Raw genomic sequence first — 57,671 nt, 5'->3', positions numbered from 1 at the left:
GCGTCGGCACGCCGGTGCTGCCGATCGCCTATGAATTCAAGACCAAGGAACTTGCCAAGCGGATCGGCGTCGCCGACCTGCTGCTCGACATCGACACGGTGACGCCCGAGGAAGCGAGCGAGAAGCTCGGCAGACTTACCGCCAATCTCGACCTCTATCGCAGGACGAGCCTTCAGGCAGTGCTTGAGGAGCATGCGTCGGCGATGTCGGCAGGTGAGCTTTTGAGGCCGGTGATTGCCGGCCTAGCGGGCGTTGCGCATGGCGCTGGAAAGCGTGGTGAACAGGGCGCTGCGCGACTGGCGAAGGGCAAGCATGAGGACCAGGCCGATCGAATAATTGAGGGCAACCGCCAGGACCACCGCGAGCAGGTCTGACTGGCTGGTCAGCGATGCCGGCAACTCCCGGTACACGGACCAGGCAAGCAGCGATGACGCGATGAAAAGCCCCTGCATGACCAGGAAGTCGGCTGCGGTCACCGGGCCGACCCGGTGGACAAGAACGGCAAGCACCGGGACGCGCAGCACATAGCCGCTGATCGCATAGGCCGCCGCGACACCGACGGCGCCCCAGTGCAGGCCGATGATGAAGGCGGCGACCGTCGTCAGCGACGAGTAGATGCCCCAGTGGAACATGGTCTTGGTCTTGCCCTGGCAGATGAAGATCCAGCCGGTGGTGCTCGAGACGGACTGGATCAGGCTGGCGATGCCCAGCCAGGCGAAGATCGGCGCCACCGCCGTCCAGCGCTCGCCGAAGAGAAGCCCGACGACCTGGTCCGACGTCAGCGTCAGCGCCGCGATGCCGGGCATAGTGATGGCCGCCAGCATCCAATTGGTTCGCACATAGATGTCGCGAAACCGCGCCTTGTCCTCATGGATGCGGCTCAGCAGCGGCACCATCACGCGTGTCAGCGGCTGGTTGATGTTCTGCAGCGGAAACAGCAGGAGCTTGTAGGCGCGGTCATAATAGCCGAGCTCGATCGCGCCCGAATATTTTCCGATCAGGATGTTGTCGAGATTGCGCGAGAAGAAGTTGGCCAGATTGAAGCCGGTCAGATTGGCGCCGAAAGACAATATGTCGGTATCGACCTTCAGGTCCGGCCGCGACGGCGTCCAGCGCGCCACCTGCCATGCCGCGGCCAGCGCGACAACGGCCGATACCGCAGGGCCGATGACCAGCGACCAGTAGCCCAGCCCCGCATAGGCGGCGATTGCGGTAGTCGCAAGTCCGGCAGCAGCGGTTATCACGTCGTTCAGCGCGAGCTGGCCAAAGCGCAAGTGACGGTTCATCAGCGCCAGCGGCACCGCGGCGAGGCTGCCAAGCAGCAGCGGCAAGGCAGAGCCGATGGTGATCCCCACCATGCGTTGATCGCCATAGAAGGCAGCGATGGCGGGCGCCAGGCATGCAACCACCACGGCACTGCCTATCCCCACCAGCGCACTGATCCAGAATACCTGGTTGAGCTGCTCGGTGCTGATATCCTTGCGCTGGACCACGGCCTGTTGCAGGCCAAGATTTTGAAGCAGCCCGACAAAGGCCACGATCGGCCCGACGGAAGCCACCAGGCCGAAATCCTCGGGCACGAGCAGACGCGCAAGCACGATGACGGAGAGAAACTGGATCGCCATCTTAAAGCCTTGCGCGCCGATCGTCACCACGCCGCCGCGCAGGGCGACGCGACCGAACTGGGGGGGCGGGTTGGCGTTCATGCCGGCTGCCTGGCTTCGGCCAGTTGAGCAACGATCTGCGCAAAACGTTCGTTGAGTACGTCCGCGTTGAAATCCTGCTCGATCTTGCGGCGCGCCGCACGTGCGATGCGCTCGCATTTGTCCGGGTTCTCGGCCACCCAGACAAGCTTGCGGGCCAACGCCGCAACGTCTCGCTCCGGTGCGAGGAAGCCTGTCTCCTGATCCTCGATCAGTTCGGGGATGCCCGAGTGATAGGTGCTGACGACGATCAGCCCGGCGGCCATAGCCTCCATCAGCGCCACCGGAATACCCTCGAGATCGCCGTCTCGCGCGGCAACGCTAGGCAGCAGGAATACGTGGGCATTGCGCAGGCGCTGCTTGACCTCGGCGTGCGGACGCGGCCCGAGGAAAGTCACCCGGTCGGCAATGCCGAGATTTGCGGCGAGCTTCTTCAACTCTTCCAGCAATTCGCCGCCGCCAATCACCGAATAGACCCAGTCGCGCCGCGGCAGGCTGGCGAGCGCCCGAAAGGCGAATTCGATGCCCTTCTTTTCGGTCAGCCGGCAGACCGAGATGAAGGACAGCGTGTCCCGGTCCCAGGAACGCCAATGGTAGCCGATCTCACCGGGCCGCACGCCCATATGGTGAACCATGACTTGCGCGGGGGGTGCGCCGACGCCGATCAGGGCGTCGCGGAAAAACGCGTTCACCGGGAGCTGGAGAACGCCCTTGTCGAAGACAACCTTGTAGCGCGTGAGCGTGTTGTCATGCAGCGGTTCGCCAACATCGCGGCCGTGGAATATGGTCACCAGCGGAGCGGAAATCCGGCCTCGTTTCATGGCGCGGGCGACGCGCATGCCGTTATTGCCGAAATGCGCGACGATCACATCGGCGTCCTGCAATTTGCGCGCAAAAGCGATGTCGATAGCGGTCGAGAGCTTATCCCAGAACCTGCCCGACCATCTCCTGAGCGTCGGGCGAAAGCGCCCCAGCCCGCCCCACCAGCAGACGACCTTGCCAGGGAGAGCCTGCCAGCGGCGATCGTCGATGTTGCTGTCCTTGCCGAAGGACGTCTCGTTGCAGACGACGCCGACTTGCATGCCGCGCTCGAGGCACCCTTCTATCTGGTCGAGGACGAAGGTCTCCGACAAAGAGGGGAACTTATCAACTACGAAGCAAATCTTCATCGGATGGACGATCTTTCGAGGCCGGTCGGCGATCTGCTCGCGCGGATGAGGGCTGACGCCCGTCGCTACCGTGCGAGGCGCCTCAAGCGTCTGGTGTTGTGCGTGTCGTTGTCCCAAGGCAGCTCCCACCCCGGTCAGGCGCGAGAGCCGGCTTTTGGGCAACGTGCATGGTTTTGGACGAAATGCATCAGGCGGCACGCTCCAGCGCGCCTTGCCTGGCGTTGTCGAGAACGCGGAGGAAGGTCGCGAACTGGCTGTCGGGGTTCATTTGCGGCCGCTCCGAAAACAGCTGCGCCGCCGCCGACAGCCGATCGTACTCGGCCTTGTCGCTCCATAGTCGCCTGACCGCGGCGACCCAGTCGTCGAGCGGTGCGTCATAGTCGAGCACCACGCCGCCGGCGCCAATCGCTTCCGGCAGGCCGCCGCGACGGGACCCGACGACTGGAATGCCGCTGCAATGGGCCTCGGATGCCACCCGCCCCCAAGCTTCTTCCCATTTGCTGGGCGCCAGCAGGATCTTGGTGCGGCCATAGACGGTCTTCATGTCGCTGGTGCGGCTTTCCAGCCTGACGTTGCGCAGCGGCGCGATGATCCGTTCGATCTGCGCCCGGTGGTCGTCGTCGAGCTTCCAGCTTTCGACGAACAGGAACGGAATTTCGGGGCATTGGCCGGCGATGCGCACGGCGAGTTCGAACCCTTTTTCATTGTAAGGATTGATCAGCGTGACGAATTCACCGGTGGTCGGCGTGCTGTAGAGCCCGGGATTGATGGTCGGCGGGATCACGGTCGAATCGATGCCGAACCTTTCCTTATAGGTGCGCGCAGTGAATTCGGAGTTGGCGATATAAAGCGCCGAATGCAATTCGCGCAGGTCGCCGGCCAGTTCGTGGAATTCGACGTTCCGCAGATAGACCACCAGCGGCACGCCGAGCGCCTGCAGCGCCTTTCCGATCGGCACCGATTTGTGGCACTGCACGACGGCGACATCGGGATCGAGCCGTTCGACCGCGAAGCGCGCCGCCTCCCAGGGAAACCATGCCCGCACGACCGGATAGCCGGGATAGCTGTCGATGACCGCTCGCTGGCGAAGCAGCTTCATCTTGGCGCGCGCCTTGAAGCCGAACATGCCGTCACCGAACAGCGCCGCCAGAACCGAGGCGTCATGACCGTGCTCGCGCAGCTGCTCGACCAGATGATGCGTGCTCGACTGAACGCCACCGCTGAACTGCGGCGTGTAGCCGTTGCCGCCCGCAAACAGAACTTTCATGGACCTGGCTCCTTGCTGGACCGCCCTAGCGTCACGCCGCCATTCTGCCGATGCTGTGGTATTCGATGCCGTGGCGGGCGATGACCTTGGGGTCGTAGAGATTGCGTCCGTCGAAGATGACGGGCGTGGTCAGCGCGTTCTTCAGCGCATCGAAAGACGGCGCGCTGAAGCTTTTCCACTCGGTCACGATCAAGAGCGCATCGGCGCCTCGCAGCGCGGCCTCCTTGGTGCCGCACAGTTGCAGGTCGTCGCGCAGCCCGTAGATCGCCTGGCATTCCTGCATCGCCTCCGGATCATAGGCCTGCACATTGGCACCAGCGGCCCAGAGCGCTTCCATCAGCGTGCGGGCCGGGGCCTCGCGCATGTCGTCGGTATTGGGTTTGAAGGCCAAGCCCCACAGCGCAAATGTCTTGCCTTTGAGATTGCCCTTGAAATAGCGGTCCACCTTCTCGAACAGGACCGACTTCTGCTGGTTGTTGCGCTCCTCGACGGCACGCAGCAGCTTGGCGTCGAACTTGACGGCCTCGGCAGTCTTGATCAGGGCACGCACATCCTTCGGGAAGCACGAGCCGCCATAGCCGAGGCCCGGATAGATGAAGTGGTAGCCGATCCGCGGGTCGCTGCCGATGCCCTTGCGGACCTCCTCGATGTCGGCGCCCAGTTGCTCGGCCAGGTTGGCCATTTCATTCATGAAGCTGATCTTGGTCGCCAGCATGCAATTGGCCGCGTATTTGGTGAACTCGGCACTGCGCACATCCATCACGATCATCTTTTCGTGGTTGCGGTTGAACGGCGCGTAGAGCTCGCGCATCACCGCCTCGGTGTCCTCGTTGCTGGTGCCGACGATGATCCGGTCGGGCTTCATGCAGTCGCTCACAGCGGACCCTTCCTTGAGGAATTCCGGATTGGAGGCGACGTCGAAAGCCAGATCCTCGCGCCCGCGCGCCTTCAGCGTTGCGGCGATCCTGGCCTTTATCCTTTCGCAGGTGCCGACGGGCACGGTCGACTTGCCGACGACGATCTTGGGCTCGTCCATCTCACGGCCGATGGCCTCGGCGACGGCCAGCACATATTTGAGGTCTGCCGAACCATCCTCGCCCGGCGGCGTGCCGACGGCGATCATCTGAATCTGGCCATGCTTGATCGCCGCGGCGGCGTCGGTGGTGAACTTGATGCGGCCGGCGGCATGGTTCTCCTTGACCATATTTTCGAGCCCGGGCTCGAAGATCGGGACATGGCCCTGGTTGAGCCGTTCGACCTTTTTTGCATCGATGTCGACACAGACCACCTGATGGCCGACTTCGGCAAGCACCGCCGCCTGTACAAGACCGACATAGCCGATTCCAAAGACAGTCAAATTCATTCGGTTTCATTCCTGTTCAAGGCTTCGGGCCTGTTCGAGCTTCGGTTTTCCGACCACCTTCGGCCCGGCCGGTTCAGATGCGCTTCTAGTTTGTGTTGCATGCCAGCGATTCGGGGAATTGGCAGGGCTGGCCAAGTGCGGTGAATGCAACGCGATCCACCTGCATGGTGAGCTTGCGGCCGGGATCGGAGAACGGCCCCATCCAGCCCTTCATCGTATCGCTGCCCCACAGGCTGAAATAAATCCTTTGCGAATGGGTGGGCAGCTTCGCCGGATCGGTGATCTCGTGGACAAGCTTGCCGTTGACGTACCAGCGCAGCCGGTCCTTTTCCCAGACGAAGGCGTAGTCGTTGAAGGCCTTGTCGGTGCCGCCAGCGACGTCGACCAGTTTCTCGTTCTTGCCTTTGCCGGCTATGTAGGCGTTGACCTGAACCTTGGACGTGTCCTTGGTCAGCACCTCGAAGTCGATTTCATCATGCGGCTGCTTGTCGGCATCGCCGACGAAGCTGAAGAATGCCGCGTTGACGCCGGAGCCCGTGTCGGTCTTCATCCGCGCCTCGTAAGTGCCGTAGCCGAAGCGCTGCTTGGTCTGGATCTCGGCGCAGGCGAATTCGCGATCCTTCAGCTTGCGCTTCTCGAAACCGAGCGTCAGCATGCCGTCGGAAAGCCCGATCAGGCTTTTGGACCAGGTGCAGTTCTGATGCTTGCCGTTCGTCCAGCCGTCGGAAATGTACCAGCGCGCGCGACTGAGGCTGGTGAAATCATCGACAAAGGACGGCGCGGTTGGGAGATCCTGGGCGCGCACGGGGACCAGGCCCGCAACCATGCTGCCGAGAACGACCAGCAGAAACGCGCCGTCTGAACGGAGCCGCTGCAGCTTGCCTGGGATCGGGCGCGTGAACGGGGTGCCGCGGGTTGCCGGGGCGGACGTGCTTTTAGGATCTGTATTCATATCAAACTCACCTTGTGCTGTGCGCCCCCAAAGCGATCGTTCGAACCGTGACGAAACAACCTGATCTTGACCTCTGTCGCTCCCAAGCTCCGTGTTGTGCCTAAAACCATTGCGCCGACCCGGAGTGTTCGCTCAGCCTGTGCCGGAATCGGCGGGCTTCACAAAATCGGTCCTTATGTCGGGACCGTTCTGCCGCTTCTCCTCGAAGAGTTCATCCAGCGAATGACGGAGATCCTTCATCATCTGCATCTGGCGCGACAGCGCTGCGATGCGCCGCTCGCAATTCAGGATCGACCTGGTCAGTTCGCCGACTTCGGAAGACCTGCGAGAGGAGACCGCTCCGTTCTCCATCGCCTCGACCAGAAAGGCGGCATTGGTAGCCGTCGTCCTGTAGCGGTTCTCAAGGCCGCTCTTCTCCGCCTCGACTTCGGCCGAGATCTGGTCCAGCAGCTTTGCCAACCGATCGAGGCGCGAGGTGTCGGTCTGCGTGTCGCGCGCCGGATCTCTCGATCGGAAGCGAAAGATCGAGGCCATGCAGTCAGCGCCCCATCATCGTCGAGCTGGTGAACGGCCTTAGTGCCCGTCCACATTCAAAAGACATTTCTTGCATCGTCCAGCTCCTCCGACAGGGTATGTCTCGGGCCAGTTCGGTTGGCCGTCCAAAATTGCTGCACCGCAACATAGATTGCCATTCCCTGCGCGGATAGGCAACCACCTAGATCGTAAACTCATGAATCTCGTTGAAACGGTCCGAGCCGACCGAAGGGTAAGGGAGTAGCTACCGCCGTCGCACGTTGACGGGCCTAGCTTTCGCTGGCCGTGCTGGTTCCGGCCATGAGGAAGCGCAGCGGCGGCACATGCTGACGCTTCGCGGCGAGGCCGGCGCGGCGAAACAGCGCATCCAGCTTATCGGAGGCGACGCCGCGGACGACGGCTGTGAGGTTGGACGAGCCGGCCAAGGCGTAGGCCGCGGCTGGCGCCAGCCCGCGCTCAGCCTTCACGTCTAAAAACTTCCGCAACCGGTATTTGTCGCGGATGTGCCGCTCGTGCCTTCTCAGCGCAGCCTTCGATGCCTCCGGCAAACTGTCGATCGCAAGCAGTGCCAGGTCGGCATCGGCCAGATGCTTCAGGTCCTGGGTCTTGTGCCGTCCGCTCAGCGAATCGGCGCGCACGATCGCGCCGTAGCCACAGGATTTGATGACCTTGAAGCGCGCGCCATGGGCAACCGCGCGCGCATAGAGTTCATAGTCTTCACCCAGGCGCAGCTTCTCGTCGTAGCGCAGCCCATGCCGATCGAGAAAGGCGCGGCTGATCACTGGCTTGAGGAAGCCCAGTTCCCCGCGTTGCACACGGCGCCTGGAGATGTTGGCGTCGATGAAACCCTCGAAATCGAGGAATTCCGGCTCGGGCGAGAACGGTGGAGCAACGATTTTCGAAACGTCGGTTGCCGCGTCATCCCTGACAAGCATGATGTTGTCTGCGGCGAAATCCCAATCGGTGCTGGCGAACAGTCGGTGAAACCTGCCTTCGAAAAAGAAATCATCAGCGTCCAGAATGCTGATGAACGGCGACCTGGAACCGGCTATCGCGGCGTTGCGTGCAAAGGATGGGCCGCGATTGACGTCGAAGCGGATGACGGAAAGGCGGCCCGTGCCGTCGCCGGCCGCGTGGGCGACTTTCGCGGTATCGTCGGTAGACGCGTCGTCGACGACGACAACTTCCGCAACCTCAGGCTCGCGTAATGCCGATGCAATGGCAGCCGGGATTGTCCGCGCCGCATTGCGGGCGGCGATGATCACGCAGACCTGGAATGATGTCATGGACATGCCTCTCGATTGCAGAAGTCGTTGCGGATTTCCTCGCCCCGTCCGCTCAATGCCCCACCGCCCATTCTGAAATGCATCGGCCCAAACGCATATGCTGCAAGTGCGAAGCAAGCATCGCCAAAATCATCGGCGCCGTCCAGTTTTTCATTTTGCTGGGTGTCATGGCCCGGTTGGGCAGGCGGCGAGCCTCAACATGGCTCCAGAAATGCGCCGCTTGGCAGAGCCGTTCCTACACGCTCCATCAGAGCGCTCGACTGGCAGAAACCAGTTGCTGATCCTCGCCGACCGGACGGCGGCGGGGCGGAGCGAGCGCGTCGAGGCCCGCAGTGTCGTCGAGGCCCGCAGTGTCAAGGAATTGAAAGAACAGGAATGCCGACTGCCGGTGTTGTTGAGGCGAGCAATTCGTCAGAGGACCGGCGAGCTTAACCACAGGTCACATGGACATCGCAGACCGCGGCCAGGCCCGAAATCAGTGAAGGCCTCTCCTGGCGCTGAGTTTCTCGCCTTCGGCCGCTTCGTTCGAACTCAGCTTTCGTTCAGCGTCGCGAATTTTGTCGGCCGGGGTCGGGGCATTTCTGGCGACCATGGCAAAGACCAGCAGAAAATAACCCAGTTGGATGACTATGGCACAGCCGATGACGCGAAACAGCGTCGTACCGAGCGAGGCGCCGCCCAAATAGGACCAGACGATCACGATCGCCAGCGCAAAACACATTCCGATAATGAACTTTGGCAGTGACATACCCGATAGCCCATCAACCGGCTCGGGAAAAAATGTCGACAAGCCCACCCCGAGCACCTCCCTTAAACTCTGCGAGCTTATTTAGGTTGCCCGCTTCTGGCCGGTTGCTTCCGGCCTAGCCCAATCTGTCCATAGTCCGACAGAAACAATTTGCAACTCTATTGAGCCGCGCAATAGGCGGCAAGGGCAGCTGCGGAATAATTTTGAACGAATCCTCGGGATCGACTCTGCCATGGTGCAATGCACACATTGGCATCACCACTGATTGCCGGATATCGACCAGCTCCAGTAAGATTTACAATATTGACTAGTAATTTGTCATAACATCAGTCGTTTCTTTGAAATTCTAAATGACGGCGAAGCTCCACTGCAGGGTATAAAGAGCGATTCGCCTAAAATCAGCCCCAAAATTGGACTAGCTTTTCCAAAATTGCCCATAATCTGTCTCTTTTGTGACATAAAGGCGAAATTTTGTGCAGGACGAGTTTATTATTTAGTCAGTTCATGACGCGACTATTACAGCCGTCTGGGAAATTGTGTGTTGCGCTGCAACATTTTTTTGGTATCGTGCGGTAAACCATCCGTTCAACGTATGGAGTTTACGCATGAGGGACGTAGCCAAGCCGGCCGACGCGGATTTTTCGCAGGCCGGCGTCGATTTTCCGCCACCGATTGGCGGCCTGCTCAAACGCAGCTTCGATATTGCCGGTTCGCTGATCGGCCTGGTCGCTCTCAGCCCGCTGTTCGTGATGATAGCGCTGCTTGTCAGGTTTTCCGATGGCGGGCCGATTTTCTATGGTCACAGCCGGATCGGCCGCGGAGGACGGATTTTTCCGTGCCTCAAGTTCCGCACCATGGTTCCAGACGGCGAGCGGGTGCTTGCTGCCTATCTCGCCGCGAATCCGGAGGCCAACGCCGAATGGATAGCGACCCGCAAGTTGAAGAACGACCCGCGGATCACGCGCGTCGGAGCGGTGCTGAGGAAGCTCAGCCTCGATGAGTTGCCGCAGATCATCAACATCCTGCAGGGGGATATGAGCCTGGTCGGGCCTCGTCCCGTGGTGCGCGATGAGCTGGAGATCTATGGCAATTCGGCCGTCTATTACCTGAAATCGCGCCCCGGCCTCACCGGGCTCTGGCAGGTCAGCGGACGCAACGATGTTTCGTATGACAGCCGCGTCGCATTCGACAGGCACTATGTCGAGAACTGGTCGATGTTCGAAGACATCCGCATCATCATCAAGACCGTACCTGCGGTCTGGATGTCGCGAGGCTGCTACTGACGGCCGCTTGCTGGCCGTGCATCGAGGAGCGACTGTCCAGAATTCGGGCCCAGAACTCAGGCCCCTAACTCAGGCATCGGCAGCTCATCGGGCGGGGCAAACCAGATCGGAAACGCTCAGTTGAAAGCAGATATAATCGATATCTTTTGCACCGGCATTCTCTCCAGACGCATGCGGCGAGTACGGCTTTTGACGACTTGCCTTACAATGGCCACCGGCCTGACGCTGTCGCTAGCCCTGCCACAGTTTGCCTTCGCCGACGACTATCGCCTAGGAGCACAGGACAAGCTGACCATCCGCGTGGCGGAATGGCAGACCGTCGAAGGCACGTTCCGTGACTGGTCGGCCATCAATGGAGAATACACGGTCGGCCCCGCTGGAACCTTGTCGGTTCCCTTCGTCGGCGAGATGCCCGCATCCGGCAAGACGACTTCGGAGATCGCGGCATCGCTCGGTGAGGCGCTGCAGCGCAAGCTCGCTCTGGCCGACAAGCCGGAGGCTTCCGTCGAAATGGCGCAGTACCGGCCATTCTACATCTCTGGCGAGGTGCAATCGCCCGGCCAGTATCCTTGTGTGCCTGGGTTGTCCGTGCTGAAAGCGATGAGCATTGCCGGCGGAGCCCGGCGGAACCCGGAGAGCGGACAGCGCTACGACCGCGACCTGATCAATGCCAAGGGCAATTTCGACGTACTACAAGACCAATTGGTCAGGCTGACCGTCAAGCGCGCCCGCATCGAAGCGGAACTAGCGGACAAGCCGACATTCGTGGTGCCGAAAGAGGTGGCCGACGATCCGAAGCTGCCCAGCATCGTTGCCGATGAGACGGCGATCCTGGCGGCCGACCAGAAGAAACTCAAGCTGCGCTTGCAGGCGCTCGACGATTTGAAGGCGCTGCTGCAGAGCGAGATCGATTCGCTGCAGAAAAAGATCGTCAACCAGCAGAAGCAGGTCGATCTGGCGAAGGAGCAGCTCAACGGCATCGGCTCGCTGGCGCAAAAGGGCCTGGTCGTCAACACGCGGGTTTTGAACTCGCAGCAAACCATCGCCGACCTTGAGGGCCAGATCCTGGATTACGAAACGGCGATTCTCACGGCCAAGCAGTCGATCAGCAAGGCCACCCAGGACGCCATCGATCTGGAGAACACCCAGAACTCCAGCCTCGCGACCGACCGGCAACAGACGGAAGCCGATCTCAACGAGGTGACGCTGAAGCTGAATATGGAAAAGGCCTTGATGTCCGAAGCCTTGTCGGGCAGCCCCATGCCGCAATTCTACGGCAACAACGAACCAGCGGCCTTGTCATTTTCCCTGGTGCGGGTGGTCGACAGCAAGACCAGCGAAATCACCGCCGATGAAGACACGCCGGTGCTGCCAGGGGACGTGATCAAGGTCAAACCGGCGCCCCTGGCCATCCAGTAGCTTCTTTCCACCGGAGCAAAGCACCAACCCCGCAGGCAGCGGTCTGCGGGGTTTTTGCGTTTGGGATGTTATGGGTCAGAAAACAAGGCGGCCTTCGGGCAACGAACCGCCTGGATCCGCCCGCTCTAGCCTCGCACGGCGTCCGGTTCCTCGAGATGGTTCACGGCGCTCCACCGGGAAGGAGCGACGGCCGGCACCCTCACCAGCTTGAAGTAGCTGTAGTACAGCAGGAACGATCCCATGATGTAGGGATTGAGGGTCTCGACCTCGACGAAGGATCGGATGAACAGAAGCACCATGACGCCGGCAAGAATCACGGAGTCGGCTTGCCATGTCCTGAATATCAGCGCCGAGACGTGACCCCAGAGCGTGCGCAGGATGATCAGCGAAAGCAGTGTCGCGCCGACGAAGCCGAGTTCCACCAAGGTCTCGATGTAGGTGTTGTGGAAGTGGAAGCCGCTTCGCGCGGCGATATAGAATTCGTTCCACAGCCGCTCGGCCTCGGAGAAGCCCTGCACCCAATAAGCCGCGTAGCCGACGCCGAGGATGGGCGATTGCTGCGCGGCATTCCAGCCCTGTTGCCAGAGGTAGGTTCGTCCGGTGAGCGTCGAATCCTTGCCGAAAAGGCCAAGGACAACGTCCATCAGCCCGAGATTCAGCGCAATCACGGTGCAGGCGACCAGCCCGCCCGCACCGATTATGAAAATCACCCGGCGATGGCGGAGCGAAAGCAGCTTGCCGATGGAAAGCAGGGCGACCAGAGCGAGAACCGCCGGGGTCGACGCCATCGAAGTGGCCGAATGCGACACGACCAGCAGATAGCCCGACAGAAGGACGATCGGTACAATCAACAAAAAGCTTATGCGTCCGCGCCTGAGAAAGGCGAGGTAGACAACGCAGAAATAAATGCCGAGCGATGCGACAAAGCCGATCTGGTTCTTGGAGCTGAAAGCGCCGACGAAATTATACGTCCCGTCGAGAACGTCGTAGGAATAACTTGCGACCTTGAGCGAGTAGAGCAGGACGACGAAAATCCCGATCAGGGCGCCTATGGTCAAGGTCCGGACGCTGACGGTGCGCGCGGCAATGTAGGCGCAGGCGATATGGGAGCAATATTGGACGGCCGTTCTTGCCGTGGTGCCGGGAGCCGCCGACCAGAACACCGAGAAGCAGACATAGGTTGCAAAGGCCAGCGGAAGCCAGGCGCTGGAAGCGTGCCTTAATATCTTGCGGTAGTCGACCAGGATGAGCGGTAGCCAGACCGCATAATAAGCCAGGATCATGGCCTGGCCGAAAATGGTCGAGTAGGAGAACGCCCAGATCGAGACGGCAACGGCAAAGCTGCCATAGACCGTGTTCTTGTCCGGATCGATCAACAGAGATTTTGGAATCTTCATCTCGATAGCGGTTTTCCGTCCTTGCAGCTCAATGCCGATTTCATGGGCCGCTCGTGGGCCGATTCGTCGGATCGATGGGAGCCTCGCCTGCAGGCGCTCGCATTGTGCAGTGCAATATAACCCATCCGGCGCCGCCTGTCACCCGGATGCCAACCGGGCGCGTCGTTCCAGCCGTTCTCTCCATACCGGGCGAGACGATTTGGCCAGAAGGCAGTGCCGTACAATTGACCGGTGCTGGCCCATCATAAGCTGTTCTGAGGTTGCAAGTCCGCGCTTGAACTTGTCCTCCGTTGACTTCACATTCGCCGCCGATTGGGAGGAAGACCACATGCCGATGAGTTTCGCGGGACGATTTGCCGGACGATCTGCTGTTATCACCGGCGGCGCCTCAGGCATCGGCCTGGCCGTCGCGCAAAGGATCACTGACGAAGGCGGGCGTGTTTCGGTCTGGGATCGCGATGCCGCCCAGATCGAGCAGGCCAAGGCCATTGTTCCAGGCCTGCACAGCGTCACCTTAGACGTCGCCGACCCCATAGCGGTCGAAGCCGCCGCCGGAGAGACGATCGAAGCGCTTGGCGCGGTCGATGTCCTTGTCACCAGTGCTGCCATCACCGGGCCGAACATGACGACCTGGGAGTATTCGGTGGAGGATTGGCGCCGGGTCACCGACATCAACATCAACGGAGTCTTCTTCTGCAACAAGGCGCTGGTCCCGCATATGCTCGAACGCAATTACGGCAGGATCATCAACATCGCCTCGATTGCCGGCAAGGAAGGTAACCCGAACGCCTCGGCCTACAGCACCTCGAAGGCGGCGGTGATCGGCATGACCAAATCGCTCGGCAAGGAACTGGCCAAGACCAAAGTAACGGTGAACTGCGTCACGCCGGCGGCCGTGCGCACCGCGATCTTCCAGCAGATGAGCCAGCAACACATCGACTTCATGCTGTCCAAAATACCGATGGCGCGGTTCGGCGAGGTCGAGGAGGTGGCGGCGCTGATTTGCTGGATCGCGTCCGAGGAATGCTCGTTCACGACGGCGGCCGTCTTCGACGTCTCCGGCGGCCGGGCGACCTACTGAGGCGGGGCCGGACGCAAACCGCCCGACCGGATCGCGGCGCCTCAGTCGTGAAGCTCCCGCGAGATCGGCGGGCCGATCGAAAAGTCGCTGAATGTCACTTCGAAGCCCTCGCGCTGCGGCGAACAGCACATCATGCCGACATCGACCGTTTTCGACGGGGGGAAATAGGCAAGCCGCACCGGTTTCCAGTGCTTGCCAGATGCGTCGCGATACTGGACGCGGATCGTCTCGGCATGGCGGGTCAGGCGGATCCTGACCCCGCCGGGGTCGGCGGGAATGCTGGCCAGCGACCAGTCGGAGGCATCGTTGGTGACGACGACGGAAAAATACATCAGCCCGTCGGTGTATTCGATGCCGGCCTTGATCCAGCGCGTCTCGCTCAGGCGGACCATAAGCCCGGCCTGATCGTAAAGCACCTCATAGTGCCCCTTGACCGTGACTTCGGCGCTGAAATCGCCCTCGACCTCACGATAGAGGAAATGGCCATTGTCGCGCCAGAAGCCGTAGAACGTCTCGCGCCAGAAGTCGGTCTCCTTGCCGGTCCGTACATGCACCGTATTGTTGCCGAAGGCGTGGTGCGGCGGCGGATTGAGCCAGGTCAGGTCCGTATTCTCAGATGTCATCGATTTGCTCGCCTGCCTGGCTGGTCTGCCGCCTTTTCTTAGCCGGCAAACGTGTAAGCGGTCTTCACCATGGTGTAGAACTCTGCGGCATAGCGGCCCTGCTCGCGCGGGCCGTAGCTCGATCCCTTGCGCCCGCCGAAAGGCACGTGGAAGTCGACGCCGGCCGTCGGCAGGTTGACCATGACCATGCCGGCTTCCGAATTGCGCTTGAAGTGCGTGGCATGCTTGAGGCTCGAGGTGCAGATGCCGGACGTCAGCCCGAACGGCGTGTCGTTGGCCACCGCCAGCGCCTCGTCATAATCCTTGACGCGGATGACGTTGGCGACCGGGCCGAAAATCTCCTCGCGCGAGATGCGCATGGCGTTGGTGGTTTCGGTGAACAGCGCAGGCTGCAAATAGAAGCCGCGGGTTTCGCGATCGAGCCGCTCGCCGCCGAAGGCGAGATCGGCACCTTCCTGACGTCCGATGGCGATATAGTCCTCGTCCTGTTTGAGCTGGCTCTGGTCGACAACCGGCCCGATCTGCGTCTTGGCATCGAGAGCGTCGCCGACGACCAACTTGGCCATGCGGTCCTTGAGCGCCTCGACGAAGCGGTCGTGGATGCCGTCCGTCACCACTAGGCGGGACGACGCCGTGCAGCGCTGGCCGGTCGAGAAGTAGGCACCGTTGATTGCGCATTCGACGGCGACGGCAAGGTCGGCATCGTCGAGCACGACAAGCGGGTTCTTGCCGCCCATTTCGAGCTGGAACTTGCGCATGTGCTCGACGCTGGCGGCGGCGACGCGCTTGCCGGTGCCGACCGAGCCGGTGAAGGTGATGGCGTTGAGGTCGGGGCTATCGAGCATCGCCTGGCCGACCACCGAACCTTTGCCCATGACCAGGTTGAGCACGCCCTTGGGCAGGCCGGCGCGGTGCAGGATGTCGACAATAGTCCAGGCGCTCTCCGGAACGAGTTCCGCCGGCTTGAAGACGATGGTGTTGCCGTAGGCCAGCGCCGGAGCGATTTTCCAAGCCGGGATGGCGATCGGGAAATTCCATGGCGTGATGATGCCGACGACACCGACCGCTTCGCGGGTGATCTCGACGCCGACGCCGGGCCGCGCGCTCGGCACCAGCTCGCCCGACAGGCGCAGCGTCTCGCCGGCGAAGAAGTCGAATATCTGGGCGGCCCGCACAGTCTCGCCGATGCCCTCGACCAGCGTCTTGCCTTCCTCGCGCGCCAACGCCTGGCCGATTTCATCTTTCCGCGCGGTGATCTCGTCCGACGTCTTCCTCAGCACCGCATGGCGTGCCAGCAGGCCCGATCGGGACCATGCCGGAAATGCCGCTTTCGCCGCCGCGATGGCCTGCCGGGCGTGCTCCGCGCCCCCCGATGCATATTCGCCGACCACGTCGTCGAGATTGGACGGGTTGATGTTGCGGGAGCCGGCATCGCCTACCCACTCGCCATCGATGAGGTTCTTTCGAAACGGGATCATGTTGCTGTCTTCCTTGTCGTCCTTCGATCGCCGTCTATCTGGACCACCGACCGACGCACCGCAAGGCCGAAGAAGGCAAACTTCTCCTTCTCGACAGGCATGTGATAGGTGTCGGGGGCGGGAAAAGACGATTCTGGTGTGATGCGACGCGGATCGCACGGGAGGTAAAGTATCATGTCCGACAGCGCCTTGCCGCTGGTGATCAGCGCACCCGAACCGCGCACGCTCGACCTGATCTTCACGCCGGCTGCGCTGGCGAAATTTCGATCGAAATACCGCATCGTCGAAACATCGCCCGAAGATGTCGCAGCCTTGCCGGCTGATGTGCTTGCCGAAACCCGCTACATCGTCGGCCAGCCGCCGATCACGCCGGAGACGCTGGAGAAAATGAAGGCGCTGCGCTGCGTCTTCAATGTCGAGAGCAACCTTATCGACAACATGCCGTACGAGGCGCTGTTTTCGCGCGGCATCCATGTCGTCACCACCGGGCTGGTGTTTGCCGAGCCGGTGGCCGAGCTCGGCCTTGCCATGGCGCTCAACCTCGCCCGCGGCATCGTCGACGCCGATCTCGCTTTCCGTCACGGCAAGGAGCTGTGGGGCGGCGACGGCAACCGGACGGCGCGGCTTCTTTCCGGCGCGGATGTCGGCATTATCGGCTTCGGCGATCTTGGCCGTGCGCTCAACCGGCTGCTGTCAGGCTTTCGCACGCGGACAAAAGTCTTCGACCCGTGGCTGCCGCCGTCGATCCTTATCGAAAACGGCGTCGAGCCGGCCTCTCTCGACGACGTTCTGTCGAACAGCGATTTCATCTTCGTCGTCGCTTCGGTGACCAGCGAAAACCAGGGTTTCCTTGGTGCCGAGGCGTTTGCCAGGATGCGCAAGGGAGCCGCTTTCATCCTGCTCAGCCGAGCCGGCGTGGTCGATTTCCCGGCACTGATGGACGCCGTCCGCAGCGGCCATATCGTCGCCGCCAGCGATGTTTTTCCTGAGGAGCCTCTGGCCCAGGATCACCCGGTCCGTACATTGCCGGGGTTCCTGCGCTCCGCCCACCGGGCCGGCGCGCTTGACATCGCCTTCAAGCGGATGGGCGACATGGTGCTGGAAGACATGGACCTGATCGACCGCGGCCTGCCGCCGATGCGTTCGAAGCGGGCCGAGCGTGAGACCGTTTCGCGAATGCGTTCGAAGCCGGTCGACAAGAATTAAGCCGCCTGCCGACGGTCGCACATGCTCAGACGGTGAAGGACCAAAACAGGCAGGCCAGTGTCGCTGCGGCGAAGACGACGAAGAACAGGCTTCTCAACAAGATGTTGCGGCGCAGCTCGTTGATGAACGGATGGCACCCGACGACGGCTGCGACAAACAGGAAGCGCCAGTTCAGCAGTGCGGAGAGCACATCGCGCTGACCGAAAGCAAATCTCGCGGCGAGACATCCAACGATGAGCGCAAACAACACGATGACCGTCCAGAAGATCGCATCGGCGGCATGTGTCAGGACGATGCCAGCGAGCCTGATCGGCAGAACCATCATCAGCAGTGCGCTGAAAAAATAGATCGCCGCGAGCGGAATGAACGTCCCCGCATCGGCGACGTCGCTCAAGCGCTTGGCGCCGATCGCGCCATAGGGATAGCCATGCCTGGCCACCGCCAGGCTGAGCGCCATCAGCAAGGCCGTCAGCACGGCGGCAAGCGCGAATGAGGTCAGGGCTTTGCTCATGGGGCTCCCGTTCCGAGCGAATCGAAGTCAGAACGTTGGTAGCCCATGGTTTGTAAATTGCTAGTAAGCTCATGCAGCGGCGCGGCAGAGTTCCTCCGCGCATCACTCCGCAGCTTGCAGACGCCGCCCGTCGATAATGGTCTTGATCTCGGCGCGGCAAGAGCCGCAATTGGTGCCGGCGTGAAGGACGGCGCCGATTGCCGCGACGCTGGTACAGCCGCCGCGTACCGCTTCCGCGATCTGGTTGGCACCGACCCCGAAACAGGCGCAGACGATGGCACCGCGGTCGACGCTGTTGCCGCCCGGCCGCCCGGCGACAATCGCCAACCGCGCCTGCCGATCGGCATGGTCAGCACCAAGTTGTTCGACCGCCCAGCCGCGCGACACCGCCACCGGGGTAGGCGCCAGATAGAGCGAGCCGACCAGCCGACTGCCCGCGAAACGGGCGAAGCGATGGTGCCCGCCGGCGATGTCGTGATAGGCGAGCGTCTCGCCTTCGAGGCCGAACAGCGAGGCGGCAAACCCGGTCCAGTCGCGGCTGTCCTGCAGCGCAATTTCGAGGCGCCAGCCGGCGGGGCAGCGGGCGAGGCTCCAATAATCGGCGTCGATCGAGGCGGGCCGTTCGGCAAGCACCGCGAAACCGAAGGCTGCGGCAGCGAAGCGTTCGAGGCGGGCGGCAACGTTCTTCGAGGCCGGCTGACCTGAAATCGCATCGGTCGTCGGCGGGACCAGTGCATCGACACGCGCGCGGGCGGAGATCTGATCGGTCCAGTGCATCGGAACGAATACAGAGCCTTGGCGTTGGCGCACCGTCACCAGCGCGCGGACCAGCACCTCGCCATGGCCAGTCGAGACGCGCACGATGTCGGCATCGCCGATACCATAGTGCTGCGCATCCGCCGGGTGGATTTCGACGAACGGTTCGGCCATGTGCTGCGACAGGCGCGGGCTCTTGCCGGTCCGCGTCATGGTGTGCCAATGGTCGCGGACGCGCCCGGTGTTGAGGACGAGCGGGTAGTCCGGGTTGGTGCGGGTTTGTGCGGCTGGGCGGATGGCAATGAAGCGCGCCTTGCCGTCGGGCGTGTAGAAATTGCCGTTGGCGAAGAAGCGGGTGCTGGCTGAGCTATGTCCAGCCTGAACACCCCCCTCTGGCCTGCCGGCCATCTCCCCCTCAAGGGGGGAGATTGGCGGCTTTGCCGGCACCGCCTTTTCAGCAATGGCAACGATTGGCGAAACCGGTGGCGACATCCAATCTCTCCCCTTGAGGGGGAGATGGCCGGCAGGCCAGAGGGGGGTGCCTTGGCTCGGCGCTGGCCATTGGAATGGCGCCAACTCCTCATACGTCCGTGCATCAATCCCGGCGTACGCGCCTATATCAAAATCGCGAACGCCATCATTCTCGAAGCCCGACAGCGCCGCGTGCTCGGCGAAGATGTCGGCCGGCGACACATGCGAAAAAGCCTCGCCGAAGCCCATCCGCTTGGCGACTTCAGCGATGATCCACCAATCTGGCCTTGCCTCGCCGGGCCTGGCCAAAAAAGCCCGCTGGCGCGAGATGCGGCGCTCCGAATTGGTGACGGTGCCATCCTTTTCGCCCCATGCGGTGGCCGGCAGCCGGACATGGGCGTGGCGGACCGTGTCGGTCTCGCCCAGCACGTCCGAGACCACAACAAACGGGCAGGCCCTGATCGCCGCCTCGACGGCATCGGCGTCCGGCATCGAATCGACCGGGTTGGTGGCCATGATCCACAGCGCCTTGATGCGTCCGTCGGCCACCGCTTGGAACATCTCGACCGCTTTCAGGCCGGGTTTTTCGGCGACGGTTGGGGCATTCCAGAAGCGCTGCACGCGTTCGCGGTGCTCGGGGTTTTCGATCTCCATGTGGGCGGCCAGCATGTTGGCCATGCCGCCGACCTCACGGCCGCCCATGGCGTTGGGCTGGCCGGTCACCGAGAACGGCCCGGCGCCGGGCTTGCCTATGCGGCCGGTGGCTAGATGGCAGTTGATGATGGCGTTGACCTTGTCGGTGCCCGAAGACGACTGGTTCACGCCCTGGCTGTAGACGGTCACCGTCTTCGCCGTCGCGGCAAACAGGCTGTAGAAGCGGGCCAGTTCGTCCTCACTGAGACCCGTGGCAGCCGCGATGCCGGCAAGATCGAGCGCCGAGGCGGCGAAAAGCGCTTGCCCGAAGCCGGTCGTGTGCGCCGTGATATAGGTGCGGTCCAGCGCGTTGTGCTGGCCGAGATAGGCGAGCAGCCCGGTGAACAAAGCGACGTCGCCATCGGGCGCGATCGCCAGATGCATGTCGGCGATGTCTGAGGTCATCGTGCGGCGAGGGTCGATCAGCACCACCTTCATCTCGGGCCGCTTTTCCCGGGCAGCGGCAATGCGCTGGTAGAGTACCGGATGGCACCAGGCGAGATTGGAGCCGACCAGCACGATCAGGTCGGCAAGTTCCAGATCCTCGTAATTTCCCGGAACGGTGTCCGAGCCAAAGGCGCGGCGGTGGCCGGCGACCGACGAGGCCATGCACAGGCGCGAATTGGTGTCGATATTGGCCGAGCCGATAAAGCCTTTCATCAGCTTGTTGGCGACGTAATAGTCCTCGGTCAGCAACTGGCCGGAAACATAAAAGGCGACCGAACCGGGGCCGTGTTCGGCAATGGTTTGCGAGAAGGTCGAAGCGACAAGGTCGAGCGCTTCGTCCCAGTCGGTGCGGCGACCGCGGATCTCCGGGTATAGCAACCTGCCGTCGAGGTCGATGGTCTCAGCCAGCGCCGAGCCTTTGGAGCAGAGCCGGCCGAAATTCGCCGGGTGGTCCGGGTCGCCACGAACGGTTATTTCACCGTCCGCGGCGACCTTCGCCAGCACGCCGCAACCCACCCCGCAATAGGGGCAGGTGGTCCTCACCTCGCGCGCTTCATCAATCTGCATGGTTCACGCCGCGCGGCTGGCCAGCGCTTCAAGCGCAATGAACAGCCGCTCGCCGTCGATCCGCACCGCAATGGTGCGCACCGCGCCCTCGTCCGCGCCGAGCGCCTTGCCTGTCTCCAGCGAGATCACCCAATTGTGCAAGGGACAGGTCACCGCCGTGCCATGGACGATGCCCTGGCTGAGCGGCCCACCTTTGTGCGGGCAATGGTCGTCGATGGCGAAGACTTGATCGTCGGCCGTGCGGAAGACGGCGATCTTGCCTTCGGGCGTGGCGACGCAGCGCGCGCCGCGACGCGGAATGTCCGAGAGCGTGCCTATCGATACCCAGTTCATGTGGCTATTCCTCTTTTGCGCGTGTTCTTGTCCGAAAACGCATTCCACTTTTCGGGAACACGCGCCTACTCCGCCGCCTGGGCAAAGCCGACCGAAGCCATCGGCCGGAATTCATGCTTGTCCTTGCCGGAAGCACGTTCCGACCATGGGTCGACCTGGGCGAATTTCTGCGAAAAGACGAAGCGGTCGAAATAGGCTTTGCGCTTCTCGCCATCGTCCATGATCTGACGCTTGATCTCAGCTATGCCGACGCGCTTGGCCCATTTGTAGATACGCTCGAGATAGCGGCCCTGCTCGCGATACATCTGCGTCAACGCCACGATATGCTCCAGCGCCTCGTCCTCGGTCTTGACCAGGCCGAGCACTTCGGTGCCCTTGATGTCGAGACCGGCGGCGCCGGCGAAATGGATCTCGTAGCCGCTATCGACGCAGATCACGCCGACATCCTTGCAGGTCGCCTCGGCACAGTTTCGCGGGCAGCCCGACACCGCCATCTTGACCTTGGCCGGGGTCCACGAGCCCCACATGAATTTTTCGATACGGATGCCCAAGCCGGTCGAATCCTGCGTGCCGAAGCGGCACCAGTCCGAGCCGACGCAGGTCTTCACCGTGCGCAGTCCCTTGGCGTAGGCGTGGCCGGAGACGAAGCCAGCCTGGCCGAGATCGGCCCATACCGCCGGCAGGTCTTCCTTGCGGATGCCGAGCATGTCGATGCGCTGGCCGCCGGTGACCTTGACCATCGGGATCTCGAACTTGTCGACGACGTCGGCGATCGCGCGCAATTCGGCGGCGTTGGTGACGCCACCCCACATGCGCGGCACTACCGAATAGGTGCCGTCCTTTTGGATGTTGGCGTGGACGCGCTCGTTGATGAAGCGCGACTGGTAATCGTCGGCGTATTCGTCGGGCCAGTCGCAGACGAGATAATAGTTGAGCGCCGGCCGGCATTTGGCGCAGCCGCAGGAGGTCTTCCACTCCAGTTCCTGCATGACGGCGGGAATGGTCTTCAAGCCCTTGGCCTTGATCAGCCGGCGGACCTCGTCATGGCCAAGCGCGGTGCAGCTGCACATCGGCTGGACCGCCGCGGGGTTGTATTTGTCGCCGATGGTCAGCACCATCAGCTTTTCGACCAGCCCGGTGCAGGAGCCGCAGGACGCCGACGCCTTGGTGTGGGCGCGCACGTCGTCGAGCGAGGTCAAGCCCCTGGCCGTGATCGCGCCGGTGATCTTTCCCTTGCATACGCCGTTGCAACCGCAGATTTCCGCATCATCCGGCAAGGCTGCAACGGCCGCCATAGGGTCCAGTGGGGCGCCTCCCTGGTAGGACTGGCCGAAGATGAGCGTATCGCGCATCTCGGATATGTCGGTCTGCTTCTTCTTGAGGTCGTTGAACCAGGCGCCGTCCGCCGTCTCGCCATAGAGCACGGTGCCGATGATGCGGTCGTCCTTGAGTACCAGGCGCTTGTAGACGCCGGCCGCGGCATCGCGCAGCACGATCTCCTGGCGGTCATCGCCCTCGGCGAAGTCGCCGAGCGAGAACAGCTCGATGCCGGTGACCTTGAGCTTGGTCGGCGTGTCCATGTGGACGAAAGCCGCCGCCTCATTGCCGGCCAGATGGCTGGCGGCGACGCGCGCCATCTCGTAAAGCGGCGCGACCAGCCCGTAGACCTGGCCGTTGACCTCGGCGCATTCGCCGATTGCGTAGATATCGGGATCGTTGCTGCGCATGCCGGCGTCGACGACGATGCCGCGATTGACCGCAATGCCGGCTTCCTTCGCCAGCGCCGCATTCGGCCTGATGCCCACCGCCATGACGACGAGCGTTGCGGGAATGACTGTGCCGTCGGCAAGCTCCACCCGCTCCACCTTGCCGTTGCCGGTGATCGCCTGGGTGTTGGCCTTGGTGATGACCTTGATGCCGCGCTGCTCGACGGCGCGCTGCAGGAGATATCCGGCGGCCGGATCGAGCTGACGCTCCATCAGCGTCGGCATGACGTGCAGCACGGTGACGTCCATCCCTTGCGCGTTCAGACCCGCAGCCGCTTCCAGGCCGAGCAGGCCGCCGCCGATGACCACCGCCTTGGCCCGCGACTGGGCGGCAAGCATCATCGCCCGGACGTCATCGAGATCGCGATACGTGAGCACGCCGGGCAGATCATGGCCTGGCACCGGAATGATAAACGGCACCGAGCCGGTGGCGATGACGAGCTTGTCGTAGGGCTCGGTCACGCCATGATCGGAGGTGACGGTCTTTGCCTGCCGGTCGATGGCGACGATCTTGTGCCCCTTGTAGAGGGTGATGCCGTGCTTGATGTACCAGCCGTCGCCATGGATGATGATCTCCTCATAGGCCTTTTCGCCCGACAGAACCGGCGAGAGCATGATGCGGTCGTAGTTCACGCGCGGCTCGGCGTTGAAGATGGTGACCTGGTAGCGCCCAGGCGCCTTTTCCAGGAGGTGCTCCAGCATGCGCCCGGGGGCCATGCCGTTGCCAATGATAACGAGTTTCTCGGTCATGTCCTGATCCACTCCGGTCTCACTCAGCCGCGTAGGAAAGGCCTGAAGCTTCGTCAGACGCCGTGCGCTCCATCCGCCGGATGGAAGAATGCATCCAGGCAAAGCAGGTGGCGACGATGACGAAGAGCAGCATGAAGCAGCTCGACCAGACGCCGGTGAGGTCGTTGAGCACGCCGAAGGCGATTGGCAGGATAAAGCCGCCGAGCCCGCCAATCATGCCGACAACGCCGCCGACCGCGCCGACACTCTGCGGATAGTAAGCCGGGATGTGCTTGTAGACGGCGGCCTTGCCGAGGCTCATGAAGAAGCCGAGCACACAGGCAACGGCTATGAAGGCCAGCGGGCCGATCTCGAAATGGAAGGCGATCGGCCCGCTGATACCGCGCACGACGTAGTCTGCCGAGGGGAGAGACAGAACGAGAGTCGCGACGGCACTGACAGCGAAGGTGCAGTAGAGCACGGTCCGGGCGCCGATCCGGTCGGAAAGCACGCCGCCATAGGCGCGGAAAATACTTGCCGGAATTGAATAGGCCGCCCCGATCATGCCGGCGGTCGCAAGCCCGAAGCCGTAGACGCCGATCAGGTAGCGGGGCAGCCACAGCGAGAGCGCCACGAATGCACCGAAGGCGAAGAAATAATAGAAGGCGAAGCGCCAGACCTGCAGGTTCTTGAGCGGCGCGAATTCCTGCAAGAAGCTTCTCGCGGGCGCTGCCTTGCCGGCGCGGCGCTCGCGGATGACTGGATCGTCGCCGGTCGTGAACCAGAAGACGGCGGCCATGACGACGAGTGCTGCCGCCCAGATCAGCGCGACCGACTGCCAGCCCCAGGAGAGAAGCACGAACGGTGCCAGGAACTTGGTGACCGCGGCGCCGACATTGCCGACACCGAAAATGCCAAGCGCCGTACCCTGCTTGCCGGCCGGGAAGAAGCGCGAGACATAGGCGACACCGACGGCGAAGGAACCGCCGGCGAGCCCAACGCCTAGTGCGGCGACCAGCATCTGCCCGTAGGTGTGCGCAAAAGCGAGCAGAAAGGTCGCGACCGCCGCCGCAAGCATGGTCGCGGTGTATACCAGCCGTCCGCCAAAACGGTCGGTCCAGACACCGAGCACCATACGCACGAGCGAGCCGGTGAGGATCGGCGTGCCGACGAGCAGGCCGAACTCCGTCTCGTTCAGCCCCAGCTCCTGCTTTATGCGCACGCCGATGATTGAAAAGATCGTCCACACCGCGAAGCAGACGGTGAAGGCGATGGTGGACATGGCAAGCGCCTGCCGGGGAGCGCTGTCCTGGCTGGGCGCGGCTGGGAGATTTGCGGTCATTTTCTGGCTCCGGTTTGCGGCGTGGGAGGCACCGCCCTTGTCTGTTCGTTCGCGACTGTCAGCGGCGCAGCATCGGCGAACTGGTTGAAACCGACCTTTGCGCGGTCACTTCGAGACCCTTGCCGTCAGTCTTGGCGCCGGCGGGAAAGAGGAGGAGCGCGGCGGTGAACAGCGCCGCCGTCAGCGCGCTGACGGCCAGAAAATCGCGGCGCGTGAAGTCCGCGAGGGAAGCGCCAGTTCCAATCCGTTTCGTCATCGTCGTCTCCGGTTGGGCGCCGCTTGGGACCAGCGCCGTCGATTGCGTCAAAACAAAAAAGCCGCCGGCCAGGTCTTCGCGTCCGGGGTTCCGGGAGCGCGTGTGGACCTGAGCGGCAGCTTTGCCTGTGGCGCCCGCCATTGGACGCCGTTTCACTTGGCCCTTGCGGACCCTACATTTTGGAAAGCAGGAAGCGTGCCAATTCGACAGCGCTCTTAATTATCGAATGAAATCAATATGAACCGCAGCCGCGCGACTTTTGACCAAGCTCGGCAGCGGATCAAAGATTAGTCAAAATGCCTTGCACAGCAGCATAATATTTGTGCAATGCGGTAGATTGCCCATTGCCGATGCAGATTGCCAATGATGATGACGAGTTTTCCCGTTATGGCCTTACTCCGCGGCTTCGACGAAGCGGTGGCGTTCGTAGAGGAATTTCAGCACCGCCTCGCGGCAGCGCAGGAAGGTGCGGTCGGAGGAAAGCTCGATGCGCCGGCGCGGCCGGGCCAGCGGCACGGCAAGAACCTCGCCGATGGTGGCCGCCGGGCCGTTGGTCATCATGACGATGCGGTCGGACAACAGCACCGCCTCGTCGACATCATGGGTGATCATGATCGTCGTCGAGCCGAGCCTCGAATGGATATCCATCACCGCGTCCTGCAGATGCGCGCGCGTCAGCGCGTCGAGCGCCCCGAACGGCTCGTCGAGCAGCAGGATCTTCGGCTCCATGGCCAGCGCCCGGGCGATGCCGACGCGCTGCTTCATGCCGCCCGAAATCTCGGCCGGACGTTTGTCCTTGGCATGCGCCATCTGAACGAGATCGAGATTGCGGATGATCCATTCATGCCGCTCGGCCCGGCTCTTGCTCCGGCCAAAGACCTTCGTGACTGCCAAATTGATGTTTTCGTAGACGGTGAGCCATGGCAGCAGGCTGTGGTTCTGGAACACCACGGCGCGTTCCGGGCCGGGACTATCGACCTCCTTGTCATCCAACAGAACCGCGCCGGCCGAGACCTTGGTCAGGCCGGCGATCAGGTTGAGCAAGGTCGACTTGCCGCAGCCGGAATGGCCGATGATCGAGACGAATTCGCCTTTGTCGATGGTCAGCCGGATGTCCTTCAGCACGTCGCTGACCTGGCTGCCGCGGGCGAAGGATTTGTCGATATGGTCGAGTTTCAGATAGGCCGTCATCGTCCCTCTCCTCACTTTGCCGTTGTGCCGCGGGTGACGAAGGCGCCGACCGCCGCGACCAGGCGGTCGAGGCAGAAACCGGTGACGCCGATATAGGCGAGCGCGACAATGATGTCGGGCAGCCGCGACGAGTTCCAGGCATCCCAGATGAAGAAGCCGATGCCGACGCCGCCGGTCAGCATTTCGGCGGCGACGATGGCCAGCCACGACAGGCCGATGCCGATGCGCAGGCCGGTGAAGATGTAAGGTGCCGCGGCCGGCACCATGATCTTCACGAAGAATTCGAGCTGGTTGAGCCTGAGGATGCGGGAGACGTTGCGATAGTCCTCTGGAATGTTACGGACGCCGACGGCGGTGTTGATGATCACCGGCCAGATCGAGGTGATGAAGATGACGAAGATCGCCGACGGGCTGGAATCGCGGAACGCCGCCAGCGACAGCGGCAGCCAGGCGAGCGGCGGTACCGTGCGCAGGATCTGGAACACCGGATCGAGACCGCGCATCGCCCAGATCGACTGGCCAACCAGCGCGCCGAGCGCGACGCCGACGACAGCCGCAAGGCCAAAGCCGATGGCGACGCGCTGCAGCGAGATCAGCACCCGCCAGGCGAGTCCAATGTCCTGCGGGCCATTGTTGAAGAACGGATGGGCGATCAGGTCATAGGCCTCGTTCCAAACCTGGCTTGGCGGTGGCAGGCTGGCTGTGGGCGACGAACAGGCGACCTGCCAGACGACGAGCATAATGGTGATGACGATGACCGGCGGCACCAGCGTGCTGGCCAGCTTGCCTGCGATCGCGGCCGGGTCGAAGCGGCGCCGCGCCCTGGCGGTGAAGGCGATGATTTCGGCGGGCTTGGCAGGCGCGGGGAACGGCTTCACCTTGCGGTCCTCGATGGCTTGGATAGACATTTCTCGAACGTTCCTTTGGCATTTGGCGACAAGCGGCGCCGTTGCGCTTGTGGCGACAAACGGCGCGAGCGCCGTTTGCACCGTTCAGGCCGATGCCTTGATCTTCAGGCTGTCGAGATAGGCGGACGGGTTCTCCGGATCGAAGACCTTGCCGTCGAAGAAGGTCTCGACGCCGCGCGATGAAGACGCCGGGATATCGGCCGCGGCGACACCAAGATCCTTGGCCGCTTCTCGCCACAGATCCTCGCGATTGACCTGGGCGACCAGCGCCTTGATGTCGGTGGTCGGCGCGAACTTGCCCCAGCGGATGTTTTCGGCGAGGAACCAGCTGTCGTGGCTCTTGAAGGGATAGGACACGCCGCCCTGCCAGAACTTCATGTAGAGATCGGTGCCGTTGGCGACGCGGCCATTGCCGTAATTGATGTCGCCCTTGAGGCGGCCGATGATGTCGGCAGTCGGCACGTTCATCCATTGCCGCTTGCCGATGATGGCGGCCATCTCGTCCTTGTTTTCCTTGGCTTCGCACCATTGCTGGGCTTCCATGACGGCCATCAGGATCGCCTTGGTGGAGTTCGGGTACTTGTCGATGAAGGCGGCGCGCAGGCCGAGCGCCTTTTCCGGATGGCCCTTCCACAGTTCGCCGGTGGTGGCGGCGGTGAAGCCGACGCCCTGGTGGACGAGCTGCTCGTTCCACGGCTCGCCGACACAGAACACGTCCATGTTGCCGACCTTCATGTTGGCGACCATCTGCGGCGGCGGCACGACGATGGTCGAGACGTCCTTGTCGGGATCGATGCCGCCGGCAGCCAGCCAGTAGCGCAGCCAAAGATCGTGCGTGCCGCCCGGGAAGGTCATGGCGGCCTTCACCTCCTTGCCTGCGGCCTTTTTCGCAGCGAAGGCGTCCTTCAGCTTGGAGGCGTCGAGGCCGACACCGGTGCCGGCATATTCCTGGGCGACAGAAATGCCCTGGCAGTCGTAGTTGAGCCGGGCCACGATCGCCATCGGCAGCGGCTGCTTGTTTTGAGTCACCTTGCCGGTGTGCATCAGATAAGGCATCGGCGTCAGGATATGGGCGCCGTCAATGCCGTTGGCTTCGCCGCCGAGCACCAGATTATCGCGCGTCGCCCCCCAGGAGGCCTGCTTGAGCACCTCGACGTCGGGCATGCCGAATTTCTTGAACAGGCCTTTCTCCTTGGCAATCATCAGCGGCGCCGCATCGGTCAGCGCTATGAAGCCGAGCTTGGCGCCGGTGACTTCCGGCGCGGCGGGCGCCGCATAGGCGCCGGAGGGCAGCAGCGCACGCGCCGCGGCCAGCGTTGCCGCGGTGGCCGCGCTGATCCTCAGGAAATCGCGGCGGCTGATCGCCGTTTGGGCGGAATGGCTATTGGTGCTTTTCGTCATCGTCATCTCCGGTTGGGCGCGGCTTGGGATCGGCGCCGTCGATTGCGTGTTCGACCAAAACAAAAAAGCCGCCGGCCAGGCCGCGCGCGTCCGTCCATCCGGGATCGCGTGTTGACCTGAGCGGCAGCGTTGCCTGTAGCGCCCGCCATTGGACGCCTATTCCGTGACCCGAGAAGAGTCTGCCTATTGCAACGCAGGAACCGTGCCAGTTTCGGAATGGATGACAAACATCAACGAGATCAACGACATGCCAAAATCGTCGGCGCGCCGGCCCGCTGGGCGAGCAAGCCAAAGATTGTTCATTAGCGCAGTTGCACGCACATTTTTTGTGCAGCGCACAAGAATGCCGCCGAAATGATCAGACTTCGGCGCGCGCCAATTTCTGGCCGGCAATGTAGGCGTCGATCTCGTCGGGATCGAAGATCTGGCCATCGAAGAAACCATCGGGACCGAGCACCAGGCTTGCCCCCGCCGAACCGACCGGAGTCGCGGCCTTCAGCGCGCCCTCGACCTTGGCATTGGCACCGGGAAGCGCTACGCCAAGCGGCTTCAACGCCGAGCGGTAGAGATCGGGGCGGTAGCAGTCGCGGGCAATAGCGAGGTTTTCCGGCGTGTGCGCGACATGCCCCCAGCGCACCATCTGCGTGTAGAACCACAGCGCATGGCTCTTCCACGGGAAGTTCGCCGCCTTGTTGAAGGGCAGAAAGAAGTCGCCGACACTCAGTTCGGCGCCGCCGCCGAGCGCCAGATGCCCGCTGAGGATCGGCATCTGCAGCGCCGGCGCAAGCCCGAGGAAGGCCGGCTGCGCCATAAGGGCCGCGAGTTCGTCACGGTTTGCCGGATCCTGGCACCAGCGCGCCGCGTGATGAAGCGCACGCAGCAGGGCTGAAAGCGCGTCCGGCTCTCTTTCCGCCCATGCCTTGCGCACGCCGACGACTTTCTCGGGGCTGGTCTTCCAGATGGCCGCCTTGACCGTGGCGATATGGCCGGTGCCCGCGACGACCGAGGCGCTGTTCCAGGGTTCGCCGACGCAGTAGCCGTCGATCCTGCCGGCGGCGAGTGCGTCGGCCATGAAGGGGGGCGGCACGATGACGATCTCGATTTCACGCGACGGGTCGATGCCACAGGCGGCGAGCCAGTAGCGCAATTCGTAATTGTGCCCGGAGTGCGGATGGACGACGGCGAAGCGAAGCGGATCGCCGCCGCCATTCGCCCGCTCACGAATCAGCGCTCCCAACGCCTTGCCGGCCCGCGCCGGATCGAGATCGGGTTGGGCGCCGTGCGCGGCCATGCCGGCCCAGACCGCGTTCGAAACCGTCACGCAATTGCCGCCGAGGCCGAGCGAAAACGGCACGACGGTATCGGAGGCGAGCGGCGTCAGCCCCAGATTGCAGGCGATCGGCATCGGCCCCAGCATGTGCGCCAGATCGAAATGGCCGATGGCGATGCGGTCGCGGATGTTGGCCCAGGATGTTTCCCGGTTGAGCGTCAGGTCGATGCCTTCACGCAGGGCGAAGCCGATTTCCTTCGCCGCGACAAGGACAGCGCTGTCGAAGAGCGGCATGAAGCCAGCATTGATCCGGTGCTCGGCCGCCATTCTCAACTCTCCTCGGGATCCAGCAGGCCTGCCGCCGTTACCAGGCTCTGGGCGATCTCGGCGATCTTGCGGTTCTGGTTCATGGCGGTCTTGCGCAGCAGCGTATACGCCGCGTCCTCCGACAGGCCGCGCGACTTCATCAGGATGCCCTTTGCGCGATCGATCACCTTGCGGCTTTCCAATTCGCTGCGGGCTTCTTCCAGTTCGCGCGCCATGCGCGAAAACGCATTGAAGCGGCTGATTGCCATGTCGAGGATCGGCTTGACCCGCTCCTGACGCAGGCCGTCGACGACATAGGCCGACACTCCGGCTTCCACCGCTGCTTCGATCGAAGCCTGATCCGAGCGGTCGACGAACATGGCGATCGGCCGCTTCACCAAGCGCGACAGCTGGAACATGTTTTCGAGCATGTCGCGATTGGGATTTTCGAGATCGATGACGATCACGTCGGGTTCGATCTCGGCTATCCGCCGCGCTATGCCGGCGACGTCATGGATGACCGTGACCTGCTGATGCCCGGCCTCCCGCAATCCCGCTTCGATTATCGAAGCGCGGATGTGGTTCTCATCGATCACCAGGACAGTGAGGGATTTGCGGATCATGCCGCATTTTGCGCAGGCGAGACGATTGTGCAATGCGGCATCGCGAGATTCACGGAAACAAAGCCGGCGTCCAGGCGCCGCCTGAGGAATTGGACGCGACGGCCAGCGTCGCGGCGGTGGTGCTGGGGCGGTCGGCGACAACGAACGGGCAACGCGCCTGTCCGGCGTACGCTGCTGGCAGGTGATCACCGCGCTCTACGTTATCTCGAGCGTGCTCGTCGGCACTGCACTACATCGGCCTGATCAAGGCCGTCGCTCGCCGACCCGCTGGTGCTGCCTTGGGTGGCCGCCGCCGTCGTCGGCGGCACCTCGATCTTCGGCGGCCGCGGCGGCTGCACCGGCACAATCAACGGCGCTGATCCCTACCGCGCTGACGACGCTGCTGACGATTTTGCAGATGCCGGAAGGGGCGTGGTGGATATTGTTTGGGTTAATCGTGCTGTTTGTGACGGCGGCCTATTTGCGGATTGTGGAGGAGAGATAGGGGGAAGCTGAGGCGGGGGCTGCTTTGACCCAATCACGACGCTCACTCCGGTCAGTGGTAACGTCCGGATTTGGCGCGCGATTCCGACCTCAGCGAACGAAGTTATGACACGCCATTCCAGTGTATGCTTGCTTCGCCAAATTGGGTGTGCGCTGCAATAGCAGCCCGAGACAGTCGCGCTTGCCGAAGGGGCTGTCGGCTTTGACGGGATTGGCGTAAGCTACAGTTAAGGGGGTGCACACATGCACCGCATCATCGCCATAGCGATCTTAGTTCTCGCGGCCGTGTTCAGCTCCGCGCGGGCGGAGGTGCTGATCGGCGTCTCGGCTGCGATGACGGGACGGCTCGCCTGGATCGGCGAGCAGGGACAGCGCGGCGCGGAGATGGCAGTGGCCGACGTCAACACGGCGGGCGGCGTGCTCGGCCAGAAGGTGAGGCTCATCTCGGTCGACGACTTCTGCGATCCCGAGCAAGCTGTGGCGGCCGCCAAGAAGCTGGTGGCTGACGGGGTCGTGCTCGTCGTCGGGCATTATTGCTCCGGGGCCTCGATCCCCGCATCAAAAGTGTACGAGGAGGCAGGCGTCGTTGAGATATCCCCAGGCTCGACCAATCCGCAGCTGACCGAACAGGGCCGTGCCAATGTCTTTCGCACCATTGGCCGCGACGACGCGCAAGGTTTCATCGCCGGCAACTACCTTGCCGATCGCTGGGGCAACAAGAAGATTGCGATCCTCCACGACAATTCGACCTATGGGAAGGGTCTCGCCGACGAGACCAGGAAGCAGCTGAACAAGCGGGGCGTGACTGAGGCCGTTTACGACGCATACATTCCCGGGAAGGACGACTATTCGGCCGAGGTCGCTACGTTGCAGACCGCCGGCGTCTCCGCCTTATATGTGGGTGGGTATCATGCCGAGGTTGCGCTGATTGCTCGCGCTGCACACGACAGTGGCTACACGGTTCAGCTCATATCCGGAGATGCTTTGGCGACCGAGGAATTTGCCCTGATCGCCGGCCCCGCGGCGGAGGGGACCCTCTTCACGTTCCCGGCGGACCCGAGGCGAAGCCCCGAAGCGGCCGCGGTCGTTGAGCAGTTCCGTGCGGAGAATTTCGAACCCGCGGGCTACACGCTGTTGAGCTACTGCGCGGTCCAGGTTTGGGCCCAGGCAGTCTCGAAGGCAGGTTCGCTGGAGCAGAAGGCCATCATTGCGGCACTGCACGAACAGGAATTCGACACCGTCATCGGCCGGGTCGATTTCGACGACAAGGGCGACCTCACGAAGCAGAGTTGGGTTTGGTACGTCTGGCGCGGCGGAGAGTACGTGCCGGTTGAATAGGGTTCGCTGATCGCCGGCGTGCCGGCTGAGATGTCTAGTCTGATGCAGACCAGTGTGGCCGGACTGTTCCGACTCGCCGAGCTTGAACGCCTCGGCATACGCGGCCGGCTGTTGCTCGCCTTTTTCGGGATCAGCGCCCTTGCGGTGCTGGCAACCGCTGCGGCGCTTTATGCCTTCCTCCAGGTTGGCGACGTCGTGGACCGAATTACCACGGATCGAGTGCCGTCGGCGCTCGCCTCCCTCCAGCTGTCGCGCCAGGCCGAACGGGTCGCTGCTGCCGCGCCATCGGTGCTGGCAGCGACAAGCAAGGCTCAGCACAGCGAGGTCTCGGCTGCCGTCGCGCTCGAGATGTCCCGCCTCGAGGCCCTGCGCACGGACCTCCGGGATGCCACGTTGGGCACAGTGCCTTTGGCCGAGATCGAGGAAGCCGCGATTGTTCTGAGGCGCAACCTGAAGGAGCTCGACTCTCTTGTTGTCGCCCGGCTCGACGTGGTCGCCCGCAAGGAGGAGCTCCTGAACCGCCTCGCCGCGACGACGACCGGAAGCCAGCGCCTTGTGGCCACCGGCATCCTAGTAATGGATTCCAGGCTCCCGCAATGGCGGGCGGTCGCGGCCGACACGTCGCTGTCGCCCGATCGACGCGCAGCGGCGATGGCCGACCTGGTCCAGGCGATTGCGGCTTACATTCCCCAGCAGAAGGCGCAGCTGGAGATCTCGGCGGTCAACGACGCGCTGGTGAAGGTCGCGAACGCGCCGACGCCGGGCGACCTGGCGTTGATCCTTTTTCCGCTACGCCGTTCGCTCACTGCTCTTGAAAAGGTTTCCACGGAGATCGACGAAAAGCTGCGGACCCGCTTCCGGCAGCGTGTTGACGAGTTCAGGGGTTTGACCGACGGCGAGGACAGCATCCCCAAGGTGCGGGAGGACGAGTTTGCTGTCCTGGCACAGGGCGAAAGGCTTCTGGCCGAGAACAATCGACTGTCGCGCAATCTCACCGCTGGCGTCGATCGCCTGGTCGCCACGGCAGATCAGGAGATCGCTGCGTCCGGTCGCGAAGCCGCGCTCGTCCAGCGCTACGGCACCGCGGTTGTACTCGGCTCCGCCTTTCTCAGCCTCCTGAGTTCGGTTCTGGTTGTCTGGCTCTATGTCGACCGCAGCCTCCTCGCCCGACTGGGGGCCGTGAGCCAAGGCATGCTCGCGATTGCGGGGGGCAATCTTCGTGCGCCGCTGCCAGCCGCGGGCAGCGACGAAATCGGGCGCATGGCCGAAGCGCTGAGACTCTTCCGGGATACTGCTGTCGAGGTCGAGGAAAAGAACCTGCGCGACGTTGCGGAAGCTCGTCAGCGGCTCATCGATGCCATCGAAAGCATCTCCGAAGGATTCGCTCTGTACGACTGGGAGGACCGGCTCGTCCTCAGCAACAGCCGCTACCGCGAATTGCTCTACACCGGTCTGGAGACCGAACTGACGCCCGGCACGACATTCGAGCAAATCATTCGCCGATCCGCTGAGCGCGGCTACATCAGGGACGCCGAGGGGCGGGTCGAGGAGTGGGTCGCCGAGCGCCTCTCGCGGCACCGCAACCCTGGCGAACCTTGGGTGCAGAGGCGAGGCGACGGGCGATGGGTCATGGTCAGCGAGCGGCGGATCAGCGCCGGCGGCACGGTCGCCGTCTATTCGGACATCACTGAGCTGAAGCAAAGGGAGGAGAACCTCGCCGAGAAATCCGTGGTTCTGGAGGCGCTTTCCAGCAAGCTGGCGAAGTATCTGGCGCCCCAGGTGTATCGCTCGATATTCACCGGCCGCCAGGAGGTCAGGATCGCCAGCCAGCGGAAGAAACTGACAATATGCTTCTCCGATATCGCCGGCTTTACCGAGACCACTGACAAAATGGAATCCGAGGATCTCACCCAACTCCTCAATCACTATCTGACGGAAATGTCGAAAATTGCTTCGGATCACGGCGCGACGATCGACAAATATGTCGGCGACGCGATCCTGATGTTTTTCGGCGATCCCGAGACTCGCGGCGTCAAGGAGGACGCGCTGGCTTGCGCGCAGATGGCACTTGCAATGCAAAAGCGGATTAGCGAGCTTGCCGAAGTCTGGCGGGACATGGGGATCGAAACACCGCTGCGCTGTCGCATCGGCATCCATACCGACTACTGCACCGTCGGTAACTTCGGCAGCGAGGACCGGATGGACTACACGATAATCGGCGGCGCCGTGAATCTCGCCTCGCGCCTGGAGCAGGAGGCGCCGCCGGGGGCCATCCTCATTTCCTACGAGACGTTTGCGCAAGTGAAGGACGCAATCGACTGTGAGGAACTGGGGCAAGTCCAGGTCAAGGGGATCGCCTATCCCGTCGCCACCTACCGCGTCATCGATCTGAAGGCCAATCTGGCGGCCGCTCGTCGTGCTGTTCGAACCGAGCTGCCGCACTTCAGGTTGGAACTTGAACCGGAGCTGATGTCCCCTGACGAGCGTGGCGATGCCGCCAATGCACTTCGAGACGCGCTGGATCGGCTTCGTCACAAGCCTGGGTAGTAGGGCTTGGTCCACAACGACCCCTCCCAATGGACACAAGGAGTGGGATGTGGGACGCCGCTCATTGGCGCTATCGATGCGAAGGCCGCAGAACGGTCGCGGTCAGTCTTCGAACTCGGGCGGAACGTCCGCATCGGAGCCGAGACTTAACATTCACGGCATCACTGGCAAGGTCCGGATATGGCGCAAAACAGACTTAGCCCCTGCCTGATGAGCGGTGCTTTCTCAGTGTGAGTTCGTCCCCCCATCACACCAAACTCCCCTGCTCCGCCTCCTCCGCATTGGGATCCCCCGGTGCCGTTGCCCAGGCGAGCTCCACCAGCGTCACCGTCCGCCGGCCGGCTCCGTCGAGCTGGCATACGATCAGCCCCTGCTCCTCGATATAGGTCAGCAGGCGCCGGGCGCGGCGCAGCGAGTGCGAGCCGTAGGCGCGGGCGATTGCCGCGTCGCTCGGGCAGGGCCAGCCCTCCTTGGCGGCGCGAGCGATCATCATGAACACGCCTTGCATGTCCTCGGGCAGCAGCGAGGCGCGCGCCGAGACGTCCTGCCAGGCGTCGTCGCCCGCCATGTCGGAGCCGAGGCCGGCGCGGGCGCGGGTCAGCATGCGGCGGAACTCGGGCAGGTCCGGCACGACCGAGGCGAGGCCCTCGATGCGGCAGCGGACCACGAACTCCTGATAAAGCACGCCGATGACCCGGAAGCCGGCATCGGGTTGCGCCAGCACGGCGCGCAGCACCCGGTCGACGCGCTCGCGCCGCTCCGCCAAATCCTCGGCGCTGATTTGCGCCTCCGCTGCTTCCGGGCGGATTTCCAGCGCCGCCGACTTCGCCGCCATCAGCTGATCGAGTAGATCCGGCGACGAGCGGCGCTGCGGCCGGACGGTTTCCGGCGGCGGGGCCGCCAGGATGATCGCACGGGCATCCTCCAACGCCGATTCCGGCAGCGGCATCAGGCGCGGGGTCGCGTTGCGCGGGCTTGTATCTGTCGGGCCGATGCGCAAGCCGAGCGGACGGCGCGACAGCGCCGGGCCGAGCGCCATGAATTGCCCGCGCTCGAGGTCGCGAAAGGCCTCGGCCTGGCGCCGCTCCATGCCGAGAAGGTCGGCGGCGCGCGCCATGTCGATATCGAGAAAAGTCCGGCCCATGAGGAAATTGGAAGCCTCGGCGGCGACGTTCTTGGCAAGCTTGGCCAGCCGCTGGGTGGCGATGATCCCGGCCAGCCCGCGTTTGCGGCCACGGCACATCAGATTGGTCATGGCGCCGAGCGAGAGCTTGCGCGCCTCGTCCGAAACCTCGCCGGCGACGGCCGGCGCGAACAGCTGCGCCTCGTCCACCACCACCAGCATCGGGTACCAGTGGTCGCGGGCGACCTCGAAAAGCCCGCCGAGGAAGGCGGCGGCGCGCCGCATCTGGTTCTCGGCGTCGAGCCCCTCGAGATTGAGCACCGTGGAGACGCGGTGGATGCGCGCCCGCTCGCCGGCGCTCTGCAGGCCGCGCTCGGTATGCTCCTCGGCGTCGATCACCAGATGGCCAAAACGGTCGCCCAGCGTCACGAAGTCGCCTTCGGGGTCGATGATGGTCTGCTGCACCCAGGGCGCGCTCTGCTCCAAGAGCCGGCGCAGCAGGTGGGACTTGCCGGAGCCCGAATTGCCCTGCACCAGAAGCCGCGTCGCCAGCAGTTCCTCAAGATCCAGCGCCGCCGGGGCGCCTGCGCTCGTCTGGCCCATCTCGATCGCAACGGTCATGTCTCGACTCTCCTTGCGGAGAGGGCTTATCAACCGCATCACAGCCCGTCGAGCGCGCCATGGCCGGCGCTCCGTGTTGCGCACAGGCTGGATGTCGCGGACGATCGAGGATACGGAACGTACCGTTTCGATTCGATAAGGCTTGTCTCTTCAGGTCGAAAACCGGTACCCGCCTTTCACCGGCTGGGCCTGCCTGGCTTTCTGCGAGCCGGCGCGCGCGGCCGCCGCAAGAATGCTCTCCATCAGGTCCTTTTCGCGCAGCGGTTTGCCGAGCAGCGGCACGTCGGGGGGCCGGTCGGCGATCGCGTCGGCATCGGCATATCCCGTTATCATCACCGCCGGCCAATCGGACCGCAGATTCCGGGCGAACCGAATGACCTCCAGGCCCGAGACGAGCGGCATGGCAAAATCGGTGACGATGACATCGAAATCGTACGGCGCCCGCTCGATCATCGCCAGCGCTTCGGCACCGCCCCCGGCACAGGTAACCGCAAAGCCGTGTTGGCGAAGCGATTGCGCCGTCAGTTCCCGTAGTACATTGCTGTCGTCGATCAGCAGGACCGATGGATAGTCCTCGCCGGCATTCCCGACGCTGTCGTCGGCATCGGACTTCTCGGCGATTTCCACCGGGCGCTCGATTGAACGCGGCAGCCAGAGCTGGACGGATGTTCCACTGCCGACGGTGCTTTCAATGCGAAGCGTGCCGCCCGATTGCTTGACGAAACCATGCACCGTGCTCAGACCGAGGCCAGTGCCTTTGCCGACCGGTTTTGTGGTGAAGAACGGTTCTACGACCTTGGCGAGAATGTCAGCCGGTATGCCCGACCCCGTGTCCTTGACCGTGACCACGACATAGTCGCCCGCCGAAATATCCTCGGCTGCACTGCCTAGCGTTCGATTTTGCGCCTCCACGATTATCGTGCCGCCGGACGGCATGGCATCGCGCGCGTTGAAGACCAGGTTCATCAGCGCGAGCTCCAGCTGGCTGGCATCGACATGCGCCGGCCACACAGTGTCGTCGACAAGCCAATCGAAACGGATCAGGCCGCCCAGGACCGGGGCCACCAACCCGTTCATTGTATCGCCGAGCGCGGCGAGGCGCACGGCCTGCGGCCGCAGCGTCTGGCGGCGCGAGAAGGCAAGCATGCGGTTGACGAGCTCGGCGCCTTGTTTTGCCGACCGGCGTGTCAGTTCCAGAACCTGCCTGGTCTGTCCGTCGAACTCGGCATGGCGCTCGAGCAATCCCAATCCGCTGAGAATTGCGGCAAGCAGATTGTTGAAATCATGCGCCAGGCCGCCGGTAAGCTTGCCGATCGCGTCGAGGCGCTGCGACTGCAGCAGCTGGTCCTCAAGCTCGCGCCGCTCGGTAACGTCCAGCAATGTGCCGAGGATCTCGGGGTTCCGGCCGTCGGAGCCATTCGACAGGACGCCCTGGTCGAGAAAAATCCGGTAATTGCCGTCGGCGCATTGCCAGCGGAATTCGCAGGTGTAGGAGCCGGTGGCCTTGGCTGCGAGCAGGACCTCCCTCACTCTCGGCAGATCGTCGGGATGAACGCGGCTCAGGCCGAAGCCTGGATCGGCGGTCAGCCGTTCCGCAGGAAAGCCGGTCAGGCGTTCGACCCCTTCGGTGACAAAGCTGGCGCCGAACGGCGGCTCCGCCGCCCTTGCGTGGAAGCAGACCGGAAGAGAGCTCAAAATGGCATGCTGCCGCTCCTGTGCGCTGCGCAGCGCCCGCTCGGCCTCGAGCTTTTCCTTCTGCGCCTGCAGTGCCTGGGCCAGCAGCCGTTGCTCGGCAGCCGCCTTTTGCTGGATTTCGAGCGTCTTCTCATGAAGTTCGACGAACACGGCAACCTTGGAACGCAGCATGGCCGGGTCGAAAGGCTTGAACACGTAATCCACCGCGCCGGCGTCGTAGCCGCGCAGCATGTGCGCGTCTTCCTTGTTGATGGCGGTGAGAAAAATTATCGGCGTTCGCCTGGATTGCTCGCGCTGGCGGATCAATCCCGCGGTCTCGTAGCCATCCAGCCGGGGCATCAGCACGTCCAGCAGGATGACTGCGAAATCCTCCTTCAGCAGTGCGCGCAACGCCTCTTCGCCCGACTGCACGCAGACGACTTCACCGATAGGGGCCAGAACCTCGCCGATCGCCAGCAGATTGCGCTCGTCGTCATCCACGGCCAGGATGCGCGCCTTTGCCGGCCCCGCTGCCGGCGCCATGACCTCCAGCTTCCTTGCTCCGTTTCTCGACAGCTTCTGCATCGAGCGGCCGTCAGTTCACTGCCATGAGCGTCTTTTCCGGACCATGGACACGGGATCGCGAACGGCCGATCCAGACACGCAGCAATGCCAACAGCAGATCGAGGTCGACAGGCTTGGCGATGTAGTCGGAGGCGCCGGCGTCGAGGCACTTCTGCCGGTCGCCCTTCATTGCCTTGGCTGTGACCGAGATCAATGGGATATGGGCGATCGCCGGCATGCTGCGGATCTGCCGCATCGTCTCGTAGCCATCCATTTCCGGCATCATGATATCGATCAGTGCCGCATCGATGTCCGGGCTCTGCTCCAGAAGCGCGATACCTTCCCGGCCGCGCTCCGCATGCAGCACCTGGATGTCATAGGTCTCGAGAACGCTAGTAAGCGAATAGATGTTGCGGATGTCGTCGTCGACGATGAGGACCTTTGCGCCGGCGAGGTCGAATTTGTCCGGCTGTTCGGCTGCCGCACCATCGTTTTCGTGGCCTCGCCCGGGGAGTGTTGCCGACATCAGGAGAGCCAGCTGCGCGAAATTCTCCGCCCGCGGAACATCCGCCAATGCCGGATGCAAGGCGAGCGACTGTTGCAGCGCTTCCGGATGAGGCGCAAAGAACAGCAGTCGCGACACCGACTGCCCGAACAGGACGGCAATCTCATCCAGCATCTGGGCGTTGTCCTTGGCCGAGCGGCCAAAGCCGAGCACAACGGCATCATAGTTGGCGATGCCGATTTCGTCCGCATTCGCCGCGACGCGGCCGATCGCCGTAACCGAGGTGACGCCGTCGCGGATCGCCTCGATCAGCGAAAGGCGGCGCTCGGGATCGGGATCGGCAATCAGGACGCGGCTCTGGACGCGGAGCTTTCTGGAATGAATATCCTGGAAGACCTTCATCAGTTCGTCCGACGATACGGGCTTGGTTGAAATGCTGGATGCACCCTTGCGGGCAAGCACCTCGATGTCTTCGGCGCCCGAGATGACATGAACGGGAATGTCCTTGGTTTTCGGGTCATGGCGAAGCAGATCGAACAACACCCAGCCGTCGATATCCGATAGTCCGAGATCGAGCGTAATCGCGTCGGGAACCAGCTTGCGTGCCAAAGCCAGCGTGCCGGAGCCCGCGGTCGACAGGACGCCTTTCAGCCCGGCCGAACGTGCAAGGCCGAGCAGCAAACCGCCGAAGGTCGGGTCGTCCTCGACGGTCAGCACGACCCGATCTTCAGACGAGATCATGTCGCGGTCATCGAGCAATTCGGAGGACGGCGGGCTCGGCTGCGCTGTCGTCGCGGCCACCTCCATCGCCGGCAGCAACGCCGCTTGCGGGGCCAAGGCCATCCGGGGTCCGTCGAATGGAATGACCAGAGTGAACGTCGAACCCTTGCCCGGCGTGCTCTCGACCCGCAATTCGCCGCCGAGCAGCCGGGCAATCTCCCGGCTGATCGAGAGCCCAAGCCCGGTGCCGCCATATTTGCGGCTGGTGGTGCCGTCGGCCTGCTGGAAGGCCTCGAAAATCAGCTTCTGCTTGTCTTGCGGAATACCGATGCCGGTATCGCTGACCACGATCGCGAGCGCCTCCATCGGTTGCGCCGAGCCGTTGTGACGGCCCGTCGTTTCGGCCCGGAAATTCAAGCGGACCTCGCCTTGCGAGGTGAACTTGAACGCGTTCGACAAAAGGTTGAGCACGATTTGCTGCAACCGCTTCTCGTCGGTGCGGACGGTCTCCGGCAGCTCGGGGTCGACATTGATGGTGAAGCCAAGTCCCTTGTCGGTCGCCAGCTGCCGGAAGGTTCGCTCCATATGCTGGCGAAGATGCACCACGGGCATATCGTTGATATCGATCGAGACGGTGCCCGATTCGATCTTCGACAGGTCGAGGATGTCGTTGATGAGGCTCAAGAGGTCGGTGCCGGCCGAATTGATGGTGCGCGCGAACTCGACCTGCTTGTCGTTGAGATTGCCCTGCTGGTTGGTTGCGAGCAGGTTTGAAAGGATGAGCAGCGAGTTCAGCGGCGTGCGCAGTTCGTGGCTCATATTGGCGAGGAATTCCGACTTGTATTTCGAGGTAAGCGCCAGCTGCTCGGCCTTCTCCTCCAGCGCCCGCCGCGCCATCTCGATTTCCAGGTTCTTGTTCTCCACCTGCTTCTTTTCGTTCTCGAGCAGCTGCGCCTTTTCCTGCAGCTCCTCATTGGTGGCGTGCAGCTCCTCCTGCTTCTTGGTCAGTTCGGTCTGACGCGCCTGCAATTCCGAGGTCAGCAGCTGCGACTGCTTGAGCAGGCTTTCGGTGCGCATGGTGGCGGCGATGGTGTTGAGAACGATGCCGACGGATTCCATCAGCTGGTTGAGGAACGACTGGTGCGTGTCGCGGAATTCGCTGAACGAGGCGAGTTCGATGACGGCCTTCACCTCGTCTTCGAACAGAGCCGGAAGAATGATCACGTTCGCCGGCGCGGCATTGCCAAGGCCGGAGGTAACGCGCAGGAAATTCGGCGGCACATTGTCCAGCATGATGGCGCGCTTGTCGGCGGCACTCTGCCCGACAAGGCCTTCGCGCAGATCGAGGCGTTGCTTGATCTCCGCCTTGCTTTCGGCGCCATAGGAGGCGGCGAGCTCCAGATAGAATTCATCCTCGTCGCGGTTGGTCACGTAGAACACGCCATATTGCGCATTCACCAGCGGGGCGAGTTCGGACATGATGAGGCGCGAGATCGTGGCCAGGTCGCGCTCGCCCTGCAGCATGCGCGAGAAGCGGGCGAGATTGGTCTTCAGCCAGTCCTGCTCGGCATTCTTCAGCGTCTGGTCCTTCAAATTGCGGATCATCTCGTTGATGTTGTCTTTCAGCGCCGCCACCTCGCCGGAGGCCTGGACGCTGATCGAGCGGGTCAGATCGCCCTTGGTCACCGCCGTCGACACCTCGGCGATGGCGCGCACCTGGGTGGTCAGGTTGGCCGCCAGCTGATTGACGTTGTCGGTCAGGTCACGCCAAAGGCCGGCAGCGCCGGGCACCCGGGCCTGGCCGCCGAGCTTGCCTTCGATGCCCACCTCGCGGGCGACGTTGGTCACCTGGTCGGCGAAGGTCGCCAGCGTCTCGATCATGCCGTTGATGGTGTCGGCGAGCGAAGCGATCTCGCCCTTGGCGTCGACCGTCAGCTTGCGCTTGAGATTGCCTTGCGCGACCGCGGTCACGACATCGGCGATGCCGCGCACCTGGTTGGTCAGGTTCGTCGCCATTAGATTGACGTTGTCGGTCAGGTCCTTCCAGGTGCCGGCAACGCCCTCGACCCGCGCCTGGCCGCCGAGCTTGCCCTCGGTGCCGACCTCGCGGGCGACACGCGTCACTTCGCCGGCAAAGGAGTTCAGCTGGTCGACCATGGTGTTGATCGTCGATTTCAGCTCCAGGATCTCGCCCTTGACGTCGACGGTGATCTTCTTCGACAGGTCGCCGCGCGCCACAGCGGTGGTCACCTCGGCGATGTTGCGGACCTGGCCGGTCAGGTTCTCGGCCATCGAATTCACATTGTCGGTCAGATCCTTCCAGGTGCCGGCAACGCCGCGCACCTGCGCCTGGCCGCCGAGCTTGCCTTCGGTGCCGACCTCGCGCGCAACGCGCGTCACCTCCGAGGCAAAGGAATTCAGCTGGTCGACCATCGTATTGATGGTGTCCTTGAGCTCGAGGATCTCGCCGCGCACATCGACCGTGATCTTCTTCGACAGGTCGCCCAGCGCCACTGCCGTCGTCACCTCGGCGATGTTGCGCACCTGGCCGGTCAGGTTGGCAGCCATCGCATTGACATTGTCGGTCAAGTCTTTCCAGGTGCCGGCAACGCCGCGCACCTGCGCCTGGCCGCCGAGCTTGCCGTCCGAACCGACCTCGCGCGCCACGCGCGTCACCTCGGAGGCGAAGGAATTCAGCTGGTCGACCATCGTGTTGATGACGTCCTTGATCTGCAGGATCTCGCCCAGCGCATCGACGGTGATCTTCTGGGTCAAATCGCCGGTCGCAATTGCCGTCGCCACCTTGGAGACGTCGCGCAACTGCACGGTCAGATTGCCGGCCATGGCGTTGACGTTGTCGGTCAGATCCTTCCAGGTGCCGCCGACACCCTCGACATGCGCCTGGCCGCCGAGCTTGCCTTCCGACCCCACTTCGCGCGCCACACGCGTCACTTCCGAGGCGAAGGAATTAAGCTGGTCGACCATCGTGTTGACGGTATCCTTGAGCTCCAGGATTTCGCCCTTGACGTCGACGGTGATCTTCTTCGACAGGTCGCCGCGGGCAACGGCGGTCGTCACCTCGGCGATGTTGCGGACCTGGCCGGTCAGATTGGCGGCCATCAGGTTGACGTTATCGGTCAGGTCTTTCCAGGTGCCGCCGACCCCTTTCACCTCGGCCTGGCCGCCGAGCTTGCCTTCGGTTCCGACCTCGCGCGCCACACGCGTCACTTCCGAAGCGAAGGAATTGAGCTGGTCGACCATCGTGTTGATGGTGTCCTTGAGCTCGAGGATTTCGCCTTGCACGGCGACAGTGATCTTCTTCGACAGGTCGCCCGAAGCGACCGCAGTCGTCACCTCGGCGATGTTGCGCACCTGGCCGGTCAGGTTCTCGGCCATCGAATTGACGTTGTCGGTCAGGTCCTTCCAGGTGCCGGCAACGCCGCGCACCTGAGCCTGGCCGCCGAGCTTGCCCTCGGTGCCGACCTCGCGGGCGACGCGCGTCACCTCGCCGGCAAATGAATTCAGCTGGTCGACCATGGTGTTGATAGTCGATTTCAGCTCGAGGATCTCGCCCTTGACGTCGACGGTGATCTTCTTCGACAGGTCGCCCAGCGCCACAGCCGTCGTCACCTCGGCTATATTGCGCACCTGGCCGGTCAGGTTCTCGGCCATCAGGTTGACGTTGTCGGTCAGGTCCTTCCAGGTGCCGCCGACACCTTCGACGCGCGCCTGGCCGCCGAGCTTGCCTTCTGTACCGACTTCGCGCGCGACGCGCGTCACTTCCGAGGCGAAGGAATTGAGCTGGTCGACCATCGTGTTGATGGTGTTCTTGAGTTCGAGGATTTCGCCTTTCACGTCGACGGTAATCTTCTTCGACAGGTCGCCGGAAGCGACGGCGGTCGTCACCTCGGCGATGTTGCGCACCTGCCCGGTCAGGTTCGTCGCCATCGCGTTGACGTTGTCGGTCAGGTCCTTCCAGGTCCCGGCCACACCTTTCACGCGGGCCTGGCCGCCGAGCTTGCCTTCGGTGCCGACCTCGCGCGCCACGCGCGTCACTTCCGAGGCGAAGGAGGCCAGTTGCCCGACCATGGTGTTGACGATCTTGCCGATTCGCAGAAACTCGCCGCGCAGCTGCCGGCCGTCGATTTCGACCATCATCGTCTGCGACAGGTCACCCTTGGCCACCGCGCCGATGACGCGCGCCACTTCGGCCGTCGGCTGAACCATGTCCTCGATCAGATCGTTGACGGAACGGACGCTCGATTCCCAGCTGCCGGTGGCGTTGCGGACACGGCCGCGTTCGCCGATCCGGCCATCCTTGCCGACGACCTTGCTGAGGCGTTCGAACTCGCGCGTGACCTGATCGTTGAGTTCTACGATTTCGTTGAAGGTGTCGGCGATCTCGGAATCAAGGCCGGCGTAGACATTGTCGATACGAACGGAGAAATCACCGCTCCGAAAAGCCTTCAGCGCGTTCAGTATTTGACGGTGGTCCAATTGCCTTGTGGATGCAAGCACGCTCACAGCGCCCCTCCCAGCTCACGGATTTCTTGAATGTCCTGGTGAAACTGTCCCCTGCGGCCGACACAACTCCCCGCAAGCGCAAGAACGCGGCATGCTCGATTTGGTTCCAGACGAAATTGCCGCTATGCGGCAGGAATTTCGCAGCCGCATTCACGAAACGACGAGCAACAAAGATCCATAATGATGTATCGATCAATATTTCTGCCCAACGGAACATCTCGAAAAAACTCTCGTTGGTATAGATCGCGATAGAGCGATGCAACTCGATGGAGACACTAAGATGATGAAAATTCTCTCTGCATCCCTACTTGCTATCGGCCTGGCCACATCTGCCATGGCACAATCCATGGACTCCGGGACCGGTAGCGCCGATGGCAATACCGGCGTCAACACAGGCACTTCCGGCGGCAACACCGGGACCGGCAGCGCAGCTACCCCGAACACGATCGATCCGAACGCAACGAACTCTACCACGCCGCAGACAAACGGTATGGAGGACCGCTGCAAGGATACGGCGGGCATCGATACCGACAACAACACCCCCAGCGGCGCTATGACGTCGGATATGCAGAACTGCAACAAGTAACGGAGTTTTGCGCAGCGATCATTTCAGCCCGCTGCCTGGTCGAGTCCCGGTGCTCGCGGTTCAAACCACAGCCAGAAAAATGCACAGACCGGGCACGGGCTCACTACTTCTGAATGGATCGGCGAGCCCAAGTAGGGCGGCCGATTACACTAGTCTCAGCTAGGTTCTGCGACGGCCAGCCCGGACGGGCGGGCGGCCGTTCTGCTGATTTTCGCGGAGAGAACTGGTGGAGCCAATCGGAATCGAACCGACGACCTCTTGAATGCCATTCAAGCGCTCTCCCAACTGAGCTATGGCCCCACTCCGGCAGTTCACCGGCGCCGTTTCCGGCGAAGAGATCCGGCGCGGGTTCTAGACCGCGCCGTTAGTGATGGCGGCTTCTAACCCCGCCCTCAGTCAATATCAAGCCTTCAAGAACCGCTTTTTCTAGGCAGCGCCGCGAAAGCCGGCGAATGCGGTTCGCTCAGACTTCGTCGTCGTCTTCGCCGACGCCGATCATGTCGGCAACGTCGTCGTCTTCTTCCTCCTCGTCGGCGAGGAACGTGTCATCCTCGTCATCGCCAAGGTCAACGTCGTCTTCGTCATCGCCGAGATCGGGAAGCTCGTCGGCCTTCGCGTCCTCGTCCGCCTCTTCGAGCGAGACGACCTCGACGCCCTCTTCCTCCTCGGCGTCCACTTCCTTCTCGGCAACTTCCTCTTCCTCCTCGAGGGCGGCGATCTTGCCTTCCTCGAAATAGGAGCGCGGATAGCTCTTGCCCGTGTAAGGCGAGACGATCGGGTCCTTGTTCAAGTCATAGAATTTTCGACCTGTCTCCGGGTCGATGCGTTTGGTGCCAAGTTCGGGTTTTGCCACAGCAAGCCTCGTCGATAAAGTTTGGTCCCCTTAACCAGAGTTTACGGCGCTGTCAAAGCGAAAAGCCGGCGTCCCAAAAAGCTTGAATTCGAAGGCCTTCATACCAAGGGGATGACCATTTCGGTACGCCATGATAGGAGACCCCCGCAAACCAGCAGAAAATGGCCGGCCGCCGGCGTTTCCAGGAAAGAACCATGTCGCACACTGCCGCCCCGAAGCAGGCCACCGCCCGCAAATCATCTGGCCTTTCAGGCGCGGCACGGGTGCCGGGCGACAAGTCGATCTCGCACCGCTCGTTCATGTTCGGTGGCCTGGCCTCCGGCGAAACCCGCATCACCGGGCTGCTGGAAGGCGAGGACGTGATGCGTACGGGCGCTGCCATGAAGGCGATGGGCGCTCATATCGAGAAGCATGGCGCTGAGTGGGTGATCCGCGGTACCGGCAACGGCGCGCTGCTGCAGCCGGAAGGCGCGCTCGACTTCGGCAATGCCGGCACCGGCTCACGCCTCACCATGGGCCTGGTCGGCACCTATGACATGGAAACCACCTTCATCGGCGACGCCTCGCTGTCGGGCCGGCCGATGGGCCGCGTGCTCGAACCGCTTCGCCAGATGGGCGTGCAGGTGCTGAAGGCGACGCCCGGCGACCGCATGCCGATCACGATGCACGGGCCCAAGCACGCCGCGCCGATCACCTACCGCGTGCCGATGGCATCGGCGCAAGTCAAGTCGGCGGTGCTGCTGGCTGGGCTGAACACGCCGGGCATCACCACCGTCATCGAGCCGGTTATGACGCGCGACCACACCGAAAAGATGCTCAAGGGGTTCGGCGCCAATCTGTCGGTCGAGACCGACGAGCGCGGCGTGCGCCACATTTTCATCGAAGGCCAGGGCAAGCTCACCGGCCAGACGATCGCGGTGCCTGGCGACCCCTCCTCGGCCGGCTTTCCGCTGGTGGCGGCGCTGATCGTGCCGGGTTCGGACATTACCATCGAAAACGTGCTGATGAACCCGACCCGCACAGGCCTTCTGCTGACGCTGCAGGAAATGGGCGCCCGGATCGACATTCTCGAGCGCCGCAATGAAGGCGGCGAAGACGTCGCCGACCTGCGCGTGCGTTACTCCGAGCTGAAAGGCGTCACCGTGCCGCCCGAACGGGCGCCGACCATGATCGACGAGTATCCGGTGCTTGCCGTGGCGGCGAGCTTCGCCGAGGGCGAGACGCTGATGCTCGGGCTGGAAGAGCTGCGCGTGAAGGAATCCGACCGGCTGTCGGCAGTGGCCGAAGGGCTGAAGCTCAACGGCGTGGACTGCAGCGAAGGCGAGGCCTCGCTTGTCGTGCGCGGAAAACCCGGCGGCAAGGGCCTCGGCCAGCATCCCAACGGACAGGGCACCATCGTCCAGACCCATCTCGATCACCGCATCGCCATGAGTTTTCTGGTGATGGGGCTGGCGACGGAAAAGCCCGTGACCATCGACGACCAGGCGATGATCGCGACGAGTTTTCCGGAGTTCATGGGCCTGATGAAGGGGCTCGGTGCGGAGATTGAATGAAATATGTCTGCGTACATTGGAAGCACGAGCGGCCGGAGCAACCATCTCATCTCTGGTATGAGATTGCCGACGACAACTATCAGTCGAGAACAATAGAGTTCTATCGGGACGGTTCAGTCGGTTTTGCGTCACGTGGCGTCGCGCCAGATGGATCAGAGGACCTCGAAGTTGGCGGGACAACGAACTCAGACCAACCTTTTCCGGACCTCGACGAGATCAACGCTGATCCTGTATTTGAGGCGGTGGAAGTCACGGCGGCAGAGTTTGAAAAGCGTTGGCAGCAGGCGCTTGCCTCGCGACGGCATATGACGGCGTCCTTCACCATCGCCATCGACGGACCTGCCGGTGCCGGCAAAGGCACCCTTGCCCGGCGGCTGGCCGATCACTATCGGCTGAACCTGCTCGACACCGGCCTTACCTATCGCGCGGTGGCGCATGCGCTGCTCCGGCTCGGCCTGCCGCTCGACAATGTCTCGGCCGCTGAAACCGCGGCTCGTCAGGTCGATCTGGCAAAGCTCGACCGCGCCGTGCTTTCGGCACACGCGGTCGGCGAGGCGGCTTCGAAAGTGGCTGTCATCCCGTCGGTCCGGCGCATACTGGTCGACAAGCAGCGCGACTTTGCAAAAACCCCGCCGGGTGCGGTGCTCGACGGCCGCGACATCGGCACCGTCGTCTGTCCCGATGCCGACGTAAAACTCTATGTCACGGCCAGCGCCGAGGTGCGGGCAAAGCGGCGGCTGGACGAAATCGAGAGCATCGGCGGCACTGCCAATTTCGATGAAATCCTTGCCGATATCGTGCGCCGCGACGAGCGCGACATGGGCCGCATGGACTCGCCCTTGAAGCCGGCGGCCGATGCGCACTTGCTCGACACGTCGGAAATGGCTATAGAGGCCGCGTTTCTGGCAGCTCAGGTGATCATCGACAACGTCCTGGCCAAGAGAAACGAAGCCTGAGCCGGGTTTTCCTGCCGCCGCCGATTGCCGGCGACAACAAGAATTCCCATATCGGGTATGAACCAGCCTGCCAGCATTCTTCATGCGCCGGAATTGCCGCTCAAGGGCGGCCAAGGGCTTTTTGCCCGGAACGCCGGCAGGCCAACGCAACGCTAACCCACGGCGCCCGCCCCGCGACAGATTGCGGGGCATTCCAGGAGAAACTATGTCAGTTGCAAATCCCACTCGCGATGATTTCGCGAGCCTGCTCGAAGAATCATTTTCCGCCGGCCATTCCGGCGAAGGCCAGGTCGTCAAGGGCATCATCACTGCCATTGAAAAGGACATGGCCATCATCGACGTCGGCCTCAAGGTCGAAGGCCGCGTGCCGCTGAAGGAATTCGGCGTCAAGGGCAAGGACACGACGCTCAAGGTCGGCGACACGGTCGAGGTCTATGTCGAGCGTATCGAGAACGCGCTTGGCGAAGCCATGCTGTCGCGCGAAAAGGCCCGCCGCGAAGAGAGCTGGGTCCGTCTCGAAGAGAAGTTCACCAAGGGCGAACGCGTCGAAGGCGTCATCTTCAACCAGGTCAAGGGCGGCTTCACCGTCGACCTCGACGGCGCCGTGGCTTTCCTGCCGCGGAGCCAGGTCGATATCCGCCCGATCCGCGACGTCTCGCCGCTGATGCACAACCCGCAGCCCTTCGAGATCCTAAAGATGGATCGCCGCCGCGGCAACATCGTGGTGTCGCGCCGCACCGTGCTTGAGGAAAGCCGCGCCGAACAGCGTTCGGAAATCGTGCAGAATCTCGAAGAAGGCCAGGTGGTCGAAGGCGTCGTCAAGAACATCACCGACTATGGTGCGTTCGTCGACCTCGGCGGCATCGACGGCCTGCTGCACGTCACCGACATGGCCTGGCGCCGTGTCAACCATCCGACCGAAATCCTCAACATCGGCCAGACGGTCAAGGTGCAGATCATCCGCATCAACCAGGAAACCCACCGCATCTCGCTCGGCATGAAGCAGCTCGAGAGCGACCCGTGGTCCGAGATCGGCACCAAGTTCCCGATCGGCAAGAAGATCAAGGGTACCGTCACCAACATCACCGACTACGGCGCGTTCGTCGAGCTGGAGCCGGGCATCGAAGGCCTCATCCACGTTTCGGAAATGTCGTGGACCAAGAAGAACGTGCATCCCGGCAAGATCTTGTCGACGACGCAGGAAGTCGACGTGGTGGTGCTCGAAGTCGATCCGGCCAAGCGCCGTATCTCGCTCGGCCTCAAGCAGACGCTGGAGAACCCGTGGGAGGCCTTCGCGCGCAGCCATCCGGTCGGCAGCCAGGTCGAGGGCGAGGTCAAGAACAAGACCGAGTTCGGCCTGTTCATCGGCCTCGAAGGCGACGTCGACGGCATGGTCCACCTTTCCGACCTCGACTGGACCCGTCCGGGCGAGCAGGTGATCGAAGAGTACAATCGCGGTGACATGGTCAAGGCGCAGGTGCTCGACGTCGACATAGACAAGGAGCGCATCTCGCTCGGCATCAAGCAGCTGGCCAAGGACACGGTCGGCGAAGCAGCGACGTCAGGCGAACTGCGCAAGAACGCAGTCGTCACCTGCGAGGTTATCGGCGTGAAGGATGGCGGTCTGGAAGTGCGGCTGGTCGACAGCGGCATCGAGACCTTCATCAAGCGCTCCGATCTCAGCCGTGACCGCGACGAGCAGCGCCCCGAGCGCTTCACCGTCGGCCAGAAGGTCGACGCCCGCGTCATCGCCTTCGACAAGAAGACCCGCAAGCTGCAGGTCTCGATCAAGGCGCTGGAAATCGCCGAAGAGAAGGAAGCGGTCGCCCAATACGGTTCGACCGACTCCGGCGCTTCGCTGGGCGACATCCTTGGCGCCGCGCTGAAGAAGCAGGGCAGCTAAGCCAACACCGCGCCTCGCGCGGGTTATAAACGAAACAAAAAAAGCCCCGCCGGAACGATCCGGCGGGGCTTTTGCTTGTGACCTTTTGCTTGTGACGAGCCGCAGGCTCAGGCCCGGCCGTAGAGTGGCACCAGCGTGCCGCTGATCGCCATGTTGGCCGGCGAGGCGAGATAGGCAATGGCCTCGGCGGCCGCTTCAAGGCTGACCCATCTGCTGAAATCTGCGTTCGGCATGTCAGCCCGGTTGGCCGGCGTGTCAAGCGTCGAGGGCGCCACGGCGTTGACCAGGATGCCGTTGCCCTTCAGCTCTTCGGCCATCGCCACAGTCATCGCGGCGACTGCCGCCTTGGCGGCGGCGTAGGCCACCTTGCCGGAGCCGCGCCGCGGATCGAGCCCGGCTCGCGCGGTGACATTGACGATGCGGCCCGGCACGGAAGATCCCAGCATCGAGCGTATCGCCGCGCGGCAGCACAGAAAGGTGGTGCGGGCATTGGTGTCCATCATCTCGGCGAAGGAGGCGGGTTCGATCTTCTCGACCGGCGCCGCGGTGAAGCCGCCGGCAAGATGCACCGATGCCCATAAATCTGGAACGCTGGCATAGAAGGCGTCGACCTTGGCAGGGTCGGCAAGGTCGACATTGTGCGCCAGCCTGACGCGGTCATGCGCCGGAAAGGGAAAATGCGCAGGCGCGGCAGCGTGGGCATTGGGCACATGGCAGATCGCGCCCTGCTCCAGCAGTTTTCCTACGACCGCGCCGCCAAGGGCACCGGTGCCGCCGGTCACCACGATATGTCTGCCGTCCAGTGTTTCCGTCATATTCGACCGCTCCGTCATTGCGCGCCGCCGATGCGGAAGGTCGCGCCTTTCGCGCGATCACTCAACCGAAATCTCGATGACGTAAGGTCGTCCAGTCGCCCGCGCGCGCCCAAGCGCGTCCGCCAAGCCGCCGGTGCCGGAAATCCGCTCGGCGGCAATGCCGTAGGCTTCGGCCAATTTGCAGAAATCCGGCGGTGCCGGGGAGACGCCGACCGGCTCGACGCCGACGTCGAGCATCGAGGTCTCGATCTCGCGGTAGCCGCGATTGTTCCAGACTGTGAAGATCACCGGCGCCGCAGCGTCGAGCGCGGCGCCCAGTTCCGGCAGGGTGAACTGGAAGCCGCCGTCGCCGGTGAGGCAAACGACCGGCGCCTCAGGCCTGGCAAGGGCGGCACCGATCGCCGCTGGCGGGCCATAGCCGAGCGCGCCGAAGCCGGTGGCGGCGTTGAACCAGCCGCCCGGCCGGTCGTGATCGTAGTAGAGGTTGGCGGCGTAGACCGGCTGGGTCGAATCGCCGACGATGATCGCGCCAGGCAGCGTATCACGGATCGTCTCGACGGCGCCCAGTTGCGCCTGCATAGCCGGGCCAATCTCGGCAAAGGCCGCCTGCCGCGTCGCGGGGGGGGGAGCTGCGCCGCCGCCCGATTGCGCCTGGCCCGTGCCGAGTTCGGCATGCAGCGCCTCGAGCGCTGCGCCAGAATCGGCCTGGATCGAAATCCGCGCAGGCCGGCGGGCAAGCTGGTCGGCGCCGATGTCGATGCGGATCAGATTGGCGGGAAGGACAAAACCGCCGTCGCCATAGCCGTCATAGTCGGTCGGACCGAATTCGGTGCCGGCCGCAATGACCAGATCGGCGTCGGCCATCAGCGCACGCACCGCCTTCAGGCTGGGACTGGCCGGCACGCCAAGCGGATGACGATGGAGCAGGCCGCGCGCATTGGCGGTCTGGACGACCGGCGCTCCCAACCTCTCGGCCAGGCGCTGCAACGGCGCTTCGGCAGCTTTGGCGCCGCCACCGGCCAGGATAAGCGGCCGGCGGGCAGACGCGCATAGCCTTGCCGCCTCTGCAATCGCCGCCACATCCGGCTCGGGCGGCGCTGAATTCCGCAGCAGCGGCACGATGCCGTTGGCGGGCATGGTCATGACATCGGTCGGGATCTCGATATGCACCGGACCCGGACGCGAGGATGAGAACAGCGCAAAGGCGCCGGCGAGCACGCCGGGCAGTTCGCCGGCCTCCGTGACACGGTGCGAAAACAGCGCCACCTTCTCCATCATGCCGCGCTGGTCCGGCAATTCATGCAGATGGCCAAGGCCTTTGCCCAGCGTCGGTGTTGCGTTGACGCCGGAGATTACCAGCATCGGCACCGAATCGGCGCGCGCCTGGCCCATGGCGGTGATGGTGTTGGTCAGTCCTGGCCCGGTGATGACGAAGGCGACGCCCGGCTTGCCGCTGGCGCGCGCATAGCCGTCGGCCATGAAGCCGGCGCCCTGCTCGTGGCGCGGCGTGACGTGACGGATATTCGACCGCGCCAGTCCGCGGTAGAGCTCGACCGTGTGCACGCCGGGAATGCCGAACACGATGTCGACGCCGTGCGCTTCCAGCAAGGTGATGAGCGCTTCGCCGATGGTCGTCATTGTCTTAGCACCGGGCGCGTGAGGCAGGTAGGGCCGCCCTCGCAGGCAATGCACAGCGCATCGGCCTCGAATGTCGAGACCGTACAGCCGGCGGCTTGCATGGCAGCCGCCGTCTTCGGAAAACCGGCAACGGCGATAACCTGGCGCGGCGCGGTCGGCAGCACGTTCAGGCTGAGCCCATTCGAGGCGAAGAATTCGTCGGCGTCGCCCTCGACCAGCCGAATGCCGCGTTCGCGCAGCATCTGGTAGAAGGCGACCGGCAGGAGGGGCGCATAGACCAGCGCCAGATCGTCTGCGAGCGGGCTGATCACCGACATCAGATGCAGGCAGGCCTCCTCGCCCTGCCAGAGCGGGAGGTCGAAGCCATAGACCTGGATGCCCTTGGGTGAAAGCAGGTTGGAGAGCTGCTGGATGCCGTGCTGATTGGTGCGCACGCCGCGGCCGACGGCCAGCGTGTTTGCACCACCCACACGCAGTCGCCGCCCTCGACCTGGCCGGGAGCCTCGATACGGCCGAGGGTGGGGATGCCCATGCGCCCGTAGGCTGCCTCGTGCAGGCCGGGCTCTCGCCGGCGCAGCGCCTTGCCCATGGCAAGGATGACCGCGCCATGGTCGGTCATCAGCGACGGATCGTGGGTAAAGACCGAATCGGCAAGCCCGTCATCGGCGTCGCTCAGCCATTCGATTTCGGCACCTGAGACAGAAATCAGCCTGGCCAGTGCATCATGCTGGGTTGCCGCTTTTTGTGGATCGAAGCCGGGGCCATAGTGCCACTCCAGCGCTTCGGCCCGACGCATGGCGCTGGCGGCGGAGCGCATCAGCACGCGCTGCAGCGGCCCGGCCATCGACTGCGACCCGTATGCTTTGCCCACTAAGTTCTCCTGAAACGCGCCCCTCCTGCCAATAGCCACTCGGCAGGCCGTGATCAATGGTCCAAAAACTGCGGTTGACGGAGGCAAGCGGAACGGTCCATCTTGAGAATCGGAACGCTGTCCAGTGACGGGTAATGGGTAAAAAATTCCAGCAAGGACTGCCTCGGCTGCTCCGCGGGGCGCCGCGACGATGACAGCGCCGGCCACCGCCCTGAAGCATACGGCGCAGAACGGCGCTGCCGAAGCCATCCACGTCGAGAACCTGCACAAGAATTTCGGCAAGCTGCATGTATTGAAGGGCGTTTCGCTGTCGGCGCGCGATGGCGAGGTGATCGCCATCATCGGCGGCAGCGGCTCGGGCAAATCGACGCTGCTGCGCTGCATCAACTGCCTGGAGAACCCGACCAGCGGCATCATCCGGGTCAATGGCGAAGAGATAAAGCTGAAGGCCGACAGCTACGGCCACACCGTGCCCGCCGACCGCAAGCAGATCGAACGCATCCGCTCCAAGCTCGGCATGGTCTTCCAGAACTTCAATCTGTGGAGCCACATGACGTTGATCGAGAACGTCATCGAGGTTCCCGTGCATGTGCTCGGCGTCAAGCGCGATGTGGCGATCGGCGAGGCGGAAAAATTGCTCGCCCGCGTCGGCCTGGCCGAAAAACGCGACGTCTATCCCGCTTATCTGTCGGGCGGCCAACAGCAGCGTGCCGCGATCGCCAGGGCGCTGGCCATCAACCCGCGCGTCATGCTGTTCGATGAGCCGACTTCGGCGCTCGACCCGGAGCTGGTCGGCGAGGTGCTGAAGGTGATCGGCGACCTGGCGCGCGAAGGCCGCACTATGGTGCTGGTTACCCATGAGATGAAGTTTGCCCGCGAGGTCGCGACGCATGTCGTCTACCTCCACAACGGGCTGGTCGAGGAAGAAGGGCCGCCGGAACAGATCTTCGGCGCACCAAAATCCGAAAGGCTGAAGCAGTTCATCCGCAACATCAGTTAAACTGTGGGCGGACGAAAACCGGGAACAACAACAAAACTGGGAGTCATGACGATGAAGATTATTCTCAAGACCTTTGCCGCAGCGCTGCTGCTCGGCGTTGCCGCGATGGGCGTGGCCAAGGCCGATCCGGTCAAGATCGGCGTCGCCGCCGAACCCTATCCGCCCTTCGCCTCGCCGGACGCTTCCGGCAAATGGGTCGGCTGGGAGATCGAATTCATCGATGCCGTCTGCGCCGAGGAGAAGCTCGACTGCGTCATCACCCCCGTCGCCTGGGACGGCATCATTCCGGCGCTGACGACCAAGAAGATCGATCTTATCGCCGCCTCGATGTCGATCACCGCCGAGCGCGAGAAGACGATCGCCTTCTCGGACAAATATTACAACACCCCGACTGCGATCATCGGGCCGAAGGACCAGAAGTTCGGCTCAACACCGGAGGACCTCAAGGGCAAGATCATCGGCGTCCAAGTCTCGACCGTACACGCCGACTACGCCAAGAAGCACTTCGCCGACGCGGCGGAAATCAAGGAATACCAGACCCAGGACGAGGCCAACCAGGATCTTGCCGCCGGCCGGGTCGACGCGGTGCAGGCCGATTCCATTGCCCTCGACGCCTTCCTAAAATCGGACCAGGGCAAGCAATGCTGCGATCTGAAGGGCATGGTCGCGCCGGATCTGGCCATTCTCGGGCCCGGCGTCGGCGCCGGCGTCCGCAAGGAAGACTCCGAGTTGAAGGAAAAGATCAACGCCGGCATCAAGGCCATCCGCGCCAACGGCAAATATGACGAGATTTCGAAGAAGTACTTCGACTTCGACATTTACGGTGCCGACACGCAGTCGAACTGACGGCCTCATCCATGAGCGATTAACCACACGGCCCCGATAGAGCCGCGTGGTTAGTCGAAATCCATCGACGCGTGCTTCCGCGGGCGGAGATCGCCGGCGGTTTTAGCGCCAGCAATTCGAGGGCGACGCTGATCGACGCATTTGTTCCGGCTTGGGCCGCCTCCGCCATCGCGCTTCTCTCGCCCACGCCGCCGGGCTGGGGTGGAACGCTCATCGTCGGGCTGCTCCATACGATCGAGATCGCGGTCGGCGCCACCTGTCTCGGCCTTTTGATCGGCATCGGCGGCGCCTCCGGCAAGCTGTATGGTGGTCCGGTGGTGCGAGATCTCCTGGCAGTCTATACGACAGTCGTGCGCGCCGTGCCGGAGCTGGTGCTGATCCTTCTGCTCTATTACGCCGGCACCGATCTGATCAATCAGATGCTGACGGCAATGGGCTATCAGCGCATGGACATTAGCGGGCTGGCGGCCGGCATTGCCGTGCTCGGCTTCGTCCAGGGCGCCTATTCGACCGAGGTGATCCGCGGGGCGATCCTCGCCATTCCGCAGGGCCAGATCGAAGCCGCGCGCGCCTATGGCATGTCTCCCGGCCTGCTGCTGCGGCGCATCACGCTGCCGGCGATGCTGCCGTTCGCCATACCCGGCCTTGCCAATCTTTGGCTGATCGCCACCAAGGACACCGCCCTGCTGGCGGTCGTCGGCTTTTTCGAGCTGACATTGGCGACACGGCAGGCGGCCGGCGTCACCAAAGCCTATCTGACATTCTTTGTCGCCGCCGGCGCGATCTACCTTCTGTTGACGCTGGTCTCCAACCTGATCATCGGCCGCATCGAGAGCTGGGCCCGCCGCGGCATGCCGTCGCTCAAGGAGGCCCGTTGATGGCCGGCCCGGTGATGACTGGCGAAGCGGCCGTCGAGATAGCCGCACGCGCTTCGCTGTGGCTGAAGCCGCATCGTATCGCGCTGATCCTGATCGCGCTGGGGCTGGTTTTGGCGGCGGCCGTCTTCATGCGCTGGGACTGGCTGCCGAAATATTACGGGATGGGATTGCTCGGCATCTGGCGCGCGCTGTGGATTCTTGCCGTCACCTGCACGCTGGGCTTCCTGCTCGCCATGCCGCTCGGACTGGCACAAGCCGCAGGCTCTTTCTGGTTCGCGGCGCCCGCCAAGGCCTTCTGCACCGTCATCAGGGGAACGCCGCTGCTGCTGCAGCTCTGGTTGCTCTATTACGGGCTGGGCTCGCTGTTTCCACAATATCCATGGATTCGCGAGTCCTGGATGTGGCCCTATCTGAGGCAGGCATGGCCCTATGGCGTGCTCGGGCTGACGCTGTCCTTCGCCGGCTATGAGGGTGAGGTGATGCGAGGCGCTTTTGCCGGCGTACCGAAAGGCCAATTGGAAGCCGCCCGCGCCTTCGGCATGAGCCGCTGGAGGATTTTCCGGCGAATCTGGCTGCCGCAGGCCTTCTACCGCG

43 protein-coding genes, 1 tRNA gene and 4 pseudogenes (2 of these 48 cut by a window edge) are annotated in these 57,671 nt (G+C 63.1%); 18 read left to right on the top strand and 30 right to left on the bottom strand.

Annotated elements, in window-relative coordinates; translation table 11 throughout:
- A pseudogene (locus NKI29_RS05295) lies at nt 1-20 on the top strand (polysaccharide pyruvyl transferase family protein); its annotated part reaches 1,033 nt to the left of the window's first position; the annotation flags it as partial.
- Between the two features lie 222 nt (nt 21-242).
- Here the strand turns inward: NKI29_RS05295 and NKI29_RS05290 are convergent.
- The 8 genes from NKI29_RS05290 to NKI29_RS05255 form a co-directional block, all read right to left on the bottom strand.
- Nucleotides 243-1,706, bottom strand: a complete 1,464-nt coding sequence (locus NKI29_RS05290) for a lipopolysaccharide biosynthesis protein (protein ID WP_023676315.1) — start codon at nt 1,704-1,706, stop codon at nt 243-245.
- On the bottom strand, nt 1,703-2,989 hold the full coding sequence (locus NKI29_RS05285) for a glycosyltransferase (RefSeq protein ID WP_352795625.1): 1,287 nt from the start codon (nt 2,987-2,989) through the stop codon (nt 1,703-1,705). The genes NKI29_RS05290 and NKI29_RS05285 overlap by 4 nt, the downstream gene beginning before the upstream one ends.
- A gap of 70 nt (nt 2,990-3,059) precedes the next feature.
- Nucleotides 3,060-4,139, bottom strand: coding sequence for a glycosyltransferase (locus NKI29_RS05280; protein WP_023676313.1), 1,080 nt, complete (start codon nt 4,137-4,139; stop codon nt 3,060-3,062).
- 31 nt (nt 4,140-4,170) lie between these two features.
- A complete protein-coding gene (locus NKI29_RS05275) occupies nt 4,171-5,502 on the bottom strand; it encodes a UDP-glucose dehydrogenase family protein (RefSeq protein WP_352448451.1) in 1,332 nt (443 codons plus the stop codon).
- Nucleotides 5,503-5,587: 85 nt separating this feature from the next.
- A complete protein-coding gene (exoK, locus tag NKI29_RS05270; RefSeq protein WP_502894416.1) occupies nt 5,588-6,454 on the bottom strand; it encodes an endo-1,3-1,4-beta-glycanase ExoK in 867 nt (288 codons plus the stop codon).
- Between the two features lie 132 nt (nt 6,455-6,586).
- Nucleotides 6,587-6,988, bottom strand: a complete 402-nt coding sequence (locus tag NKI29_RS05265) for a hypothetical protein (RefSeq protein WP_352577818.1) — start codon at nt 6,986-6,988, stop codon at nt 6,587-6,589.
- Nucleotides 6,989-7,257: 269 nt separating this feature from the next.
- Nucleotides 7,258-8,280 (bottom strand): glycosyltransferase family 2 protein, encoded by a 1,023-nt coding sequence (locus tag NKI29_RS05260; RefSeq protein WP_023676309.1) that lies wholly within the window; start codon nt 8,278-8,280, stop codon nt 7,258-7,260.
- A gap of 469 nt (nt 8,281-8,749) precedes the next feature.
- A complete protein-coding gene (locus NKI29_RS05255; protein WP_352454700.1) occupies nt 8,750-9,070 on the bottom strand; it encodes an exopolysaccharide production repressor protein in 321 nt (106 codons plus the stop codon).
- A gap of 557 nt (nt 9,071-9,627) precedes the next feature.
- On the opposite strand from NKI29_RS05255, the gene NKI29_RS05250 reads away from it, so the two are divergent.
- Together NKI29_RS05250 and NKI29_RS05245 are read left to right on the top strand one after the other, a co-directional pair.
- Complete coding sequence (locus NKI29_RS05250; protein ID WP_023717993.1) at nt 9,628-10,305, top strand: sugar transferase; 678 nt, start codon at nt 9,628-9,630, stop codon at nt 10,303-10,305.
- 207 nt (nt 10,306-10,512) lie between these two features.
- Entirely contained in the window at nt 10,513-11,724 is a 1,212-nt protein-coding gene (locus tag NKI29_RS05245) for a polysaccharide biosynthesis/export family protein (RefSeq protein WP_352795712.1), read from the top strand.
- A 125-nt stretch (nt 11,725-11,849) separates the two neighbouring features.
- Here the strand turns inward: NKI29_RS05245 and NKI29_RS05240 are convergent, their stop codons facing one another.
- Nucleotides 11,850-13,121, bottom strand: a complete 1,272-nt coding sequence (locus NKI29_RS05240; protein WP_352577819.1) for an O-antigen ligase family protein — start codon at nt 13,119-13,121, stop codon at nt 11,850-11,852.
- A gap of 328 nt (nt 13,122-13,449) precedes the next feature.
- On the opposite strand from NKI29_RS05240, the gene NKI29_RS05235 reads away from it, so the two are divergent.
- Nucleotides 13,450-14,202, top strand: a complete 753-nt coding sequence (locus tag NKI29_RS05235) for an SDR family NAD(P)-dependent oxidoreductase (protein WP_023676304.1) — start codon at nt 13,450-13,452, stop codon at nt 14,200-14,202.
- A gap of 41 nt (nt 14,203-14,243) precedes the next feature.
- Here NKI29_RS05235 and NKI29_RS05230 read toward each other — a convergent pair whose 3' ends face one another.
- Nucleotides 14,244-14,825, bottom strand: coding sequence for a DUF1349 domain-containing protein (locus NKI29_RS05230; RefSeq protein ID WP_352568352.1), 582 nt, complete (start codon nt 14,823-14,825; stop codon nt 14,244-14,246).
- Between the two features lie 38 nt (nt 14,826-14,863).
- The gene (locus tag NKI29_RS05225; RefSeq protein ID WP_352577830.1) at nt 14,864-16,300 is read right to left on the bottom strand and encodes an aldehyde dehydrogenase family protein; all 1,437 of its coding nucleotides are present in this window, start codon (nt 16,298-16,300) and stop codon (nt 14,864-14,866) included.
- Nucleotides 16,301-16,477: 177 nt separating this feature from the next.
- On the opposite strand from NKI29_RS05225, the gene NKI29_RS05220 reads away from it, so the two are divergent.
- Complete coding sequence (locus NKI29_RS05220) at nt 16,478-17,509, top strand: hydroxyacid dehydrogenase (protein ID WP_352568353.1); 1,032 nt, start codon at nt 16,478-16,480, stop codon at nt 17,507-17,509.
- A gap of 25 nt (nt 17,510-17,534) precedes the next feature.
- On the opposite strand, the gene NKI29_RS05215 is transcribed toward NKI29_RS05220, so the two are convergent.
- The 9 genes from NKI29_RS05215 to NKI29_RS05175 all read right to left on the bottom strand — a co-directional run bounded on the left by NKI29_RS05215 (nt 17,535) and on the right by NKI29_RS05175 (nt 28,880).
- Nucleotides 17,535-18,020, bottom strand: a complete 486-nt coding sequence (locus tag NKI29_RS05215) for a hypothetical protein (protein WP_352577820.1) — start codon at nt 18,018-18,020, stop codon at nt 17,535-17,537.
- A gap of 102 nt (nt 18,021-18,122) precedes the next feature.
- The gene (locus tag NKI29_RS05210) at nt 18,123-20,954 is read right to left on the bottom strand and encodes a nitrate reductase (protein WP_352795624.1); all 2,832 of its coding nucleotides are present in this window, start codon (nt 20,952-20,954) and stop codon (nt 18,123-18,125) included.
- A 3-nt stretch (nt 20,955-20,957) separates the two neighbouring features.
- Nucleotides 20,958-21,287, bottom strand: coding sequence for a nitrite reductase small subunit NirD (nirD, locus tag NKI29_RS05205; protein ID WP_023676297.1), 330 nt, complete (start codon nt 21,285-21,287; stop codon nt 20,958-20,960).
- Between the two features lie 65 nt (nt 21,288-21,352).
- Nucleotides 21,353-23,803 (bottom strand): nitrite reductase large subunit NirB, encoded by a 2,451-nt coding sequence (gene nirB, locus NKI29_RS05200; RefSeq protein ID WP_023676296.1) that lies wholly within the window; start codon nt 23,801-23,803, stop codon nt 21,353-21,355.
- A 19-nt stretch (nt 23,804-23,822) separates the two neighbouring features.
- Nucleotides 23,823-25,124 carry an MFS transporter gene (locus NKI29_RS05195; RefSeq protein WP_352568357.1) on the bottom strand — a complete coding sequence of 434 codons (1,302 nt, stop codon included), beginning with the start codon at nt 25,122-25,124 and terminating at the stop codon, nt 23,823-23,825.
- 58 nt (nt 25,125-25,182) lie between these two features.
- Nucleotides 25,183-25,521: a hypothetical protein gene (locus NKI29_RS05190; protein ID WP_352568359.1), complete on the bottom strand. Its 339-nt coding sequence runs from the start codon at nt 25,519-25,521 to the stop codon at nt 25,183-25,185.
- Nucleotides 25,522-25,773: 252 nt separating this feature from the next.
- Nucleotides 25,774-26,571: an ABC transporter ATP-binding protein gene (locus NKI29_RS05185; protein WP_352577823.1), complete on the bottom strand. Its 798-nt coding sequence runs from the start codon at nt 26,569-26,571 to the stop codon at nt 25,774-25,776.
- 11 nt (nt 26,572-26,582) lie between these two features.
- Nucleotides 26,583-27,479 carry a nitrate ABC transporter permease gene (gene ntrB, locus NKI29_RS05180; RefSeq protein WP_352577824.1) on the bottom strand — a complete coding sequence of 299 codons (897 nt, stop codon included), beginning with the start codon at nt 27,477-27,479 and terminating at the stop codon, nt 26,583-26,585.
- An 84-nt stretch (nt 27,480-27,563) separates the two neighbouring features.
- Entirely contained in the window at nt 27,564-28,880 is a 1,317-nt protein-coding gene (locus NKI29_RS05175; RefSeq protein WP_352795622.1) for a CmpA/NrtA family ABC transporter substrate-binding protein, read from the bottom strand.
- Between NKI29_RS05175 and NKI29_RS05170 the strand changes: the two genes are divergently transcribed.
- Entirely contained in the window at nt 28,867-28,995 is a 129-nt protein-coding gene (locus NKI29_RS05170; RefSeq protein WP_352448433.1) for a hypothetical protein, read from the top strand. The genes NKI29_RS05175 and NKI29_RS05170 overlap by 14 nt on opposite strands.
- Nucleotides 28,996-29,238: 243 nt before the next feature.
- On the opposite strand, the gene NKI29_RS05165 is transcribed toward NKI29_RS05170, so the two are convergent.
- Nucleotides 29,239-30,477, bottom strand: coding sequence for a CmpA/NrtA family ABC transporter substrate-binding protein (locus tag NKI29_RS05165; RefSeq protein WP_352577826.1), 1,239 nt, complete (start codon nt 30,475-30,477; stop codon nt 29,239-29,241).
- A gap of 2 nt (nt 30,478-30,479) precedes the next feature.
- Nucleotides 30,480-31,079 (bottom strand): ANTAR domain-containing response regulator, encoded by a 600-nt coding sequence (locus NKI29_RS05160; RefSeq protein WP_352568364.1) that lies wholly within the window; start codon nt 31,077-31,079, stop codon nt 30,480-30,482.
- 127 nt (nt 31,080-31,206) lie between these two features.
- Between NKI29_RS05160 and NKI29_RS05155 the strand changes: the two are divergent.
- From NKI29_RS05155 to NKI29_RS05145, 3 genes and pseudogenes are all read left to right on the top strand, one after another.
- A pseudogene (locus NKI29_RS05155) lies at nt 31,207-31,563 on the top strand (ABC transporter permease subunit); the annotation flags it as partial.
- Nucleotides 31,564-31,805: 242 nt separating this feature from the next.
- On the top strand, nt 31,806-32,900 hold the full coding sequence (locus NKI29_RS05150) for a branched-chain amino acid ABC transporter substrate-binding protein (protein ID WP_352448431.1): 1,095 nt from the start codon (nt 31,806-31,808) through the stop codon (nt 32,898-32,900).
- Between the two features lie 42 nt (nt 32,901-32,942).
- Nucleotides 32,943-35,447 carry an adenylate/guanylate cyclase domain-containing protein gene (locus NKI29_RS05145; protein WP_352795621.1) on the top strand — a complete coding sequence of 835 codons (2,505 nt, stop codon included), beginning with the start codon at nt 32,943-32,945 and terminating at the stop codon, nt 35,445-35,447.
- A 247-nt stretch (nt 35,448-35,694) separates the two neighbouring features.
- Here the strand turns inward: NKI29_RS05145 and NKI29_RS05140 are convergent, their stop codons facing one another.
- The 3 genes from NKI29_RS05140 to NKI29_RS05130 form a co-directional block, all read right to left on the bottom strand.
- The gene (locus NKI29_RS05140; protein ID WP_352568365.1) at nt 35,695-37,191 is read right to left on the bottom strand and encodes a helicase HerA domain-containing protein; all 1,497 of its coding nucleotides are present in this window, start codon (nt 37,189-37,191) and stop codon (nt 35,695-35,697) included.
- A 150-nt stretch (nt 37,192-37,341) separates the two neighbouring features.
- Nucleotides 37,342-39,450: a PAS domain-containing hybrid sensor histidine kinase/response regulator gene (locus NKI29_RS05135; RefSeq protein ID WP_502896637.1), complete on the bottom strand. Its 2,109-nt coding sequence runs from the start codon at nt 39,448-39,450 to the stop codon at nt 37,342-37,344.
- Nucleotides 39,451-39,460: 10 nt separating this feature from the next.
- On the bottom strand, nt 39,461-45,172 hold the full coding sequence (locus NKI29_RS05130) for a HAMP domain-containing protein (RefSeq protein ID WP_352795710.1): 5,712 nt from the start codon (nt 45,170-45,172) through the stop codon (nt 39,461-39,463).
- 286 nt (nt 45,173-45,458) lie between these two features.
- Here NKI29_RS05130 and NKI29_RS05125 point away from each other — a divergent pair, with 286 nt between their 5' ends.
- Nucleotides 45,459-45,764, top strand: a complete 306-nt coding sequence (locus NKI29_RS05125) for a hypothetical protein (RefSeq protein WP_352623313.1) — start codon at nt 45,459-45,461, stop codon at nt 45,762-45,764.
- Nucleotides 45,765-45,988: 224 nt separating this feature from the next.
- Here NKI29_RS05125 and NKI29_RS05120 read toward each other — a convergent pair.
- Together NKI29_RS05120 and NKI29_RS05115 are read right to left on the bottom strand one after the other, a co-directional pair.
- A tRNA-Ala gene (locus NKI29_RS05120) sits at nt 45,989-46,064 on the bottom strand.
- Nucleotides 46,065-46,227: 163 nt separating this feature from the next.
- Nucleotides 46,228-46,617 carry a TIGR02300 family protein gene (locus NKI29_RS05115; protein ID WP_023676282.1) on the bottom strand — a complete coding sequence of 130 codons (390 nt, stop codon included), beginning with the start codon at nt 46,615-46,617 and terminating at the stop codon, nt 46,228-46,230.
- A 194-nt stretch (nt 46,618-46,811) separates the two neighbouring features.
- Here NKI29_RS05115 and aroA point away from each other — a divergent pair, with 194 nt between their 5' ends.
- The 4 genes and pseudogenes from aroA to rpsA all read left to right on the top strand — a co-directional run bounded on the left by aroA (nt 46,812) and on the right by rpsA (nt 51,029).
- Nucleotides 46,812-48,170, top strand: a complete 1,359-nt coding sequence (gene aroA / locus NKI29_RS05110) for a 3-phosphoshikimate 1-carboxyvinyltransferase (RefSeq protein ID WP_352625131.1) — start codon at nt 46,812-46,814, stop codon at nt 48,168-48,170.
- Nucleotides 48,167-48,445: pseudogene (locus NKI29_RS05105) on the top strand (DUF6881 domain-containing protein); the annotation flags it as partial. The gene aroA and the pseudogene NKI29_RS05105, both read left to right, overlap by 4 nt.
- Nucleotides 48,446-48,475: 30 nt before the next feature.
- Nucleotides 48,476-49,126: a (d)CMP kinase gene (gene cmk / locus NKI29_RS05100; protein WP_352625169.1), complete on the top strand. Its 651-nt coding sequence runs from the start codon at nt 48,476-48,478 to the stop codon at nt 49,124-49,126.
- A 205-nt stretch (nt 49,127-49,331) separates the two neighbouring features.
- Nucleotides 49,332-51,029, top strand: a complete 1,698-nt coding sequence (gene rpsA, locus NKI29_RS05095) for a 30S ribosomal protein S1 (protein WP_023676278.1) — start codon at nt 49,332-49,334, stop codon at nt 51,027-51,029.
- A gap of 107 nt (nt 51,030-51,136) precedes the next feature.
- Here the strand turns inward: rpsA and NKI29_RS05090 are convergent, their stop codons facing one another.
- The 3 genes and pseudogenes from NKI29_RS05090 to NKI29_RS05080 all read right to left on the bottom strand — a co-directional run bounded on the left by NKI29_RS05090 (nt 51,137) and on the right by NKI29_RS05080 (nt 54,326).
- Entirely contained in the window at nt 51,137-51,844 is a 708-nt protein-coding gene (locus NKI29_RS05090; RefSeq protein ID WP_352625129.1) for an SDR family NAD(P)-dependent oxidoreductase, read from the bottom strand.
- A 57-nt stretch (nt 51,845-51,901) separates the two neighbouring features.
- A complete protein-coding gene (locus NKI29_RS05085) occupies nt 51,902-53,482 on the bottom strand; it encodes a 5-guanidino-2-oxopentanoate decarboxylase (RefSeq protein WP_352795619.1) in 1,581 nt (526 codons plus the stop codon).
- Nucleotides 53,479-54,326 (bottom strand): annotated as a pseudogene (locus NKI29_RS05080) (dimethylarginine dimethylaminohydrolase family protein). The gene NKI29_RS05085 and the pseudogene NKI29_RS05080 overlap by 4 nt, the downstream one beginning before the upstream one ends.
- Nucleotides 54,327-54,543: 217 nt before the next feature.
- On the opposite strand from NKI29_RS05080, the gene NKI29_RS05075 reads away from it, so the two are divergent.
- The 4 genes from NKI29_RS05075 to NKI29_RS05060 form a co-directional block, all read left to right on the top strand.
- Complete coding sequence (locus NKI29_RS05075; protein WP_023676274.1) at nt 54,544-55,353, top strand: ABC transporter ATP-binding protein; 810 nt, start codon at nt 54,544-54,546, stop codon at nt 55,351-55,353.
- Nucleotides 55,354-55,404: 51 nt separating this feature from the next.
- A complete protein-coding gene (locus NKI29_RS05070) occupies nt 55,405-56,199 on the top strand; it encodes a transporter substrate-binding domain-containing protein (protein ID WP_352568373.1) in 795 nt (264 codons plus the stop codon).
- Between the two features lie 212 nt (nt 56,200-56,411).
- Nucleotides 56,412-57,077 carry an ABC transporter permease gene (locus tag NKI29_RS05065; protein WP_352453687.1) on the top strand — a complete coding sequence of 222 codons (666 nt, stop codon included), beginning with the start codon at nt 56,412-56,414 and terminating at the stop codon, nt 57,075-57,077.
- Between the two features lie 14 nt (nt 57,078-57,091).
- On the top strand, nt 57,092-57,671 hold the 5' portion of the coding sequence (locus NKI29_RS05060; RefSeq protein WP_352620750.1) for an ABC transporter permease. It continues 227 nt past the right edge of the window; only the first 580 of its 807 coding nucleotides appear in the window; its start codon is at nt 57,092-57,094; its stop codon lies off the right edge, out of view.

The organism is Mesorhizobium sp. M0678 (assembly GCF_040320505.1).
In the GTDB taxonomy this organism is placed as follows: domain Bacteria; phylum Pseudomonadota; class Alphaproteobacteria; order Rhizobiales; family Rhizobiaceae; genus Mesorhizobium.
This window is presented reverse-complemented; position numbering and strand designations above follow the sequence as displayed.

Coding starts and splice junctions, on each gene's coding strand:
- NKI29_RS05290 (WP_023676315.1), bottom strand. CDS start 1,706: ATGAACGCCAACCCGCCCCCCCAGTTCGGTCGCGTCGCCCTGCGCGGC.
- NKI29_RS05280 (WP_023676313.1), bottom strand. CDS start 4,139: ATGAAAGTTCTGTTTGCGGGCGGCAACGGCTACACGCCGCAGTTCAGC.
- NKI29_RS05275 (WP_352448451.1), bottom strand. CDS start 5,502: ATGAATTTGACTGTCTTTGGAATCGGCTATGTCGGTCTTGTACAGGCG.
- exoK (WP_502894416.1), bottom strand. CDS start 6,454: ATGAATACAGATCCTAAAAGCACGTCCGCCCCGGCAACCCGCGGCACC.
- NKI29_RS05265 (WP_352577818.1), bottom strand. CDS start 6,988: ATGGCCTCGATCTTTCGCTTCCGATCGAGAGATCCGGCGCGCGACACG.
- NKI29_RS05260 (WP_023676309.1), bottom strand. CDS start 8,280: ATGTCCATGACATCATTCCAGGTCTGCGTGATCATCGCCGCCCGCAAT.
- NKI29_RS05250 (WP_023717993.1), top strand. CDS start 9,628: ATGAGGGACGTAGCCAAGCCGGCCGACGCGGATTTTTCGCAGGCCGGC.
- NKI29_RS05245 (WP_352795712.1), top strand. CDS start 10,513: ATGGCCACCGGCCTGACGCTGTCGCTAGCCCTGCCACAGTTTGCCTTC.
- NKI29_RS05240 (WP_352577819.1), bottom strand. CDS start 13,121: ATGAAGATTCCAAAATCTCTGTTGATCGATCCGGACAAGAACACGGTC.
- NKI29_RS05235 (WP_023676304.1), top strand. CDS start 13,450: ATGCCGATGAGTTTCGCGGGACGATTTGCCGGACGATCTGCTGTTATC.
- NKI29_RS05230 (WP_352568352.1), bottom strand. CDS start 14,825: ATGACATCTGAGAATACGGACCTGACCTGGCTCAATCCGCCGCCGCAC.
- NKI29_RS05220 (WP_352568353.1), top strand. CDS start 16,478: ATGTCCGACAGCGCCTTGCCGCTGGTGATCAGCGCACCCGAACCGCGC.
- NKI29_RS05215 (WP_352577820.1), bottom strand. CDS start 18,020: ATGAGCAAAGCCCTGACCTCATTCGCGCTTGCCGCCGTGCTGACGGCC.
- NKI29_RS05210 (WP_352795624.1), bottom strand. CDS start 20,954: ATGCAGATTGATGAAGCGCGCGAGGTGAGGACCACCTGCCCCTATTGC.
- nirD (WP_023676297.1), bottom strand. CDS start 21,287: ATGAACTGGGTATCGATAGGCACGCTCTCGGACATTCCGCGTCGCGGC.
- nirB (WP_023676296.1), bottom strand. CDS start 23,803: ATGACCGAGAAACTCGTTATCATTGGCAACGGCATGGCCCCCGGGCGC.
- NKI29_RS05195 (WP_352568357.1), bottom strand. CDS start 25,124: ATGACCGCAAATCTCCCAGCCGCGCCCAGCCAGGACAGCGCTCCCCGG.
- NKI29_RS05190 (WP_352568359.1), bottom strand. CDS start 25,521: ATGGCGGGCGCCACAGGCAAAGCTGCCGCTCAGGTCCACACGCGCTCC.
- NKI29_RS05185 (WP_352577823.1), bottom strand. CDS start 26,571: ATGACGGCCTATCTGAAACTCGACCATATCGACAAATCCTTCGCCCGC.
- ntrB (WP_352577824.1), bottom strand. CDS start 27,479: ATGTCTATCCAAGCCATCGAGGACCGCAAGGTGAAGCCGTTCCCCGCG.
- NKI29_RS05175 (WP_352795622.1), bottom strand. CDS start 28,880: ATGACGAAAAGCACCAATAGCCATTCCGCCCAAACGGCGATCAGCCGC.
- NKI29_RS05165 (WP_352577826.1), bottom strand. CDS start 30,477: ATGGCGGCCGAGCACCGGATCAATGCTGGCTTCATGCCGCTCTTCGAC.
- NKI29_RS05160 (WP_352568364.1), bottom strand. CDS start 31,079: ATGATCCGCAAATCCCTCACTGTCCTGGTGATCGATGAGAACCACATC.
- NKI29_RS05150 (WP_352448431.1), top strand. CDS start 31,806: ATGCACCGCATCATCGCCATAGCGATCTTAGTTCTCGCGGCCGTGTTC.
- NKI29_RS05145 (WP_352795621.1), top strand. CDS start 32,943: ATGCAGACCAGTGTGGCCGGACTGTTCCGACTCGCCGAGCTTGAACGC.
- NKI29_RS05140 (WP_352568365.1), bottom strand. CDS start 37,191: ATGACCGTTGCGATCGAGATGGGCCAGACGAGCGCAGGCGCCCCGGCG.
- NKI29_RS05135 (WP_502896637.1), bottom strand. CDS start 39,450: ATGCAGAAGCTGTCGAGAAACGGAGCAAGGAAGCTGGAGGTCATGGCG.
- NKI29_RS05125 (WP_352623313.1), top strand. CDS start 45,459: ATGATGAAAATTCTCTCTGCATCCCTACTTGCTATCGGCCTGGCCACA.
- aroA (WP_352625131.1), top strand. CDS start 46,812: ATGTCGCACACTGCCGCCCCGAAGCAGGCCACCGCCCGCAAATCATCT.
- cmk (WP_352625169.1), top strand. CDS start 48,476: ATGACGGCGTCCTTCACCATCGCCATCGACGGACCTGCCGGTGCCGGC.
- rpsA (WP_023676278.1), top strand. CDS start 49,332: ATGTCAGTTGCAAATCCCACTCGCGATGATTTCGCGAGCCTGCTCGAA.
- NKI29_RS05090 (WP_352625129.1), bottom strand. CDS start 51,844: ATGACGGAAACACTGGACGGCAGACATATCGTGGTGACCGGCGGCACC.
- NKI29_RS05085 (WP_352795619.1), bottom strand. CDS start 53,482: ATGACGACCATCGGCGAAGCGCTCATCACCTTGCTGGAAGCGCACGGC.
- NKI29_RS05075 (WP_023676274.1), top strand. CDS start 54,544: ATGACAGCGCCGGCCACCGCCCTGAAGCATACGGCGCAGAACGGCGCT.
- NKI29_RS05070 (WP_352568373.1), top strand. CDS start 55,405: ATGAAGATTATTCTCAAGACCTTTGCCGCAGCGCTGCTGCTCGGCGTT.